Annotated in this window: 53 protein-coding genes and 1 tRNA gene (1 of these 54 running past the window's edge); 13 read left to right on the top strand and 41 right to left on the bottom strand. The window is 37.8% G+C overall.

Annotated features, from left to right (window positions below):
• From E7Z79_RS00270 to E7Z79_RS00180, 19 genes are all read right to left on the bottom strand, one after another.
• On the bottom strand, positions 1–517 hold the beginning of the coding sequence (locus E7Z79_RS00270) for a TIGR00375 family protein (protein ID WP_303738015.1). The gene continues 662 nt to the left of window position 1, outside the view; only the first 517 of its 1,179 coding nucleotides appear in the window; the start codon lies at positions 515–517; the stop codon falls past the left edge of the window.
• Positions 518–526: 9 nt separating this feature from the next.
• A complete protein-coding gene (locus E7Z79_RS00265) occupies positions 527–1,072 on the bottom strand; it encodes a DUF2112 family protein (protein WP_303738014.1) in 546 nt (181 codons plus the stop codon).
• 27 nt (positions 1,073–1,099) lie between these two features.
• Positions 1,100–1,873 (bottom strand): proteasome assembly chaperone family protein, encoded by a 774-nt coding sequence (locus tag E7Z79_RS00260; protein ID WP_303738013.1) that lies wholly within the window; start codon positions 1,871–1,873, stop codon positions 1,100–1,102.
• A 4-nt stretch (positions 1,874–1,877) separates the two neighbouring features.
• On the bottom strand, positions 1,878–2,048 hold the full coding sequence (locus tag E7Z79_RS00255) for an RNA-protein complex protein Nop10 (protein ID WP_303738012.1): 171 nt from the start codon (positions 2,046–2,048) through the stop codon (positions 1,878–1,880).
• Between the two features lie 6 nt (positions 2,049–2,054).
• The gene (locus E7Z79_RS00250; protein WP_303738011.1) at positions 2,055–2,852 is read right to left on the bottom strand and encodes a translation initiation factor IF-2 subunit alpha; all 798 of its coding nucleotides are present in this window, start codon (positions 2,850–2,852) and stop codon (positions 2,055–2,057) included.
• A gap of 64 nt (positions 2,853–2,916) precedes the next feature.
• On the bottom strand, positions 2,917–3,096 hold the full coding sequence (locus E7Z79_RS00245; protein WP_067044971.1) for a 30S ribosomal protein S27e: 180 nt from the start codon (positions 3,094–3,096) through the stop codon (positions 2,917–2,919).
• A gap of 10 nt (positions 3,097–3,106) precedes the next feature.
• Positions 3,107–3,385 carry a 50S ribosomal protein L44e gene (locus E7Z79_RS00240; RefSeq protein ID WP_292844858.1) on the bottom strand — a complete coding sequence of 93 codons (279 nt, stop codon included), beginning with the start codon at positions 3,383–3,385 and terminating at the stop codon, positions 3,107–3,109.
• Positions 3,386–3,603: 218 nt separating this feature from the next.
• Positions 3,604–4,428, bottom strand: coding sequence for a hypothetical protein (locus E7Z79_RS00235; protein WP_303738010.1), 825 nt, complete (start codon positions 4,426–4,428; stop codon positions 3,604–3,606).
• Positions 4,429–4,484: 56 nt separating this feature from the next.
• Entirely contained in the window at positions 4,485–5,219 is a 735-nt protein-coding gene (gene pcn, locus E7Z79_RS00230) for a proliferating cell nuclear antigen (pcna) (RefSeq protein WP_292602280.1), read from the bottom strand.
• Between the two features lie 114 nt (positions 5,220–5,333).
• The gene (gene trpA, locus E7Z79_RS00225) at positions 5,334–6,107 is read right to left on the bottom strand and encodes a tryptophan synthase subunit alpha (RefSeq protein WP_303738009.1); all 774 of its coding nucleotides are present in this window, start codon (positions 6,105–6,107) and stop codon (positions 5,334–5,336) included.
• A complete protein-coding gene (gene trpB / locus E7Z79_RS00220) occupies positions 6,100–7,284 on the bottom strand; it encodes a tryptophan synthase subunit beta (protein WP_303738008.1) in 1,185 nt (394 codons plus the stop codon). Before trpB ends, trpA begins: the two co-directional genes overlap by 8 nt.
• Entirely contained in the window at positions 7,281–7,880 is a 600-nt protein-coding gene (locus E7Z79_RS00215) for a phosphoribosylanthranilate isomerase (protein WP_303738007.1), read from the bottom strand. Before E7Z79_RS00215 ends, trpB begins: the two co-directional genes overlap by 4 nt.
• On the bottom strand, positions 7,873–8,649 hold the full coding sequence (trpC, locus tag E7Z79_RS00210; RefSeq protein WP_303738006.1) for an indole-3-glycerol phosphate synthase TrpC: 777 nt from the start codon (positions 8,647–8,649) through the stop codon (positions 7,873–7,875). The genes E7Z79_RS00215 and trpC overlap by 8 nt, the downstream gene beginning before the upstream one ends.
• Position 8,650: 1 nt before the next feature.
• Positions 8,651–9,661 (bottom strand): anthranilate phosphoribosyltransferase, encoded by a 1,011-nt coding sequence (trpD, locus tag E7Z79_RS00205; RefSeq protein ID WP_303738005.1) that lies wholly within the window; start codon positions 9,659–9,661, stop codon positions 8,651–8,653.
• Positions 9,658–10,242 carry an aminodeoxychorismate/anthranilate synthase component II gene (locus E7Z79_RS00200; RefSeq protein WP_303738004.1) on the bottom strand — a complete coding sequence of 195 codons (585 nt, stop codon included), beginning with the start codon at positions 10,240–10,242 and terminating at the stop codon, positions 9,658–9,660. The genes trpD and E7Z79_RS00200 overlap by 4 nt, the downstream gene beginning before the upstream one ends.
• Positions 10,239–11,735: an anthranilate synthase component I gene (gene trpE / locus E7Z79_RS00195; protein ID WP_303738003.1), complete on the bottom strand. Its 1,497-nt coding sequence runs from the start codon at positions 11,733–11,735 to the stop codon at positions 10,239–10,241. The genes E7Z79_RS00200 and trpE overlap by 4 nt, the downstream gene beginning before the upstream one ends.
• Positions 11,736–11,822: 87 nt before the next feature.
• On the bottom strand, positions 11,823–12,221 hold the full coding sequence (locus tag E7Z79_RS00190; RefSeq protein ID WP_303738002.1) for a hypothetical protein: 399 nt from the start codon (positions 12,219–12,221) through the stop codon (positions 11,823–11,825).
• Positions 12,222–12,231: 10 nt separating this feature from the next.
• Positions 12,232–12,783 (bottom strand): CPBP family intramembrane glutamic endopeptidase, encoded by a 552-nt coding sequence (locus E7Z79_RS00185; protein ID WP_303738001.1) that lies wholly within the window; start codon positions 12,781–12,783, stop codon positions 12,232–12,234.
• Between the two features lie 297 nt (positions 12,784–13,080).
• Positions 13,081–13,284 (bottom strand): helix-turn-helix transcriptional regulator, encoded by a 204-nt coding sequence (locus tag E7Z79_RS00180; protein WP_303738000.1) that lies wholly within the window; start codon positions 13,282–13,284, stop codon positions 13,081–13,083.
• 137 nt (positions 13,285–13,421) lie between these two features.
• On the opposite strand from E7Z79_RS00180, the gene purB reads away from it, so the two are divergent.
• Positions 13,422–14,771, top strand: a complete 1,350-nt coding sequence (gene purB, locus E7Z79_RS00175) for an adenylosuccinate lyase (RefSeq protein WP_303737999.1) — start codon at positions 13,422–13,424, stop codon at positions 14,769–14,771.
• A 33-nt stretch (positions 14,772–14,804) separates the two neighbouring features.
• Here purB and E7Z79_RS00170 read toward each other — a convergent pair whose 3' ends face one another.
• From E7Z79_RS00170 to cfbD, 11 genes are all read right to left on the bottom strand, one after another.
• Positions 14,805–17,294 (bottom strand): heavy metal translocating P-type ATPase, encoded by a 2,490-nt coding sequence (locus tag E7Z79_RS00170; RefSeq protein ID WP_303737998.1) that lies wholly within the window; start codon positions 17,292–17,294, stop codon positions 14,805–14,807.
• A gap of 82 nt (positions 17,295–17,376) precedes the next feature.
• Positions 17,377–18,168: a nitroreductase family protein gene (locus tag E7Z79_RS00165; RefSeq protein ID WP_303737997.1), complete on the bottom strand. Its 792-nt coding sequence runs from the start codon at positions 18,166–18,168 to the stop codon at positions 17,377–17,379.
• On the bottom strand, positions 18,165–19,370 hold the full coding sequence (locus E7Z79_RS00160) for an amidohydrolase family protein (RefSeq protein WP_303737996.1): 1,206 nt from the start codon (positions 19,368–19,370) through the stop codon (positions 18,165–18,167). The genes E7Z79_RS00165 and E7Z79_RS00160 overlap by 4 nt, the downstream gene beginning before the upstream one ends.
• A 9-nt stretch (positions 19,371–19,379) precedes the next feature.
• Positions 19,380–19,769: a DUF126 domain-containing protein gene (locus E7Z79_RS00155; RefSeq protein WP_296872129.1), complete on the bottom strand. Its 390-nt coding sequence runs from the start codon at positions 19,767–19,769 to the stop codon at positions 19,380–19,382.
• A gap of 7 nt (positions 19,770–19,776) precedes the next feature.
• Positions 19,777–20,652 (bottom strand): TM2 domain-containing protein, encoded by an 876-nt coding sequence (locus E7Z79_RS00150; RefSeq protein WP_303737995.1) that lies wholly within the window; start codon positions 20,650–20,652, stop codon positions 19,777–19,779.
• A 1-nt stretch (position 20,653) separates the two neighbouring features.
• Positions 20,654–21,910: a tRNA pseudouridine(13) synthase TruD gene (gene truD / locus E7Z79_RS00145; RefSeq protein ID WP_303737994.1), complete on the bottom strand. Its 1,257-nt coding sequence runs from the start codon at positions 21,908–21,910 to the stop codon at positions 20,654–20,656.
• Positions 21,911–21,931: 21 nt separating this feature from the next.
• A tRNA-Arg gene (locus E7Z79_RS00140) sits at positions 21,932–22,005 on the bottom strand.
• 48 nt (positions 22,006–22,053) lie between these two features.
• Positions 22,054–22,494 (bottom strand): hypothetical protein, encoded by a 441-nt coding sequence (locus E7Z79_RS00135; protein ID WP_303737993.1) that lies wholly within the window; start codon positions 22,492–22,494, stop codon positions 22,054–22,056.
• 100 nt (positions 22,495–22,594) lie between these two features.
• Positions 22,595–23,959 (bottom strand): AIR synthase-related protein, encoded by a 1,365-nt coding sequence (locus tag E7Z79_RS00130; protein ID WP_303737992.1) that lies wholly within the window; start codon positions 23,957–23,959, stop codon positions 22,595–22,597.
• A gap of 3 nt (positions 23,960–23,962) precedes the next feature.
• On the bottom strand, positions 23,963–24,559 hold the full coding sequence (gene hisH, locus E7Z79_RS00125; RefSeq protein ID WP_303737991.1) for an imidazole glycerol phosphate synthase subunit HisH: 597 nt from the start codon (positions 24,557–24,559) through the stop codon (positions 23,963–23,965).
• Positions 24,556–25,629 (bottom strand): Ni-sirohydrochlorin a,c-diamide reductive cyclase catalytic subunit, encoded by a 1,074-nt coding sequence (gene cfbD, locus E7Z79_RS00120; RefSeq protein ID WP_303738031.1) that lies wholly within the window; start codon positions 25,627–25,629, stop codon positions 24,556–24,558. The genes hisH and cfbD overlap by 4 nt, the downstream gene beginning before the upstream one ends.
• A 90-nt stretch (positions 25,630–25,719) precedes the next feature.
• On the opposite strand from cfbD, the gene E7Z79_RS00115 reads away from it, so the two are divergent.
• Entirely contained in the window at positions 25,720–26,118 is a 399-nt protein-coding gene (locus tag E7Z79_RS00115) for a C-GCAxxG-C-C family protein (RefSeq protein ID WP_303737990.1), read from the top strand.
• Positions 26,119–26,157: 39 nt separating this feature from the next.
• Here E7Z79_RS00115 and E7Z79_RS00110 read toward each other — a convergent pair whose 3' ends face one another.
• From E7Z79_RS00110 to E7Z79_RS00090, 5 genes are all read right to left on the bottom strand, one after another.
• Positions 26,158–31,725, bottom strand: a complete 5,568-nt coding sequence (locus E7Z79_RS00110) for an Ig-like domain-containing protein (RefSeq protein ID WP_303737989.1) — start codon at positions 31,723–31,725, stop codon at positions 26,158–26,160.
• 189 nt (positions 31,726–31,914) lie between these two features.
• Complete coding sequence (locus tag E7Z79_RS00105) at positions 31,915–32,937, bottom strand: SLC13 family permease (protein ID WP_303737988.1); 1,023 nt, start codon at positions 32,935–32,937, stop codon at positions 31,915–31,917.
• A 605-nt stretch (positions 32,938–33,542) separates the two neighbouring features.
• Complete coding sequence (locus E7Z79_RS00100) at positions 33,543–33,857, bottom strand: TIGR04076 family protein (protein WP_303737987.1); 315 nt, start codon at positions 33,855–33,857, stop codon at positions 33,543–33,545.
• Positions 33,854–34,414: a DUF6434 domain-containing protein gene (locus E7Z79_RS00095; RefSeq protein WP_303737986.1), complete on the bottom strand. Its 561-nt coding sequence runs from the start codon at positions 34,412–34,414 to the stop codon at positions 33,854–33,856. The genes E7Z79_RS00100 and E7Z79_RS00095 overlap by 4 nt, the downstream gene beginning before the upstream one ends.
• Before the next feature lie 34 nt (positions 34,415–34,448).
• Positions 34,449–35,639, bottom strand: coding sequence for a redox-regulated ATPase YchF (locus tag E7Z79_RS00090; RefSeq protein ID WP_303737985.1), 1,191 nt, complete (start codon positions 35,637–35,639; stop codon positions 34,449–34,451).
• 63 nt (positions 35,640–35,702) lie between these two features.
• Here E7Z79_RS00090 and E7Z79_RS00085 point away from each other — a divergent pair, with 63 nt between their 5' ends.
• Both E7Z79_RS00085 and E7Z79_RS00080 read left to right on the top strand, forming a co-directional pair.
• A complete protein-coding gene (locus tag E7Z79_RS00085; RefSeq protein WP_303737984.1) occupies positions 35,703–36,572 on the top strand; it encodes a metallophosphoesterase in 870 nt (289 codons plus the stop codon).
• On the top strand, positions 36,569–38,692 hold the full coding sequence (locus tag E7Z79_RS00080) for a phage holin family protein (protein ID WP_303737983.1): 2,124 nt from the start codon (positions 36,569–36,571) through the stop codon (positions 38,690–38,692). The genes E7Z79_RS00085 and E7Z79_RS00080 overlap by 4 nt, the downstream gene beginning before the upstream one ends.
• Here the strand turns inward: E7Z79_RS00080 and E7Z79_RS00075 are convergent.
• Positions 38,681–39,526, bottom strand: coding sequence for a hypothetical protein (locus E7Z79_RS00075; protein ID WP_303737982.1), 846 nt, complete (start codon positions 39,524–39,526; stop codon positions 38,681–38,683). The genes E7Z79_RS00080 and E7Z79_RS00075 overlap by 12 nt on opposite strands.
• Positions 39,519–40,268 (bottom strand): protein-ADP-ribose hydrolase, encoded by a 750-nt coding sequence (locus E7Z79_RS00070; RefSeq protein WP_303737981.1) that lies wholly within the window; start codon positions 40,266–40,268, stop codon positions 39,519–39,521. Before E7Z79_RS00070 ends, E7Z79_RS00075 begins: the two co-directional genes overlap by 8 nt.
• A gap of 155 nt (positions 40,269–40,423) precedes the next feature.
• Here E7Z79_RS00070 and E7Z79_RS00065 point away from each other — a divergent pair, with 155 nt between their 5' ends.
• From E7Z79_RS00065 to E7Z79_RS00050, 4 genes are all read left to right on the top strand, one after another.
• The gene (locus tag E7Z79_RS00065; RefSeq protein WP_303737980.1) at positions 40,424–40,807 is read left to right on the top strand and encodes a helix-turn-helix domain-containing protein; all 384 of its coding nucleotides are present in this window, start codon (positions 40,424–40,426) and stop codon (positions 40,805–40,807) included.
• Position 40,808: 1 nt separating this feature from the next.
• Positions 40,809–41,450 (top strand): cobalt-precorrin-7 (C(5))-methyltransferase, encoded by a 642-nt coding sequence (locus tag E7Z79_RS00060; protein WP_303737979.1) that lies wholly within the window; start codon positions 40,809–40,811, stop codon positions 41,448–41,450.
• Between the two features lie 124 nt (positions 41,451–41,574).
• Positions 41,575–44,538 carry a hypothetical protein gene (locus E7Z79_RS00055; protein WP_303737978.1) on the top strand — a complete coding sequence of 988 codons (2,964 nt, stop codon included), beginning with the start codon at positions 41,575–41,577 and terminating at the stop codon, positions 44,536–44,538.
• A gap of 107 nt (positions 44,539–44,645) precedes the next feature.
• Positions 44,646–44,987 (top strand): hypothetical protein, encoded by a 342-nt coding sequence (locus E7Z79_RS00050; protein WP_303737977.1) that lies wholly within the window; start codon positions 44,646–44,648, stop codon positions 44,985–44,987.
• A 29-nt stretch (positions 44,988–45,016) separates the two neighbouring features.
• Here E7Z79_RS00050 and E7Z79_RS00045 read toward each other — a convergent pair whose 3' ends face one another.
• The 3 genes from E7Z79_RS00045 to E7Z79_RS00035 form a co-directional block, all read right to left on the bottom strand.
• Positions 45,017–46,030, bottom strand: a complete 1,014-nt coding sequence (locus E7Z79_RS00045) for an ArsA family ATPase (protein WP_303737976.1) — start codon at positions 46,028–46,030, stop codon at positions 45,017–45,019.
• Positions 46,031–46,204: 174 nt separating this feature from the next.
• Entirely contained in the window at positions 46,205–47,125 is a 921-nt protein-coding gene (locus E7Z79_RS00040) for an ATP-binding protein (RefSeq protein WP_303737975.1), read from the bottom strand.
• Positions 47,126–47,644: 519 nt separating this feature from the next.
• Positions 47,645–47,935, bottom strand: coding sequence for a hypothetical protein (locus E7Z79_RS00035; protein ID WP_303737974.1), 291 nt, complete (start codon positions 47,933–47,935; stop codon positions 47,645–47,647).
• A 353-nt stretch (positions 47,936–48,288) separates the two neighbouring features.
• Here E7Z79_RS00035 and E7Z79_RS00030 point away from each other — a divergent pair, with 353 nt between their 5' ends.
• Positions 48,289–48,786, top strand: a complete 498-nt coding sequence (locus E7Z79_RS00030) for a DUF308 domain-containing protein (RefSeq protein ID WP_303737973.1) — start codon at positions 48,289–48,291, stop codon at positions 48,784–48,786.
• A 16-nt stretch (positions 48,787–48,802) separates the two neighbouring features.
• The gene (locus E7Z79_RS00025) at positions 48,803–50,398 is read left to right on the top strand and encodes an AarF/ABC1/UbiB kinase family protein (protein ID WP_303737972.1); all 1,596 of its coding nucleotides are present in this window, start codon (positions 48,803–48,805) and stop codon (positions 50,396–50,398) included.
• Between the two features lie 47 nt (positions 50,399–50,445).
• Here E7Z79_RS00025 and E7Z79_RS00020 read toward each other — a convergent pair whose 3' ends face one another.
• Positions 50,446–50,841, bottom strand: coding sequence for a nuclear transport factor 2 family protein (locus E7Z79_RS00020; protein ID WP_303737971.1), 396 nt, complete (start codon positions 50,839–50,841; stop codon positions 50,446–50,448).
• Between the two features lie 62 nt (positions 50,842–50,903).
• Between E7Z79_RS00020 and E7Z79_RS00015 the strand changes: the two genes are divergently transcribed.
• The 3 genes from E7Z79_RS00015 to E7Z79_RS00005 form a co-directional block, all read left to right on the top strand.
• Positions 50,904–51,692 (top strand): NAD+ synthase, encoded by a 789-nt coding sequence (locus tag E7Z79_RS00015; protein WP_369693412.1) that lies wholly within the window; start codon positions 50,904–50,906, stop codon positions 51,690–51,692.
• A 10-nt stretch (positions 51,693–51,702) separates the two neighbouring features.
• Positions 51,703–54,558, top strand: coding sequence for a leucine--tRNA ligase (gene leuS, locus E7Z79_RS00010; protein WP_303737970.1), 2,856 nt, complete (start codon positions 51,703–51,705; stop codon positions 54,556–54,558).
• A gap of 231 nt (positions 54,559–54,789) precedes the next feature.
• The coding region (locus E7Z79_RS00005) for a right-handed parallel beta-helix repeat-containing protein (protein WP_303737969.1) at positions 54,790–57,671 on the top strand (2,882 nt) is incomplete at its 3' end.

The following is a 57,671-nucleotide window of genomic DNA, read 5'->3' as shown; positions in this document are numbered from 1 at the left end:
TTGAAGTGTCTGCTGACAGGCCCAATTCAACAAAATCAGGAGCCTTTTGGTAACAGTCATATATGCTGTCATGAGACTTATACATTCCCGTCCATGGAGTGAATGCATGCGCCGGACCAATCAAGCAGTCATATTCATGAGCAAAATCCAATAACTCTGCTCCTCCAAGTTTTGTTTTAGGCCTTCCATCAACATCCTTGTTTTTTGATGGCAATTTCTCTGACATTTCACGGGCAATGTCCAAATCGGGAATGATAATCAGGTGATGAATTCTGTTTTTTCCTTCAACTTCCGTTGTCAAAATGAAATCCATATCATCGTTTGTGTAGATTCCGTCTCCTGAATAAGTGGTGCTTTCCTCAATGATATCCAGCCACTTCGGATGGAGTCCATCACCGGTTCCCAAAAGCTGCAAACCTTTTAATTTTGATTTGGGAGCCATATTCCTAATCAGCATATCCTTTGAGGATGCCATTGAAAAACAGCTGTGAATGTGAAAATCGGCATTTACTAACATGATTAATAGTTAGAAATTATTATTATTTAATATTTTTTTAACCTCAGAAACGGAATATTTTTCTTTTTTGGGCACTAAATCAACACCGATTTCATCATCTGCACTTAAATTCTGCAAAAAGGAGTTTGTCTTATCAATCAGGTCAATAATCTCTTCCTGAGTTGTTGGAAAGGCAAGCCTCAAGGTCGGAATATCCAAATCATTGACAATCTTGACAAATAGGCTGTGCGCATTGTTGCAGGCATTTCCGCCGAAAAGTATCAAATCATTCAATGGACTGTAAATTTTTTTATATTTTCTGGGACGCTTTCCAATGATGATTGCGGCATCTGCCTGGTCAATCACTTTAGAAAACAAAAATAATCTTGATTTAACGCCTGACGGAAGTTCACTTGAGGAATATTTCGTAATCAAGTTATCAAAGGTCAGGTTGCCTTCGCAAATGTCCATATTGTCATAGCGGGAGAAATTGCTAGGGGATAAGTAAGTGTGTCCATTCTTTTCAATCAATGGAATGACAATCATCGAAGTATCGGGAATGACAATGACATTCATAAAAAAAAGTAAATAAATATTGGATGTCTATCCAATATATCTTAAGTCGTCTGCGTTTCCAGCATTTGCCTTATTGATTAAATCCTGTTCCATCTGTTGAGCTTTAGCAATCATCTGTCTGGTTTCTTCAGCTCTTTCATCAAGTTTTTCAGTGTTGATTTCAAAATTAAGCAAATGGGATAACTTTAACAGTAAAGCTTCAGCCGCTTCAGCATCTATGAAATAACCTGGAGTTTCACCCATGAGGCAAGATCCTTCGATTCCTCTACGGACACCTAAGCCCAGGAACAGTCCAGAAGCCCCAACGATTCCACCATCGTTAGACCTTATTTCAACTTCAGCTTCCCTTAACAGTTCAACATTAGCTTCGCAAGTTGCAGCTCCAAACACTTTAGGATTTTCTACAGGCTGAGGAGATGTAACCATTCCTCCCAATGTGAAAATTCTGTCAATATCAAATTCACAAACAAAATCCAGAATCTCCTTGCAAACAAGGTATTGTCCTTCAGGAGACAGGGCTTGAGTATTTCCGACTAGAATGATCAAATCCAGATTGTCCTCACCGACATCCTTCAAGTAGTAAAGCTCGTTGAACATGTTCTCGATAATGCCCTCTTCCTTTACAAGAACTTGAGGAGGGAAGGTTGGAGAGTAAATTTCAGCAAACTTGGTAGCTCCTAATTCATCAATCATATGATCTGCAGCCAATTTACCTACATGTCCTAGACCAGGTAAAGCTTCTATAAAAATAGGATTGTTCAATTCCACTTCTTCTAAAACAGTAAGTTCTATAGTGTTCATAGTATTACTCCTTATTCATTGCCTCTTTTTTTAATATACGCCTATATTTACCATATTTATCCTCAACAGAAAATTTAGGAGGATAAATTACTTTAAGCGGTCCTCCACAATTAGGGCAAGCATCTTTTAAAGTATAAATTCCGCATTCCGGACATTTATTCATTTTCATATTCATATAAATCTAATTTTCTAACTCCCTTAAGAATGAACCGTTACCGCCTGATTCTTCAACGACTGCAATGCATCTTTCAGCAGCAGCTTTGAGAGTTTTTTCTGCTAAAATGTAATCTGTAGATTTTACAGTAATCCTGTATCTTGGTGCACCAACACATTGGACTCTGATTTCTTCCTCTTCGTCCCCATTATCTTCAGCAGCCTTGAGGGCTGAAATAATGATGTCTACACCATCAGGCACAAAAGTTTCGATATCTACATAACCATTGATGTGAACTTCAGGAGGAGTGATATTCTTTTTAGCCACTTCAGTAATGGCATCAGCCCAATCTTGAGGGATGCCTTCCTCGGTTAATGATTCTGCACCTTCATCAGAAGCGGTTTCAAAAGCGCCATAGACATCACCAAAGATGTCCATCAACTCATAACCCACTTCATCATAGGCCTCATCAAGAGTCTTATCCAATGATTTAGCAGACAATTCCAAGAATTTTTCAGCTTTTTGTTCAATTTTCCAATGTTGGATTTTTTTAGTTCTTTGATCTTCACGGATTCTTTTTAAGGAAGCATCGACATGTCCTTTTTTAGGGTTAACCCTCAAAACACGGCAAACGATTTTTTGATTTTCCCTTACGTGGTCTCTGATGTTTTTAACCCAACCAGAAGATACTTCAGAAATATGAATAAAAGCTTCTTTGCCCTGATATTCTTCTAATTTAGCAAAAGCCCCATAATTAAGAACTTTATAAACGGTACCTACAATAAGTTCTCCTTCATCAGGCCATTCTTGACTTTTTCTTACCATATTCTCACCAACATCAAATAAAAATTATAAAAAATAGTAAAAAAATAAGTTAAAAACTAGAAATCTAGTTTAAAACTTTTTCAATGTGTGCGGTGATTTTAGCTTTAGCACCGCGAGATTTGACAAGAGTTTTACCGCAAATGATACATTTAACGTCAGATGCAGCACGGTCGAATATTACTTGTTCATTGTCACAATCTAAACATTTAACTTTTAAAAAGTTTCCTCTACCTTTACTAACCATGTTAACCACCTTATTTAGCTACGAATTCAGGTTTACCTGTTCTGAAAGATTGTTTGATGTGAGATTTACCACATTCTTTACATTTAAGTCTTAAGTCTAATTTTTTAACTGGTTTATTTCCAGCAGGTAAAGGCCTTGGGTAACCTCTATAACCAGCAGTCACACGTCTGAATTGTCTTTGTCCCCAGGTTAACTCACTAGCTTTTCTCCTTTTTGCAGTGTGCACTTCATGTACAGTGTGTCTTCTGCAATGAGGACAGTATGTTCTTTTTTCTTTTGGTATTTTCATTATTTCACCGTAAATTAATAAATCATTGTAAATCTATCTATGAATTTATCTAAATTCAATTTATATCAAAAAACGTTAGAGATCAAAACTGCATTGTAACGCATCAAGTCTACATACAGCAGAAATCCAAATTATATAAAATATAATTTTTTATTATCACAAATAGATACGATTAGTATATCTATATTTTAAGTTATTTAAATGTAATGGAAAATTAGTTAAATTTTGACCTGACGGCCTTTTCGATTTTTGAAAAATATTTTTGCATTGACCATCGGCAGGGTCACTATATCCTGTGGTCTGAAAGGCCCATAGGTTTTCTCATCAACACCAACGATAGCTCCGACTTCATCAAAAACAAGCATTGTAACCAATTCTGTGTCCTTAGCTACCTTTTTTGATTCGAAATCATAAAATTCATCCTGAGCGTCAAAAGCATTGGGATTGTCTTCAATATCCTCAACAGGTTTCGGCTTGACTTGAGGTTTCACATCCGGTTTTTTAACAATCGGAGATGATTTAGGTTCCGGCTTTTCCTTAATGACCGGTTTTGGCTCTGTTTTTTCGACATCTACCTGGGGAGTTAAAGTGGTTTTTTGAGTCTCCTTAGGTTTGATGATCGGTTTTTTAGGCGTTTCATCATCGTCAGACAACTTTTCAAGAGAGATGTTTCCCCTATGGTTTTTCAGGGTATCGATTAGGGAATAGTAGAATTGCTCCTCTTCCGGAGTTAAGTTCAGCGGAGTTGTGTCCACCAAATCGAACTGAGGTTTGCCTGTGAATAAATGATATGACCTGTGGATATTTATAACGGCAGCTTCTGAAATTTTCTTTTCACGCCTTTCACAAATTTCTGTTGCAATGATCTGGGATTGCTTAAGCAAGGATACAGCTTTGGAAAACGGATCGCTCATCGCTTCCTGCTTTAGCACATCCATATACTCCTGAAGTTGACTGTAGAAATCCTCCTCTACACGAGCCAATGTACCATTATTCCGTTCTTTTTTCTGAATTTGACGTAACTCTTGATAAAATTTATCCACTTAAGACCATCTCTAAAATTGACTTTTAAAAATAAAAAAAAGATGAACTGATGAAATTAATCATCTTGTTCTAATCTAGGAGCAAGTAAGAAACTGAGTTTACCGTCACCGGTTACCATATTGAGAGTCAGACTCAATGGCATGTCGGTACCTAAACTGATTTCCGCTTCCTCTGAAAATTTATCTGCTTTGAGCATTTCTCTAATCTTATCTAAAGAGAATAAAGATTTTGCATGTTCTTGAATATTTTCTCCGTGAAGATATTTGATGCTAGCATCACCAAATTCACCGTCGGCTGATGCAATAAAGTAGTCTTCATCAACCTGCAATGCGATTTTATCTGAAAATATATCAATATCGTTGATTGAATCTTTTAAGATTGAGAAACGTACTTTGAATGTTGTTGGATGTGAAATTTGAGGTGGAGTTGGGTTATCATATTCAATATCAATCAATCTGATTTTGAATGTTCTTGTTGCGTCCCCTTCAAAAGTAATGATGAAATTACCTTCATCCACAGACATCAAGACTCTGTCTTGAGATTTTGCACGTTTGAGCACTCTCATGAATTCATCAGTGTCAATGTTAATCTTTTCAGGCACATCACAAATGTATTCATCGAACAAACTTGCTTTAAGTTCTAAATGTACGAAAGTTATGTGACTACGGTCTAAGGCATCTAATCTCATGCCCTCACTGTCAGTTTGAATCTGTACTTCATCAACGATTGATGAAATAGCGTCAAAACTGGTTTTTAATATACTAGAATCACTTAATTCTGCTTTAAACATAAATAATCCTCTTATAAATAATGTAATTATATTTGTTTTTTATATATTATAAGTTTATCTAATCAGGGAAAATTGGGACTGTCAAAATGTTATCTCTTTAACAGTCACTGAAAATTATTCATTTGATGCTTTTTTCATGCTTGAAACATATTCCTTTAGAGGTTCTGCTGCATTCTCGCCATATTCTTCAATGATTTTTACAATTGCACTGCCGACAATGACCCCATCAGCAATTTTACCGATTTCACTAGCTTGTTCAGGAGTATTGATTCCAAAACCGACAGCCAAAGGCAAATCAGTAACTTCACGAATGTCGGATAAAATTGCATTCAAATCAGTTTTGATTTCTGAACGCATTCCAGTAACTCCCAAAGATGAAACAACATAAATGAAACCGGTTGCATCAGATGCTATCTTCTGTATTCTCTGTTTTGATGTAGGAGCAATCAATGAAATGACATCAACACCATTTGAAAGGGCAATGTCTTTTATTTCACCCTTTTCCTCATATGGCAAGTCAGGAGAGATTATTCCATCAATGCCCAATTCTGCACATCTCTTAAAGAACTTTTCATAACCGTAAAAGAAAACAGGATTAATATAAGTCAAAAAGACCAAAGGAATATCAGTTTTTTCGCGAACGCGTCTGACGATATCGAAAACATCATCGGTAGTTGTATTATGCTTTAAAGCCCTAACATTTGCATCCTGAATTACAACACCTTCTGCCATAGGATCTGAAAATGGAATGCCTATTTCCACCAAATCACATCCGGCCTCTTCCATTGCAAGAATGTATTCGACTGTTTTATCTATTGTCGGGTCCCCTGCTGTTAAAAATCCGATGAAGGCTGTGCCGTTTTTAAATGCATCAGGTATTTTACTCATTTAAATCAACTCCTCTGTATTCTGCAATTGATCTGACATCCTTATCTCCTCTTCCTGAAAGACATATCATAATTGTCTCGTCCTTATCCATTTCAGGAGCTATCTTCATGGCGTATGCAACTGCATGCGCACTTTCAATAGCGGGAATTATCCCTTCCATTTTTGATAAGTATTCGAATGCCTCTACTGCCTCCTCATCAGTGACGGGAACATATTCCGCTCTGCCGGTATCCCTCAAATATGCATGTTCCGGACCTACGCCAGGATAATCAAGACCTGCTGAGACTGAATATACAGGTGCAATCTGACCGTAATCTCCCTGATTGAATATTGATTTCATTCCGTGGAATATTCCAATTTTACCGTTTGTAAGTGCAGCCGCATTATATGGTGTGTCTATTCCTTTTCCACCGGCTTCACAACCTATTAATTTAACATCTTCATCTTCAATGAAATTATAGAACGCTCCCATTGCATTGCTTCCACCACCGACACATGCAATCACGGCATCAGGAAGCCTTCCTTCCTTTTCCATGAATTGCTCTTTGGCTTCAGCACTGATGACTGCCTGGAAATCACGAACAATCATCGGGAACGGATGTGGTCCCATTGTGGAACCGATTACATAATTTGTATCATGAACTCTTGCAATCCAATCTCTGAATGCATCGTTTACTGCATCCTTAAGGGTTTGAGTTCCTGATTTGACTGAATGGACTTTTGCTCCCAGCAATTCCATCCTATAAACATTTAAAGCTTGCCTTTTTGTATCAACTTCTCCCATGAAGACTTCACATTCCATGTCAAGCAATGCAGCCGCTGTTGCTGTTGCCACACCGTGTTGACCTGCACCTGTTTCGGCAATCACTCTGGTTTTTCCCATCTTTTTAGCAAGCAATACCTGACCCAGGACATTGTTGATCTTGTGAGCGCCGGTGTGATTCAAATCTTCACGTTTCAAATAGATTTTAGCTCCGCCAAGGTCCTCGGTCATTCTTTTAGCATAATATAACAAAGAGGGTCTTCCGGCATATTCCTTTAACAATGTATTGAGCTCTTCAACAAAATCCGGATCATTAATGTAATGATTGTACTGCTCTTCCAAGTAAAGCAGTTCATTCATCAAGGTTTCAGATATGTATTGGCCGCCATATTCGCCATACCTTCCTCTACTCAATTTATAACCTCCATTATCTCTTTAATCTTATTTTCATCTTTAACATCATCAGTTTCAAGGCTTGAACTTAAATCAACCGCATAGGGATTGAATTCCTCAACAGCATGAGTTACATTTTCACTATTCAATCCTCCAGCCAGGAAAAATTCTTTTTTTATGTCTTTTCTAATCAGACCCCAATCAAATGTTTTTCCGCTGCCTTTGCCACTGTCAAGCAATAAGTAATCAGAATTAGAATCATTGTATTCCAACAAATCGACTTCCTGTGTCATTTCAATTGCATTAATGATTTTTAATTCACCATTAGTTTTCTTCTTTAAGTCTAATATATATTGTTCGCTTTCGCTTCCGTGAAGCTGGGCGACTTCAATTATCTCATCTTCGAACAGTTCCAATATTTCCTCCTGGGGAGAATCTACAAAAACACCAACTGAAATTATATCCGAATCGAGATTGTCCTTCAATTCTTTAGCCAAATCATGTGAAACCTTTCTTTTTGAATCTGCAAATACAAATCCGATATAATCGGGCTTATATCTGTTTACCATTTCAATATCTTCCAATCTTTTGATTCCACAGATTTTAATTTTAACCATTTTTCAGCTCCGAAATCATGGCCTTTTTATCATCACTTTTCATTAAAGTTTCGCCTATTAAAACAGCATCGACATCATTTTCTTTCAATCTGATGATATCTTCATGTGTTTTAATGCCGCTTTCTGAAATAAATATAACATCTCCACTGACACATCTACGTAGACTGATACTATTTTCAATGTCTACTGTAAAATCCTGCAGGTTTCTGTTGTTGACGCCGATAATTTCAGCACCGACAGTCATGGCCCTAAAGATTTCATCACCGTCATGAGTCTCAACAATTGCTGAAAGGCCCAGGTCATGTGCCAAATCCAGATATTTCTTCAGCTGAACAACATCCAGAATGGAAACTATCAATAAAACGGCGGAAGCTCCCAACATCTTGGCTTCCCAAATCATATACTCATCAACGACAAAATCCTTTCTCAAAACAGGTATGCTGACCTCTTTTGCAATTTCCTCGAGATATTCATCAGACCCCTGGAAAAAATATGGTTCTGTCAATACGGAAATTGCACTGGCTCCTGCAGCCTCGTATTCCTTTGCAATAGCCAGATAGTCAAAGTCCTCTGCAATCAGGCCCTTTGATGGAGAAGCCTTTTTGATTTCGGCGATTATGGAAATATCATCCCCGCTTAATGCCTTTTTAAAAGGAAATTCATCTGAAATTTCCAATAGGGAAACCTGTTTTTTAATATCTTCCAATGGCAATATGCTTTTAGCCATCTCAACTCTTTCTTTTGTTTTTTCAACGATTTCATCCAACATTTTAATCAGCATTTGTAAATTCAATAAAGTTTTCAAGTTGTCTTAATGCCTTTCCGGAATCGATGATTTCGGCTGCAAGTTCAACACCTTCCCTTAAGGATTCGACTTTACCGGCAACATACAATCCTGCAGCGGAATTCAATAGAACGGCATTTCTTTTTGGTCCTTTTTCACCATTTAAGATTGATAAGGTAATTTTTGCATTTTCTTTGGCGTCTCCACCTACCAGATCCTCTTTGGAACATACTTCCATTCCGAAGTATTCAGGTGAAATTTCATAAGACATTGTTTTACCATCTTTAAGTTCACATACAAAAGTTTTGTCACTGACCGAAATCTCATCCATTCCGTCCATTCCATAAACTGAAACTGCAGATTCGACACCAAGGTTTTTCAATACCTCCATCAGCGGTTCAACAAGCTCCTTTTCATAAACCCCCAAAACCTGCATGGAAGCACCGGCAGGATTTGTCAGAGGACCTAAAATATTAAATATTGTCCTGATTGAGAGTTCCTTTCTTACAGGAGCCACATATTTCATGGACAAATGATAATTCTGAGCAAACAGGAAGCATATGTTATTCTCCTTCAGGCATCTCAGGCTTCTGCTTGGACTAATATGAATGTTGACACCCAATTCCTCCAATACGTCAGCCGCACCGCATTTGCTTGATGCTGATCGGTTACCATGCTTTGCAACAGGAATTCCAGCAGCTGAAATGACGATTGAAGAGGTGGTTGAAATATTGAAGGTGTTTGAACCGTCACCCCCGGTACCGACAATCTCCAAAACCTTTTCGTCATTCAGGAGCCTCAAACAATGAGCCCTCATCGCCTCGGCTGATGCGGTGATTTCCTCGATAGTTTCACCTTTCATTGCCATGGCAGTCAGATAGGCGCTCATTTGAACTTCACTTGCTTCACCGCTCATGATTTCGTCCATTGTTTTATAAGCTTCATCATAAGTTAAATCTTCATGCTTGTATACTTTTAAAATTGCTTCTTTAATCATAATATGCCTCTTTCAACTTTCTCTATGAAATTTTCAATAATAGTTAATCCGTCAGGTGTCAAAATTGACTCAGGATGGAACTGCAGTCCGTAAACATTAAACTCCCTGTGCTTTACCGCCATGACTTCCCTGTCATCCCGTGCCTTTGAGATGATTTCCAGACAATCCGGAAGAGTATTCTCAACAAGACTAAGGGAATGGTACCTTCCGACAGTTATTTCTGAGGGAAGCCCCTTAAAGATAAAATCATAGTCAAGGGAAATTTTTGATGACTTTCCATGCATCAGCCTTTTTGCATGTGAGACCTCGCCTCCAAGTGCGGCGCAAATTGCCTGATGGCCCAGGCAAACCCCTAAAATAGGTATCTTATCATGGAATTCCTTTACCAAATCCATGCAGATTCCTGCGTCCTCAGGTTTTCCAGGTCCAGGGGACAATATGATCGCCTCAGGATTTAGGCCTCTTATCTCATCAATAGTTATCTTGTCATTTCTTGAAACTTTAATGTCTGAATTGACCTGACCAACCAATTGGTACAGGTTATATGAAAAACTGTCATAATTGTCTATCAAAAGAATCATTGCAATCCCCCATCAGCAGTCTTTAAGGCATCGATTACTGCAGCCGCCTTATTTAAACATTCCTCAAATTCCTTTTCCGGAACACTGTCCGCCACAATTCCTGCACCGGACCGTATGAAGACCTTATTGTTTCTCGCAAATGCGATTCTGATTGAAATGCATGTGTCGATGTTTCCGCTCAAATCAACATAACCGATAGCTCCACCGTAGATTCCGCGCTTATTGTCTTCAAGCTCGTTTATTATTTCACAGGCCCTTATCTTTGGGGCGCCTGATAACGTTCCTGCAGGCAGGATTGAGTCTATTGCCGCAAGAGAATCCAAATCGCTTCTCAAGTCTCCTGTGACTGTAGAGCCAATGTGCATCACATGTGAGAACCTCTCAATAGACAAGTACTTTTCAACTTTTACAGAGCCGATTTCAGAGATCCTTCCGATGTCGTTTCTTCCAAGGTCAACAAGCATATTGTGCTCTGCAAGCTCCTTTTCATCAGCAAGCAAATCATGTTCCAGCTCGTGGTCCTCTTCATCGGTTTTTCCACGAGGCCTTGTTCCGGCAAGGGGGAAAGTGTAAAGCTTATTGTTGTTTAATTTGACCAGGGTTTCGGGAGAGGCGCCTGCAATTTCAATGTCATCGCTTGAGAAGTAAAACATGTAAGGAGAGGGATTTGTAGTCCTCAGAACCCTGTATGTGTCAAGCAGGCTTCCTGAAATTTCTGCCTCTATCCTGTTTGAAAGCACAACCTGGAAAATGTCTCCTTCATAAATGTAATTTTTTGCCTTTTCCACCATTTCACAATACTTTTCGCGTGAAAAAGCAGGTTTGAAATCTGATTTTAATTTTAACGGAACAATTTCTGATTTTTTACCGTTTTTCAACAAATCGGCCATTTCGAGGAGTTCGTCACATGCCTTTTTGTAGTTGTTTTCCAAATCGTCTGTCTTGATGTTGATTATGAGAATTATCTTTTGCCTGAAGTTGTCGAATGCGATGACCTTATCAAAAAGCATCAAATCGATGTCCTTGAAGCAGTCCTGGTTTTCGGCATCCAAATTCAAGGTTGGTTCAGCATATTTGATGTAGTCATATGCAAAATATCCCACAAAACCGCCGGTAAATGGCGGCAGATTTTTCAATTTTGGAGATTTGTTCTTTTCAATCAAATCCTTGATGATTTCACGGGGATTCTCAGTTTCGATGACCTTCACATCATCATTCAATTCATTGAAGTCCTTATCACCCTTAATATTAACAATGCCATCCTGGCAAGTGAATTCCAAAAGAGGATCGAAGCCTAAAAATGTGTATCTTCCCCATTTTTTTGAATCATCTACACTTTCCAGCATGTATGTATGTTTGCTTATGCCTTTTAGAATTCTTAAAACTTCTATCGGTGTCGCTATATCTGAAAACAGTTCATAAGATATAGGTATTCTCCTATACTCTTCATCTTTACATATTTCTTTTGCTTCTTTTAAATCAGGGGAAAACATTTTATCACTAATAATTAATTAGTATAATGTACTATTTAAAACCTTGTTGTATTAAAATGTACATTGAAAGAAAATTTAAAAAAAATATTACATTTTGTCCTGTTCCTTACTAAATGCAATTACAATCTTTTTGATTTCCCTGCTTTCCAAATAAGGAAGATTTTCAGTGATTTCACGTTCCAAATCCTTATTTAACTGCAATCTCTTTTCAACGTATTCATCACCTTCAAACTCATTCCTGTACTGTTTGTTCAGATTGGAATACTTTGTAATCAGAGGCTGAAGAATTGTTCCGATATCCTCATCCAAACGGTCATTTATGATTTTCCTTTTCCTGATTTCATTGACAAAACCAACGATGGTGATGAAGAATCCCAACATGGTCACGGTCAGTGCAGGAACAAAAATCTGCTGATTGTCAATGAAGACTACAGTAACGACAATTCCGACAAGAATTAAAACAATTCCGATTTTTCTTATATCCATGATAAGATTTTTATAAATCATTACTATTTAATTTTTTCAGATTGTCAACGATGAAAACTAAAATGAGGGCAAATGAAACTATAGCCAAAATAGACATTATCATCATGACCGAATTGTTTGTGAACAAAATCTTATTCGGGTCAAGGAAAACAATTATCTCGGCAAACAGGTTATTCAGAAAGTGAGCAAATATCGCAACAAAAATATTATCTGTTTTCAGATACAATATTGCAATGCATATTCCAAAGATAAATGCTGAAAATATGGATCCGAAGCTGTGAAGGGCAGCAAAGAGCAATGAGGAAATCAATACAGCAAAAACAGCCGGAACAATAAATTGCAGCCTGTTTAAAAAGACCCCCCTAAAGATTAATTCCTCAGAGATTGGTGAAATCAGTATTGTTGCAATCAGACTGCCTGCAAATACGGAATTAAATAAATTAAATGATGGAACAATACCTAAAATAAAATTTGAAAAATATAACATTCCATATGAGAAGAATATGTTCAAAATCACAACTGCAAGAGTCGTTTTTAGTATATTGGGTGAAAAAACCTCCATGACATCAAGCCTAATTGAAAAAATTTGAGTTCTTAGTTTAAAAATAAAGTAAAAAATTATCAAAATATAAATCCAAATAGAATCAATTTGAACAATGTTTAAAGAATTAAATGAATACTGAATTAAAAATAAAATGATAATTAAAGGCAACAACTCCTTTAATCTAATCTTTTTAAGTTTTTCATTAAATAAAGACATCTTATCAAAAATAAAATTTATCAAATTAATTAAAGATACTCCAATCTGAAAAGGTGATTTGGCATATTTACTAGTCCTAATTAGTAGTATTTTCTGAATTTATTCAACGTCAGTAAGCACAAAAACATCTTCAATTGCGTTTTTACCCAAAATTTTAGTAATCTTATATGCCAATATTAAAGAAGGGTTATAGCGTGCATTTTCTAAAGCGTTTATTGTCTGACGTGTGACACCAGCTAAATCGGCCAACTCTTGTTGAGTTATACCTTTTTCCTGGCGGAATTTGCGTATTTTTGTTTCCATAGTATCACCTATTATAAATGAATTATAATAGTAATAATTAATCTTTATATGAAACAATATAAATGTTTGCTAAAATTTAATAGTTTGAACAACAAAAATATTATTGCTATTATAATTTTTAAGTGAGATGATAAAAAATGGCTATACACCCAATTGAATTTAGGTATGGTACTCCTGAAATGAAAAATATTTGGGAAGAAGAAAATAAATTACAAAGAATGCTTGATGTAGAAGCTGCATTGGCTTTGGCTGAAGGAAAACTAGGAATAATACCACAAGAAGTTGCAGACGAAATCGCTGCAAAAGCAAATACAAAATACGTAAAATTAGAAAGAATGAAAGAAATTGAAGCCGAAACCAATCACGACATTGCAGCATTATCAAAATCAATCACCGAAGTATGTGAAAACGGTGCGGGAGAATATGTCCACTTTGGCGCTACATCCAATGATATTGTAGACAGTTCCAATTCCCTGCTCATCCGTGACTCCATTGATGTGCTTGAAGAAAAATTAGAAAGACTAACCAAAATAATGCTTAAATTAGCAGAAGAAAATAAGATGAAAGTATGCATTGGACGTACACACGGCCAGCACGCACTTCCAACCACCTACGGAATGAAGTTCGGTATCTGGGCCGATGAGCTCCACAGACAATATGTAAGATTAGAAAATGCAAGAGCAAACGTGTGTGTCGGAATGATGGACGGCGCTGTCGGTACAACCGCCGCTTTAGGCGAACAAGGTTGGGAAATCCACAAAACCGTTGCGGAAATCTTAGGATTGCCTGCCGCCAGAATCACAAACCAAGTTGTTCAAAGGGACAACCATGTTGAATTCATAAGCGTTTTGGCAAACATAGCATCCACCTTGGATAAAATAGGACTCGAAATCAGAAGCCTCCAAAGAACCGAAATAATGGAAGTTGGAGAATATTTCGATCCTGAAAAACAAGTTGGAAGCAGCACAATGCCACACAAAATGAATCCGATTACTGCTGAAAGAATCTGTGGTGTTGCAAGAATCGTAAAATCATTTGTAAATGCCGCACTCGACAATAACCCTCTCTGGCATGAAAGGGATCTTACCAATTCATCATGTGAAAGGATAATGTTTCCGGAAAGCTGCATCTTAACCGATTACATCTTAAACCTTACCATCAAATTGATGAACAACCTGGTATTCTATGATGAAAACATCGAAAGAAACCTTAACTTGACTAACGGACTAATCATGGCCGAAAGATTAATGGCTGAACTCACCCGTGCAGGAATGGGAAAACAAACCGCTTACGGAATTGTAAGGAAAAATGCAATTAAAGCTAATAAGGAAAAACTGTTATTAGGTGAGTTAATCCTAGAGGATGAAGAAGTCCAAAAATACTTAACAGAAGACGATGTTGAAAAAATCATGGATCCTCACACATACACCGGATCTATACCAACAATCATTGATGAATTGCTTGAAGAATCCAAAAGTTGGTTTTAAAATTAAAAAAATAGAATTAATTGGTTTAACCAATTAATTTTTAACTCTTTTTATTTCAGGAACATATCTCTTAAGCATTAGAGATAATGTGATAACTGTTACTGAACTCATTGCCATTGCAAGACCTGCAAGAGCAGGTTCAAATGTGATTCCGAATGTCGGATACAATACACCGGCTGCGATTGGAATCAATATTGTGTTATATGCAAATGCCCAGAAAATGTTTTCCTTGATTCTGCGCATGACCTTTTTGGAAAACTGAACCGCAGCAACGACATTTTCCAAATCACCTTCCATAACGACAATATCTCCGCTTTCCATTGCAATATCTGTACCATTGCCCATGGCAACACCGATATCTGCCTGTGTAAGTGCCGGAGCATCATTGATTCCGTCCCCAACGAACAGGACCTTTTTGGTATTGTTTGCTTGAGTGGATTTGACTATGTCCAATTTGTTTTCAGGAAGAACGCCCGCTTCAACATTGTCGATTCCAACTTCACGGGCAACGTTCAATGCAGTGGATTCGTTGTCTCCAGTCAGCATATAGGTTTTAACGCCCATCTTATGCAACTCATCGATTGCCCTTTTTGAATTGGCCTTGATCTTATCGGACAGGCTTAAAATACCCTTTACGGATTTATCCTCAGCAATCAGAATAATGGTTTTGCTCAATGCTTCAAGTTCATGATATTTGTCGATGATTTCGGTGCCCACATCCACATCATAAGACTGCATCAAAGCCAAATTGCCTGCAATAATTTCATTATCGTTCAATATGGCTTTAAGTCCTTTACCAGTTATATTTTCAAATTCGCTTGTCTGGTTAAGTTCCAAACCATATTCCTTTGACTTGTTTACAATGGCTTTCGCTATAGGGTGGGTCGAATTCTGCTCGACGCTTGCCGCAAGCCTGATTAATTCCGCATCTGCAATTCCATAGGGAATAATGTCATCGACTTCCGGCTTTCCTTCAGTTATTGTACCTGTCTTGTCAAAAGCGGCCACATCAATTTGTCCGGCATTTTCCAGAGTATCCCCGTTCTTGATTAGAATTCCATACTCGGCAGCCCTTCCAACACCGACAGTGACGGCAGTTGGAGTTGCAAGACCTAATGCACATGGACAGGCAACGACCAATATTGAAATCAGACAGGTCAATGAGAAGAGCAATGTTCCCCCAAGTACAAAATACCATATCAGGAATACAACTATTGCAATCGTTAGGATGACCGGAATGAAATAGCTGACAATGGTATTGGCGAATTTCTGTACGGGAGGCCTTGAAGACTGTGCCTTTTCAACCAAACGGATAATGTTTGACAAAACGGTTTCCTTTCCGATTTTTTTGGCTTTAATCTGTAAGACTCCGTCCTGATTGATTGTTCCGGCAAATACCTCTTCACCATCATTTTTAACTTTAGGAATCGGTTCACCGTTAATCATTGATTCATCAACATAAGACTCCCCGCCGACAACATCACCATCCACAGGAATCTTTTCACCCGGTTTTACCAAGAGCAAATCATCAATTACAATATCTGCAATGGAGACTTCCTTTTGAGATATGATTTCCCCATTCTCATCAACTTCTATGGCAGTTGCAACGGTCGGCTGAAGACCTATCAATTCCCTTATTGAATCGGAGGTTCTCTTTTTGGCTCTTGCCTCAAGATATCTTCCAATCATTAAAAAGGAAGGAAGCATAACTGCGGAGTCATAAAACATGAAAGTGTGGTCCAATACGATTCCAAATGTTCCGAAAATACTTGAGATATATGCAACCAAAATACCCATGGAATACATTACATCCATATTCAGGTTCTTATGCATCAAACCGTTGATTCCAGCCTTTAAAATTGGCAAGGACACATATAAAAATGGTGCGATACTCACAATCAATGACAGCAGTCCCATTGATGAGATGTTCAAACCGGTTGAATGGTTGATTGAATGAACAATTCCCATAAGAGGATCCCATCCGCTAAACATTAAAATCATTAAAATGACTGAGAAAAATAGACCTACAATTATCCTATTGCGCTTTTCCTTTAAATCCTGCTGGTATATCTCTTCTTCATCAATTTCTGTCTGGCCCTCAACGCCCAAAAGCTCGAAACCCAAAGAGGTGATTACCTCATCAATCTCGTCAAGGGTCACCTTTGAAGAATCATATCGTATTCTTGCGGACTGTGAAGTCAAATCCGCCTTTACATCGAAAATCCCATCCAGCCTGATAAGGAAATTCTCGACGTTCATTGTACATGAAGCGCAATGCATGCCCTGAATCCTGATGGTCATTTCATCTGTGTGAAGCTCAAATCCGAGGTTTTTCACCAGCCTTTCCATTTCCTCATAGGAAATCTTCTTAGTATCTACAGTGATGTGGAGCTTATTAGCTGCAAGGTCCGCATCAACCTCCTCTACACCTTCAATTTTTCCAAAAGTCTTGTTAACGCTTAAAACACAGGAAGCACAGTGCATTCCTTCTATCGGCAAGTCCATATGTTTATGCTTTACCATGCTATCACAACCATTTTGATTATAAGACTATTTTTATTTTTGATATTTAATAAAGTTTAGGTTAAACTAAATTCATCGGAAGTTACATATAATTAACTTTAATTTCCTTGTGAGGGATTGTCCGCCTGAATCTCTTTTTAGGATATCCTATTATGAAAGCTGAATACATGTGCTTATCCTTGTCGATTTTTGGGAAAAATTCCATTAGCTTTTCATGGTCAATTTCATCCGCCTTCAGGATAAACAGTGAATAGAATCCTCCAAGCCCTAAAGAATATGCCAATAGTTCCAAACGGGTGTTCGCTATTACAGCACTTGTCTTGTCAGTTGCAAATGTCAGAATTAACTGATGGCCTGACCACAAGAGAGGATGATATTCCTTGGTTGAATTGTCCCTCAAATAATCTCCAAATTCCTTGATTCTAAAAAATTCTTCCTCTTCGACCTTAATAATGTCGTAGACATGCTTCATGAAATCATTCAATCTCTTGTCCAAAATAACAAATTCAACATCCTGCTGGTTTTGTGCTGATGGAGAATAGTATGCACCTTCAATCAGCTTATTGAAAGTATCCTTATCTATTTTTTTCTTTTTAAACCATCGCATAGATCTTCTTTGCTTTAAAAAATTTAGTAAATCATCATAACCGACCGGAATCTCATTAGGATTATATTCCACAATCCTGTTCTCACGGCCCTTGAATACCTTAAGGGTTATCGCCTTTGTAGGGCATATCGCCATGCAGTGCCCACATTCAAAGCAATTGCTTCCTGTTTCATAAGCCACTTCATCAATTTCAATATTGTCCCTGATGCAGACTGATTTGCACTGTCCGCATCCAATGCATTCCTCAACATCAATCATTAATTTCATTTTACCACAAATCCGTCCTGGATAACTTTTAAGATATTGTCATTGTTGCTTAAGACACTTACGTCATCCAGAGGATTTGAATTGACCAGAATCAAATCTGCAGCATAGTTTTCTTTGACTAAACCCAAATTGTCAAAACCTAAAAATTCGGCTGCACGAACAGTTCCTGCAGCAATTGCCTCATCGGAAGACATTCCAATGTCTGTTAGATGGATTAACTCCTCCAAATTGTGTCCATGAGGAATCACACCACTATCCGTACCCATCAGAATGTTAACGCCCTCTTCATATGCAACGGATATGTTTTCCTTGTGAACCTTGACAATTTCCTTCAACTTGGCTGTCTTTTCGGCTGCATAGCTGTCCCATGCAGGAAAGCCGTTCTTGGCTAAAAACTGGTGAACCAGTAATGTCGCAACAAGACTGACATTCTTTTCAACCATCTTTTGAGAGGTTTTCCTGTCAATGAATGTTCCATGTTCAATTGATGAAAAACCTGCATCAATACAATTATTCATTCCTTTTAAACTATGACAATGGGCCGATACTTTCATGTTTGTTGCTTTGGCTTCATTAACGATTGTTTTGAGTTCCTTTTTATTGAATTGAGCGAATTCCGGTGAAGTGTTTGTTGTCAATACTCCACCACTTGCCATTACTTTAATGAAATCTGCACCTGCTCTTCTAACTTCACGAGTCTTTTTCAGAACCTCTTCCACACCATCACATCTTCCCTTTGGAAATCCGGGATATATAATCTCCATATCCCAACCGGAAGGCAATAACAGGTCAAAATGACCTCCAGTCATTACCAAAGGAGTTATTGAGAGGTGAATCTTTGGAGCTGTGAACAGTTTCCTTTGCTGTGCCAATTTAAAACTCAAATCGGCAGATCCGCAATCCCTAATTGTTGTAACACCAGTATTGACTGTCTGCAATGCATGAGGCACCGCATTGTAGAAATGAAGACCCAATGGATTTGCCATGTTTTCCTCTTTGTGAAAACCCTTTGCAAAGATATGGGTGTGACAGTCAATAAACCCTGAAAGCAGATAATTGTCCTCACCATCAATGACATTATCAGCTTTGATTTTGCCAGATGTAATCTCTTTAATAACTCCATCTTCAATCAAAACGTTCTGATGGGTTAAAATTTCCTCAAACGGGTTTACAATATTTACATTTTCAATTAGAGTTTGCATATTATCACATCACAATATTTCTATTGTTCCGTTATCACCATCAACCTCAACCAATGTTCCATTAGTCAAATCCTTGACCTCTTCAGGTGAGTCAACCATTGGAATGTCGGACATGATGGCACCGGTAGCTATAATAGGCTCTGCATTCAAGCAGATGATTGCCTTTGGAGCAGTGTTGTTTTTCATCATTTGAAAAATCACATAAGACCCTACAGTGGAACCTTTTCCACCAGGAATGAACAGAACCTTATCCTTAATGATTTCTCCTTTTAATTCATGGTTAGGGTCGATTATTTCACCATTTTCAGGATTTACCCCACCTAAAAAACTGATAGGTTCTGATGAGACAATCAATTCCCCTTTACCTTTTCCTTTTGCAATATTTCTACATTTGATCATAAAATCACTATAATAATTTATCTTGAACTTCGTCACCACGATTTAACGCATTTGCTGATATGATTGTATCTACCAATGCCCAAATCCATATTACGAAACATAATAAAAATCCTATAAGAATTAGAATTAAAATTGCTGATACGACATAAGCGATTAAGAATATGGCACCCTTATGGTCAAGGCCCAAATAGATCTGACCAAGACCCGGCAGGAACAAGCTTAAAATAACGGCCAAAAGAGTGTTCTTTTCGCCTGAAGGGGAATCTGCTGTTTGTGCATTATCTCCCATGGTTTTTCCGCTTAAATCCTGTCCACATTCCGGACAGAATTTGTAATCGCCAACAAGCTTGTATCCACAATTAAAACAAAAGCTGACCTTATCTGATGATTGGACAGATACCGGAAGTGATTCGATTTCTTCTTTTTCATCAGGAATAACTTCTTCAACATCCTCTGATTCAGCAGAAACTTCATCCTCAGTCTCTTCATGAGTTGTTTCTTCAACCTCTTCAGAATCGGCATTATCTGCATCACCAGATTCGATGTCTTCATCATCTTCAGCCTCTTCAATAAGTTCTCCTTCACCTACATCACCAGACTCAACTGATGAATCAGCTTCCACGTCCTCAACAGGAATGACTTCCTCTGCATCATCAGATTCAATAGCTTCCTCAATGGCGTCAACTTCATTATCAGTTGAAATATCCTCTCCACATTCAGGACAGAAGCTATAATCGCCGTCAAGCTCATGGCCACATTTAGAACAGAATCCAAATTTACCATTTTGCTCTGCAGGTGACTCAACATCTTTAATATATGCCCCACAATTTTTACAGAATTTTGATTCAGGGACATCCTTTCCGCAATCTGGACAAATTACCATCTTATATCACATCCACTTTCATGATTTCTCTTAAAACAGCAGTGGCGTATGAACCTTTATTTATTGAGAATTCACATAATACCCCATCATCAGTGGCTTTGGCGGATGCATCCCAAACCTGGAATCTCATTGACCTCCTTAAGCCATGACTACCTAAACGTGGCATTTTTGGAACTTCAAAATCCTCTTTAGTAAGGTCATAACCTTTCAAAACGTTCTCTTCCATCTCTCCAACAATACCTCCAGCATATGGAACCTTGGTACCGTATAATGGACAGGTCGGATTTACCTCAAAGTTATCCATTAATTCCTGATACTCTTCGGGAGTCTTATCATAAACTATATGCTCTTCTGTGTCAATGATAATGTCTCCTTCAATGTATTTGTCAATTCCCATAGCTACACGATTGCTTACAGCCTCATTAAATAAGTATGATTGATAAGCATGAACAAACATTCTCTGAAGTGGCTTTGGAAGCGCGTACAGGGCATTCTTATATGACTTATCAGTCAATTCGCCTTTTTTGGAGTCCTTAATCAGCTCGCGAATCATCATCTTTTCATATCTCATTCCCTTGCCCATCAATTCCAGAGATTCCTCAAGGTTTCCGTCATCATATGCCTGTCTTGCCATCTGATTTTCCTCATGCTCCTCTTCGGACGGACCGCCGATATACCTGTCAACAGCCTTTTTGAGGTCATTTTCAATCAATGCCTCTCCAACCAAATGGGTGTTTGTTCTAGGCTTTCCAAACCTCTGCCATCCGAAGTAATTGGGAACCCCTTTAGCTTCAAGCTCTTTTAGGACCTCATTTGCAATGTCAGCGGATTCCTGAAAATCATCCAAATCCTTAATCAATATTTTGAACTTGTTTCCTTTAAGCTGACCCATCCTGAGCTTTTTGCGGCCCCTTACAACCTTTAAAAAATCAGTCTTATAAATATCCAAGTCCATTACCTGTTGCATCTGCTCTTCTGAATCCATATTGGCAATGCAGATCCATTGACGGGTAAGGGCCTTCTTGTCTTTCATTCCGGCGAATCCCATTCTTTTTCTTGAGATATGCAAGTCCCTTGAAATGTCAAGAACAACGTCCAAAGTGGTTCTTCCAAGCTTTTCAATCCAGATGTAAATGTTCGGACCTTCGCCTGATGGGATGATTTCCGGAATTTCTTCAACGTAAAAATCTTCATATCGGTTTCTAATAGTTCCCCCAATTCCTTTTTGGGAAGTAACATAAGTATTAGCATTTAACATAATAATCACGGAAATTATAAGTGCCCTGGCCGGGATTTGAACCCGGGGAATGGGATCCGCAGTCCCATGTGTTATCCAAACTACACCACCAGGGCTGGACAAAATAAGATAACAATTAATTATATGATTTTTATACTATTTAATTATTGCCATACTGACAATGTATATGAATACTCACCATATGTCCTTGAAGCCACATCAACATCATCGGCTTTCTCATAATCTCCTTTTGAAGCCAACACTTTTCCTTTCAAGACATTGCTTTCGCTGAACTGATAATTTTCAAGTTTATACGAATCCAGCCTGCTTTTGGAAATCTCTGAAACTTCCCTTACTGATTCCTTTGAATTTTCACCATCCCCCAAAATATTTGAAATTTTGCCGAGAAATGTCTGGTCACTGAAATCGATTTTGCCGCTCAACAGTTCCATCACATCCTGTGCAGTTCGAATACTTTTGCTTTCATATGAATAATCGGCTGTCGGCATGGATATTGCTGCGTTAACAACCAAAAATACTATTAGAAGCAAAAATATTGCAAGAATTGCGTCAATTATATAAAAAGATCCCTTGTTATCCAACATGACCTATTATTGGATATTGAAATTTATAAAAAGTTTTGAAGTGCGAAAGTGTGCCTTTGTGTAAAATCACTTCACTGAAAAAAAATAGAAAAAAAGGAGATTAGTTTCCCCTTACATAATCAATTACTTTATCCTTTTTAGCTATTGCAGCATCTGAAGCCTTTTGAACTTTTTCCTTCATCTCTTCAAAGTCTTCAGGGGTTGTATCACCAACCAGTTTTTTGATTTTGGTATATGCAGCTTCCCTGAACAGTGGGACCAGCTTTTCATTTGAACCGTCTTCCTTGATTAGAATCGGCTCTCCTGAATTGTTGACCTCACCGATTTCGGATATTGCAACATCATATTTGCCTACTGCCTTTTTGATGTCTCCGACAATTTCCGGAGGCACAATGAGCATCAATGAATCGGTTGAAACGCCCAATGGGTCAATGTTTAATGTCTCAAGCATGTTTAAAACATTCGGAGCAACCATATCCCTGATTTCCTTTTCATAGAACTCAAGACCAACACCTGTAGTGTTTGAGATTTCATGGGCATCACCTCTAAGGCCACCGTTTGTCACATCTGTCATCGCATGGACATCCTTCACGAGGTCTGATTCAAAAAGAGCATGTGAAGCCTGAACGAAGTTTACGTTCATTGTATCCCACACTACATCGAAAAATCCGTTGTACAGTGCAGTGGTTGTTATTGTTCCTCCACCTGAACCTTCAGTCAAAAGGATTACATCACCTTCGGTTGCACCCTTTCTTGCTGTTGGAGGATATGGTGAAACGCCCACGCTTCCAACTGCTGAAACGAACCTGTCACCTAAAACCATGTCCCCGCCCACACGCAATGTGGAACCGGCAACAATCGGAACATCAACAAGCTCTGAAACTGCTGCAACACCTGCGGTAAAGTCGAATATCTTTGCAACATCACCATCGTCCGCAAGGTGGACATCACTTAGGATAGCTACAGGATCGGCTCCCATTACACATACATCCCTTAAAGTGGCTCTTGTAACATGAAAACCTCCTAAGAATGGATATTCGCTTAATCTTGAGTGGATTCCATCGACTGCAGTTGTAATATACACTTCATCGTTTGCAACAGGTGCCTTCACAACTCCTCCGTCATCCTGTTCTGACGGATTTACAAGTGAGGCGGTGTTTGTGGATGATACGATTTCTGCGATTTTCCTGTGGACAAAAAAGTCTCCTGCTCCACGGGAGCCTACTCCCATCTCACCCATCAGCACGTCTGATGCATTGATGTCAACGATTTCCTTTAAAAATTCATCATCACTTTCATTTAGCTTTAAAGTGGTTGAAACTTCATCAATTACGGCCTTTGCCATTTCAACTGAATTTTCTTCTGAAATTTTTTTATATTCCCTTATACGTACCGCTAAAATATCAGCCAATTCATCATATGAGTAATCATCAATTCTAGCCCTTACAAATCCTTCAATATCCATAGTCTATATCTCCAAGTTAGTGAAATTTTTTAAGATTTTCAATCCTGCTTTGCTGCTCTTTTCCGGATGAAACTGTGTTGAAAACAAATTATTCTCGCTTAAGCTTGCAACAACACTGCTTCCATAATCACAAGTTCCAGCAATGATTTCATCATCATCTGGAATTGTATGATAAGAATGAACAAAATAGAAATATTCCCCATCGATACCTTCAAGTATCGGTGAGTCATTTGTGACTTTTAACTTATTCCAACCCATGTGAGGTATTTTTACGCCTTCCGGCAATTTTTCAACATGTCCTTTAAACAAGTTCAAACCTTCAACGCCCGGAGACTCTTCACTTGAACCCATCAATACCTGTTGACCAAGACATATTCCTAAAAATGGCTTGTTTGCATCAACATGCTCATAAATAACATCTTTAAAGGGTTCCAAATTCTCCATTGCACTTCCAAATGCTCCAACACCAGGCAACACCAGATAGTCGCTGTCTGCAATAATTTCCTTATCGTCAGTGATCTGATATTCTGCACCGATTTTCTTAAATCCATTGGAAATGCTTTTCAGGTTTCCGCTTTTATAATCAATAATAGTTATCATTGGTCCAACCACCCGATAGCTGACCTAATCATACCACCAAAGTCTGAAAACACTATTTCATCTGTGCCTAAGGTTTTTGAATGTGCATCAAGCTCTGCAACAACATGAGTGTATCCCAACTCCCTTAAAGGTTGAACTAACCTAGGACCGTCGGTTACTGCAACTGATTCCATATCAAACTCTTCAATTGGAAAAGCATGAGGAACACCGAATACGACAATCATGTCCAAGTCCTTATCCTTTAAGTATTCTGCCGCTTTATTAGCCGTTATCGGATACTCATCAAGACCTCCGGTTATGAAATCTGGCTCGATGTCCAGCTGACTTTTGATGTTTACCGCATGCTGCCTGATTCTTGGAAGGCCAATGTTTTCATCAAGATTTGCAACAAAGATTGGCCTGTTGTCGGGATTGATTTTTTCATAATCAAAATTGACAATGTCTGCAAAAAGATATGATGTTTCCTTTTTGACATTTAAAACGAATGCAACCTTTTTGCCATCCTTAAGGGCATTGACAACAGTCTTTGCAACGCTTTCCTTTGAATCGCCGAAGTTAGGTTTAATATATTTTCCTTGTGCCATACCTCGTGTCTTTTCAACTTCAGTTGCCTTTTCAAGCATTTCAATCTGTCTTTCTGACTCTTCAGGAGGAATCACACCAGCCTCAACGGCCGCATCCAATGCCATTATGGCACCAACGGTATTGTCGCCTTCACCTGATCCTCCATGGGATTCAACAGGAATGACAGTGCACGGCAAGTCTGCAGTTGCAATAGCTTCCTTTAAATCCTCACCAATAATCATGCTCGCACAGGTTCCGGCAATTCCCATCAGTTCCGGCTTGAATGACTCATAAGCTTCAGTTAGCGTATCAACCAACTTTTCACCGGCACCTAATATAAAATCATTTTCAGACATTCCAGTAGTTACGACACGGACTCCATCACCTTCCAAAAGCCTTGCTGTTCTAAAACAGCAGCCGGTAGGTCCATGCATGATAATAACATCAACGTTCATATCTCTCAGCGTATAAAGGGTTGCTGCAATCGGACTTGGTCTCGGATGTATAATTTTTATCAACTCACAATTTTTTTAACAAATAATTATATAAAATTCTTAATTAATATAATTAATTAACAAATTCATGGAGATTGCATTATGAAACTTGACAAGGAAATGTTGGAAGAAAAAATCAGGGAGTACAGAACATTTTTAAGCTGTTCTGAATCAACATTGATGGGACTTTGTGAAACTGCAGAGCATCCTATTTCACAGGAAAACATGCGCAAACTGGCTTCCGGCTTTGCAGGCGGAATGGGCGGAACATTTGATGAAGGAACCTGCGGTGCGGTAACCGGCGCACTTATGGCAAACGGCCTTCTCAATGATGACATACCAACAATCAAGGACAACGCCAAAGTGATTTTCAACACATTCAAAGAAGAATACGGCACTGTAATGTGTGGCAAAATAACAAATAACGGCGAGGACAAATCCCCTTGTGTCGACTGCTGTGTTTTCATTGCAAACAAGGTAGCGGACTTGTTGGATGATTGATTTTAAAAAAAAGAAAAAATTAAGGAGAGTTTAATCTCCTTATTTTACAGTTACTTTTACTTTTCCAGATATTCCTTTATAGTATTTGTCACCTTTGAACTTGAGTTTTCCGGTGAATTTGCCTTTACCTAATTTTTTAACCTTGAAAGTTGCAACACCTTTCTTGTTGGTTTTTGCCTTGTAGGTTTTACCGTTGATTTTTAAGGTAATCTGTTTGCCTTTAACGCCTTTCTTGTTGTGTTTCAAGGTTATTTTAATTTGTTTGGTCTTAGCCTTGGCTTTAACTTTAACCTTAGTGGTTGTGAACTTAGGTTTGGCCTTGTTGACAACTACCTTTACAGTTGAACTGGAAGCCATGAAGGTACCGTCTCCAGTATATTTGACAGTTGCTGTGTATTTGCCAGGTTTTAAGTTGGAAACATCCAGAGAAATTTGGCCTTTACTATTGGTGGTTAAAGTTTTAGTAATGGATCCCACTTTAACTTGCAATTTCACATCATCGAGTATTCTGCCTTTTGCATCCTTTAAGGTGATTACTAACTTTTTACTGACATCATATGTGGCAGTAACGGTATTGCCGTAAAGTTTAGTGGCTGTTTTTTGGATGTTAATTGTGAAGAATCCTGAGAAGAACTCGTGGCTCATGTATTGCTCATAATTTTCATCATAAGCATAGGAAACATAAATCTTATGGGTTCCTGCAGGCAACTTGGCCAGATTAAACTTATGGGTTTTTCCATCGAGATATCCTTCCAAGTCTTCACCACGGATTTCAATCATGTTTTCATCGTCCCATTCAAATCCGTCCCCACCTGCAACAGGGTCCACGTAAATGACCAGTGCAACAGGCCAGATGTCATGGACATCAGGATAAGGTGCGGAGAATGAAAGGTAAATGTCATCTGTGGTTGTAGCGGTAGTCGGGACACTTACTGTAACGGTTCCGTTTTTAGTTAAAACATTAAATGATCCGCTTGCAAAGTCAGTTTCAGTTCCTCCAGCAACCAATTTGATATTTGCATCATATGAACCAGGTTTTAAATATCCGAATTCATCAAAGAAACTGTCATCCAACTCAAATCCAAATTCATTAGTGGTTATTTTGGTTCTTCCCGCTTCCTTGCCGTTGAGATATAAGACGAATTCGGAATCAAGTGGAACCGGAACTGTAAGGTGTGACTGATAAAGGAAATTCCATTCTCCATATGCATACATCAAATCAATGAATTTGACATCATTTCCATCGACTTGGAATTCGATATCATGTTCAACAACCCTATAACCCTTAGTGCTGTTAACCTCCAGCCTCACTTTGTAGCTGCCGGTTTTGGTGATTTGGAGATAATTGACAGGGATGTTGTAACCTCCCATACGGTTCCAATCACTGTATCCGATTTCTTCCAAGGTTCCATTGAATACTTTTGTATCGTTGACATAGATTGCAACTGTACCGGAATCCTCCTCTTCAAGCAGGATTCTGAATATTGCACTGGTAATTTCATCGAGATGTGTGCGTTTGTCAATTTCAAAGTCAACCAAACTGATTGTGGAGCTGTATTGGACATCTTCACCATCTTTAGTGGTGAATTTCATGCTAATGTTATAGTCACCGTTTTCTGTGATTTTTAAATCATCCAAGGTGATATAATACACTTCTTCTTCCTCTTCATTTTCATGTTTGAATCTTTCCATATCGTTCAGGTTAAGAGTTAGAGTTTCCACGATGCCGCTTTGGTTAGTGGCTGTTACAGTGAATTCATTATTGAAATAGTTGCGTAATTCATCTAAATCATCGAAATAGATAACAGATCCCCATTCCGCATCTTTAGTGATTTCGCCCTCATGCATATCCGGATTTCTATATACCCGTGGATTTCCTTCAAATTCCTCAGCGTTTTCACCATTCCTGTAGAATCTGACAAATATGCCATAATCAACATCGGACATGTCATCCATTAAAACATCATATCCCAATGCAGTGCAGTTGAATGTATAGATGCCTTTTTCGTTTCTGGTCAGTTCGCTGATTTTGAACTTAATTGAAACTTCATCTCCCCATCTGTCGATGACTATTTCAAATTCGTCATCAACATCGTCAGGGAAGTCAACGATTTGAATCAGGACATCATCTATCATATAATTGGCCTTTCTAACGATGTTGACCAAGGTGAATCTGTCGAATTCATCATCGTCTTCCTCATTTACAACATGTTCATAGAAGATTGACTTGGTAATGTTTTTTGAATTATCAATTTTGTCTGCGAAAATGACTTTTAAAATGTCTCCACTATTTAAATTAAGGTCTTTTAACTCTTCATATAAAATTTCAAAACGGTAATACCTATTCATATCATCAAAGTCCATGTCTCTGATGGATAAATCTTTTGAAAATATGGTTACTTCATCACAACTGATATTAAAGGTTCCGTCGACGATAAATGTAGTTTCAGGAATATATCCAGTTATAACATTTTCCTCAAGATTGTCATCCCTAAATTCATCATGAGCAATTACTAGAGTGAGGTCGGACGGTTTGAAGAAATCCCCTTCTTCATAGTCCCTATACCAAATGCCCTCTTCATAGTAGCACAGCATATTATTATTATTTGAAACTATAACCTTTACAATATTGTCGCATTCATCTTTTATGAATTCCAATTCATCAAATGTCCAATTATACCATTCACCCAACATTTTAAGGTTCTGAGTTAAAATTTCCTGATACTCCTCTTCCCAATTATGCTTAAGATATATTGAAACATTACAATTTTCACCATCTTGCGGACAGTATAAGCTAATTAAATGATTGACGTTATCAGAAGTGACTCTAAATTCATCATTACTAAAATGGAAAACCTGTAAATCTTGATTTAAAATCACTTCACCATTATATTCAACAGTTAAATTGTAGATACCGGATTCGGTAATGCCAAATGAAGACAATAGCCAACCATGTCTAGGTTCGCCATTTTCATTAAATTTAGGTTTAAATACATATGAAACATCATGACATTTAACATTGAAAGTACCGTCAATCAATTCAGAGTGGACATAAATAGTAACTACTTCTCCAGTATAATCATCATAAAGAAGTCCCCTATTCCAATCTAAAGACCAAACACTAACATCAAAAGCCCTTTGTATACGAGTTCCGCCATCATCGAATTCAACTGAAATAAAAGACTGTTTTGCGGTACCGTTATCAGTTGTAAAAACAAAATCAAAGAGGCCTTCAGCCAAGTGATCTTTCACGTCTCTATATAAAAGTGAATATGTATAAGACCTGGCATTGTTATCGAAATCCATGTCTCTGGCGAATATGTCTTTCACGAATATAACATTTTCACCTGATTTAATCTCGATTCTTCCATTGTACACCATCTTTTTTTCAGGAATGCGTACTTCTATAACCCAGTCATCCTCATTTCCATCGTTAAAGAAATTTTCATTAACATTCATTTCAATTTCAGAAGGTATACTTCCTTCCCATGGATCACTGCACCAAACATCATTGCGATAGAAAAATACCTCCGTATTTTCATCCCCTTCAGTGACTTTAACAGCAATCTCATAATTGTTCTCTTTTTCAAGTCCTAAATCGCCTTCATAATCCAATCTATAAATTTTGCCAGTTAAATTTATTAAAGACTTTTTAAGGTAAGTGTCATCATTCCACCAATTTTCTTGCCATTCATCATTATGATTTCTGGCATATATTGAAACGTTACAATTTCTTCCATTTAACCCATAAAATATGAGCTCCTGGGCATAATTATCAGGAACTACCCTATACTCATTACCCTCATCAAATGCCTTAACATTTAATTTTCCTCTGAAAATCTCTTTAGTTTGAGAATTCTCACTAGCAGCATAGCTAACAATTACATCATATTCATCAGGGTTTTCAATGTCAAATGAAGACAATATCCAATCATGCCAAGCTTCGCTATCATAGAATTTAGGTTCATACCTATATGTTACTCCATTGCACTCAACATAAAAAATACCATCTATTTCAGGAGAGCGAACATTAATCATAACAACACTTTCAGTGGAATCAGTATAAAGAGGTCCTCTCTGCCAGTCATCGTTCCAAATATTAATCTGGATAACTCTTTCTATGCTTGTTCCACCATCACGGTGCTCAACTAAAATGTAAGATTGTTCTGCGGTACCATTGTCAGATATGAAACGAAAGTCATAGAGACCATCAAGAAAATAATCTTTCCAATCTTTATAATAAAGTGAATATTGATAAGACCGGGTATAGCTATCGAAATCCATTTCTCTAGCAGCTATGGTCACGGCTGTACTAGATTCACCTAATTTAACCTCAAGGATTCCATAGTACACCATCTTTTTTTCAGGAATGCGCACTACTACAATCCAGTCATCTTCATTTTCATCGTTAAAGAAATTTTCGTTAACCCCCATTTCAATTTCAGAAGGTATACTTCCTCCCCATGGGTCATAGCACTGAAGATTATTACGATAGACTAATATCTCATCACCACTTTCATAATCGGTGACCTTAACAGCAATCTCATAATTGTTACCTTTTTCAAGTCCTAAATCACCTTCATAATCCATCCTATAATTTGTACCAGCTATACTTGTAAAATTCTTTATAAGGTAATTGTCATCATTCAACAAATTACCCTGCGCTCCATCATTATGATTTCTGGCATATATTGAAACGGTACAATTTCTTCCATTTAACCCATAAAATATGAGCTTCTGGCCTAAATTATCTGCAACTACCCTATACTCACTACCCTCATCAAATGCCTTAACATTTAACTTTCCTCTGAAAATCACTTCAGGTTCAGAATTCACACTAGGGGCATATGTGGCAGTCACAGGATATTCACCAGGATTTGTAATGTCAAATGAAGACAATACCCAATCATGCCAAGCTCCGCCATCATAGAATCTAGGTTCATACCTATATTTTACTCCATTACACTCAACATAAAAAAATCCATTTAATTCCGGAGCGCCAACATTCAAAGTAATGACTTCCTCAGTGGTATCTGTATAAAGGGGCCCTCTCTCCCATTCTTCATTCCAACAACGGAAAATAGCTGTACTTAACTGAAACTTATTGTCCTCCTTTAGTTCAAGTATGCAGAATGATGAGATAGAGTTATCTTCATTCACGAACTTGACATTAATCATACAACCTGAATTAAAGTCCTTTAAACTGCTCAATTGAGTAAAATTAACACCATAACTCTTATAACCGTTTTCATCCCACTTATTGTTGTCATCAAAATCCTTCAGTTCACTTTTGAAAATATCTGATTCACCAATTGAAACGCTGACATTTCCATTAGTGCCCTCAGGAACATTCTTGATTATAATAGTATGCGTAAACTCATTTTCACTATCATCAAGAGGATACTCATTCCAAGTATCAATCATAATCTCAATATCATCCTCACCAGAGGAGATTACTTCAGAGGAGGATTCGTCATCAAGGGACAAATCTTCCCCGTTACTATCTTCTGCAGCCAATTCGTCTGCACCTTCAGATGCGCTGACTGCACCAATTGTTAAAATAGCTAGCAACAGAAACGTTACTAGGAATATCTTTTTAGCATTCATAGTTTTACAACCCAATAAAATAATTTCTAAAAATTATCTTTGAACAAACAAATAAATTCATTAAAATTAATGAACAATATTCATCAAAATTGTTTTTATCAAAGGATATTACTATGTATATAAGTAATTATATATAAATTAGAATAATAAAAACGCTTTTTTAATCAAAATTTTTCAAAAAAAATAGAATTAATGGAATCCGGCAAAAGCATAGACTCCCAGCAAAATTACCAGCAGAACAACATTCAAAACAGTGAATACAATAAGGTAGTTTACCTTCAATTGTCTGAACTCACGGACAAGAATCTTATAGGAAATCAGATTTGCCATGGACGCAATCAGGGTTCCAAATCCTCCTATGTTGATTCCTATTATGATAGCCTCATAATTACTGCTGAAACCGCTTAGAAGCATTGCTGCAGGAACATTGGAAATCACCTGTGATGCCGCAACACCGATCAAAACCTCATTGCCTACAATCCACCTGGTGAAAAGCGCATTGAAAAATGGAATGTTTTCGAGATTGCCGATTAGGACAAATAATGCAATGAATGTCAAAAGCAGGTAATAATCAATACCTATGAAAACCCTTTTAAGGAAGTTATCATAGCTGACATCAATTTTTCTGAATTCAGGAAGTGCAATTCCATCTTTAGGCACAAATAATGACACCGCCACCAGAAATGCGACAGATACAACAATATACGGCAGAAGCAACATGAAAAAAGATCCGAATGGAATCCTGGATACCGTATACATCACGATATTGTGGGGCGCTCCGATAGGAAGCACCATACATCCCACATTGGCGGCAATGGTCTGCATGGAAACTGTAATGATGACTAAATCAGACCTGTCGACTTTTCTTAAAGCCAGAATAGCAAACGGAACGAATATAATTAAAGAGACATCATTTGTTATGAATATTGAACTGAAAAAGCATGTGAAAACCAGAAATAATACAAGTCCCCTTGTGTTTTTAACCTTAACCAATAATTTTCTAACGAGAATCTCAAAAATGGACAGATTCTTTAGAATCTCAACAATCAGCATTATAAAAAACAACAGTACAATTGTATCCCAATTAATATAATTTAAATAATCAAGATTGGGGTTAACAAAAAAGCAAGAGATTATAGCTAAAATTAAAGATATGAAAAATATTATCTCTTTTTTAAAAAAATCAGAAAAATTGTCTTTTAATTTATCCATAGTATTCATAATAAATTTTCAAATGAATAAGGATAAATTTGAATAACAAATTTTGACGCATCCTCATTCAAATACTAAACAATGGCTTGTAAAATGCCATTAAAACATCATCAGATGTTACATTAAATTATGAATATTCAAATATTTAAAGGTTTCTAATATTACCGTTACCTTATTAAAACAAAATTTTAACCTAAAAATAGTATTACATATATAATACAATATTTATTTATAAAAATAATAAGTTTTAAATAATTATTAAATAAAAGAATTAATTCTAAAACACTAATATAATTATACTAAGCAATGGTGTCTCTATGAGTGAAAATAACATTAAATTAAAAGCACTCCATATTAAAGTGGAGAAAATGTAAAATGCCTGTTGAAAATATAGTGCTTGCCATATCTTACATATTTGTAGCAAGTTACTACTTATTGTTAGCCATTAACTTAATGTACTAACAATCTATGATGTCAATAAGAAGCCTAGTTGGATAATCCGAAATTTTCTAATTTGATAGACTGACAATCTAAATGATAATTAGCTTTAATATGTGTTTTATAGCTTCTTATTTGCACATAGTGAAAAATGGCATTAAAATGATTTAATCGGCATCCTCATCCATAGTTTCCAGAAGAAAGCTTACAGGCCGGAACCCATCATTGCATGATATCATTGCAGACTTTTTGTTTTTCATCCAACCGTCATAGAAATCGCTGGCTCCATTTGCCAATGCCATTACGAATGGTGAAAGGCTTTCCCATGCGCTGTCACAGAAATTATCGGGCTTAACCCATCCGTTTGCAATGAATACCTGACCTTCATCCACATCGCATTCATGTTCCAGCAGATTTTCATATTTCTCAATCAAATCGTCGTGCCTGACCTTTCTCATGACCGTGATTTTAACCTTTTTCATTTTAACACCTCTAAATCGCTTTTTTCATACCTATTATGGCCTTTAAGAGACTTCTTATGCTTCCAGCATCTGATTGCATCATCTAAAGATTTACCTTCATTATCCTCAAAGAAATCTCTGATATACTGATTGTATTGGAATTGCTTGCCGATTTCCGTTTTTTGGTTAGATCCTTGTATCTCATGGTATGCGTCAACTGCATCCCTGTAGGTCTTGTCGGGATTCGCTTTAAGCCATTTTTGGAATCGGACCTTGAATTTGAACCCCTTGCCTATTTCATTTTCAAAAAATGCTCTTTTATCTTCGCTGCATTTGAAATTTTCGCCCAATCTTGAATCAAGATTGATTTCAGATGATGAAGCGTTAGACTTTTGCCTCACAACGGGTTCGTTTAACTCCTCGCCAGTTGATAAATAATGGATTATCCTGTTTTCCAATTCCTGTTTGGATCCGCTTACTTTCAACCCTTCAGACCTACAGAAGTCCTTCAGTTCCTCCTTTAAAAAATAGTATTCGCCAAATTCTTCAGGTTTTAGATTTCGAGTTAATTTAGGCATGAAAATCTTAAAAAATAAAAAAAGAAGAGGAATATTATCCTCTTGTTACAATACTGATAATGTCACCGTCTTTCAACTCATAATCACTGGCCACGCGCATTTTGGATTTCGCATCAACCGCATGCATGAACTTGTCCCCGATATCTGTGTGGACAATGTAGGCCAGCTGCTTAGGTGTTGAGCCTTTAGGGACAAGGAATCCGTCAGGAAGGACATTACCCTTCTGGTCAGTGTATTTGTTTTCATCCTGAACCGGATATACGACAATCCTGTCAAGAAGTTCAAATATCGCATAATTCAGCGCATCCTGAACTCCTGTGCTTCCATAGACATCCAAGATATTGGCTTGAATATACTCCAAACCTTTGCGTTGGGCTTCTGACAGCTCTTCAGGCTTCAGGATTTCAAAATGATCATCCCCGGACATGTAGCTAATCAGTCCGCTTTCTGCAGCTTTAACCAATGCCAGTTCTGAGCCTGCTGAAGTTGGAATCACGTTCGGATACTTTTCCTTGATTCTTTTGATGTTTTCAGCAGATGTAGGCAAGTCCGCCTTGTTTGCAATAATCATCATAGGCTTTGCAATATGCAGGATATTGCGTGTAAGCTCAATCAAATCCTCCTCTTCCCACTTGTTGTAATCAGGCTCGACTGTCCTTTTGGCCTCAATGATGTCTTCAATGGCTATTCCTGTACCTGACAACTGGTCATAGAGAACCTTTGAGATGTCAAGATGCTCCGCACCAACCTTTCTTATAAGCCTCACCCAATTCTTGGACAGTATTCCATACATCCACATGACGATTTCATTTTCCAGAAATTCCAAATCGTCCAACGGGTCATGGCTTCCTGCGTCAACAGGATTTCCTTCAAGGTCAGTTGAGCCTGAAGCGTCAATAACATTGATAAATACCTTAGCCTGCATCAATTCATCTAAAAACTTGTTACCTAATCCTTTTCCTTCATGCGCTCCAGGAACAAGTCCCGCAACATCTATCATTTCAATCGGAAGCAATCTTTTCCCATCAATGCATATTGAGTTGTGAGGATTGCATGTGACGCCCAATTCCTTACACGGGCAATCCTTAATTACATGAGCAACAGCCTTGTTTGCATCAATTGTTGTGAATGGATAGTTTGCCATTTCCACTCCTGATGCTGTTGCTGAATTGAAAAAGGATGATTTTCCTACATTCGGTTTTCCACAAACTGCAATTTGAAGCATAATAATCACTTAATTATCTATGTTTTTAAAATTATAAATAGTTTCAGAATTAATTAATAATTAATGAAGGATGAAGACATTGAAAAACCACAAGCCATGAAAATCAGACAGGGCATTCAGGATGCGATGACCCAAACACTGCCGGACAAGGAGTTTAATCCCAAAAACATAGATCTGGTTGAAGTTGATATAGCATTAGATAAATTGGGAAGGAATTTTCAAAACTACAGGATTTTAAACATATCCGATATCCATCTGGGCCAATGGATCAATCCTGAGTATCTTGATGACCTAATCGATTACGTTAATACATTGAATTACGATTTGATAGTCCTGACCGGGGATTACTTTTCATACAATATCGAAAGCTACGATGACGCATTGGAAAAATCCCTCAAAAAGCTGAAAGCCGAAGACGGCAAATTCGGCATATTGGGAAATCATGACCATTGGATGGATGCAGACAAGGTCAGAAGAATCTTTAAAACTGCAGACATTTATGATTTGAGTAATGACAATGTCGTTTTAAGAAAAGGTGACGACAAGATCAATTTGGCCGGTGTTGACTCATGTACGGTCTGTGCAGACAATTTGGATAAGGTATTGGCAAAACTTGAAGACGATTGTCCGACAATCCTGCTTGCGCATGAGCCGGACTTTGCCCTTGAATCCTCACAGACCGGCAAAATCGATTTGCAGATTTCAGGACATTCCCACGGAGGGCAGTTCATCATTCCAAAATTTGAAACAACCCCCTTCAGAGGCCCCAACTCCACAAGGTATCCTGTTGGGCTTTATAAGGTCAATGACATGATTCAGTATACAAGCAAGGGCCTGGGTACAAATTCATTTAGAATACGCATAAACTGCAAACCTGAAATCACTATAATAACCCTTAAAAGTAATCATAGGCGAAAAATTCCGATAGAATGATAAAGAACAGATTAATTTCATCATTGAGAACCATAATAACAACCTTGTTGTATGTTATTGCAAACATTGCGGCAGTATATGCGGTAGACTACATAAGTACAGACTTTACAATCGGCCCATGGTACAATGCAGTCCTTATCGTCATAGTCGTTGCGATTGCAAATTCGCTGCTGTGGCCCATATTCAGGCGTTTTCTGATGAAGATAATCATCTTTACCTTTGGAATCGGATCACTCTTCATAAACTCTATAATTTTTTATATCGCTTCTCTTTTCATTCCAGGGCTTTCCGCAGGAATATATGGCGTACTGCAGGTTCCTATCGTGATGGCGATATTCACAACCTTCGTTACAAACATGACAAACACCAACTATTATGACAGCTACATCAAAAGCATTCTCAAGTATGCAGTCAAGCAAAAGACACAATATAAAAAGGGATATCCAGGGCTGATCATGCTTGAAATAGATGGCCTTTCCATCAACACCCTAAAAAAGGCCATTGACAGGGGAATGATGCCAAACATTGAAAGATGGATTGATGAAAATACCCACACACTGAAGGAATGGGAGACCGACCTGTCTTCACAGACCGGAGCGAGCCAGGCGGGAATACTTCATGGAAACAATACCGACATCGTAGCCTACAGATGGGTTGAAAAGGAAAACGACAACCAAATCATCGTTTCAGGAAAATTGAGTGACGCCCCTCAAATCGAAAATAAGATAAGCAACGGCGAAGGCCTATTGGTGAATGGAATAAGCATCGCAAACATGTTTTCGGGAGACAGCGCAATTCCGACATTGACATCTTCAAAGCTGAACGGCCTTGCAAACATCTACAGCAAGACATTGAATGCAGTGTTTCTGGATGCGTATAACTTCCAAAGGCTGTTCATATTGTTTTTATGGGACATTATCCTTGAGCTGACCTCCCAATTGGTTCATGATGTGAAAAACATAAAGCCACGGCTCAGAAGAACAATCGTCTATGCGGCAGTGCGGGCCGGAGCTAATGTGGTATTAAGGGAAGTCACAACAGACGTTCTGACAAGCGAAATACTGACCGGAAACATAGACAGCGCATATGCAACCTTCATGGGCTATGATGAGATAGCCCACCACTCAGGCGTTGAGGACAGGGACGTGTGGAGTGCCCTGAAAAAAATAGACCAGCAATTTGCAAAGCTTACCTCAGCAATCGAGATGAGCGACCGGGATTATAAGCTTGTGGTCCTATCCGACCATGGCCAGTCCAAGGGCGCAACATTCAAGCAAAGATACGGAATGACATTGGGAAATTATGTGCGCAGGCTCCTTCCAGATGATTTGAAAGTGTTTAAAACCGAATATAATATAGACCACTTCAGGGACGCAGTAATTCCTGAAAACAAACAGATTAGAAACTTTAAGGAAAGGATGGGAAACATTCGGGACGATCTGTTTGGAGATAGGGAATCCCTGCAAAACTTCAAAGAAGAGCTGGAAAAAAGAAAGCCTGCCCTGATATTTGAAAATGAGCAATATCTGAATCTGAGAGACAGGTATACCAATAGTCTTGACTACATCAAAGGCCATGAAACCTCACAGCAAAGCACAAAAAAGGAAAAGGACTCCGAGCTGATTGTGTTGGGTTCAGGGAATATGGGACTGATTTATCTGACCCAATGGAAGCAGCGCCTAAGCTATGAGGAAATCGTAATGCTCTTTCCGGATTTGATTCCAGGCCTTGTAAAGCATTCAGGAATAGGATTCCTTCTGGTCGATTCGATAGCCAATGGAGGAATGATAATCGGTGAAAATGGAATCTATTATCTGGACAGCAATGAAATCGTCGGTGAAAATCCTCTTGAAGGCTTCGGCAAAAACGCAGCAATACATCTCAAAAGGCAAAATTCATTCAACAACATGCCGGACATTCTGGTCAACAGCTTCTATGACAGCGAAAGCGATGAGGTATGCGCATTTGAAGAGCTGATAGGATCCCACGGAGGATTGGGAGGAAATCAGACAAAGCCGTTCATCCTATACCCATCCGAATGGGGCGATCCCGGCGAACTTATTGGCTCAGAATCAATTTACCATTTCCTAAAGGATGAAATCACCAATCTAAATTCTTGAAAGCCAGTAATCCAGAATTTCCTCAACATCTTCATCAAAACTTATTGTCTTGTCCTTATTTTCCGGAATTGCTTGAGGATAATCGAGATTCAATCTTATAAGTGTTGCTTCTGAATTGCTGTATGTCATCTGCTCAAAGGGATATCGGATGATTCCAGGAGTATTGAATCCAACGCCAATTTCCAGAAATACGAATTTTCCGTCGATATTATCCAGGAAATCATAATAATTCTTATTCATTTCATGCCATTTAGCATCTTCAACAAAATAACTGTCCTTCCTCAGATTCAAATCCATATTTTCCCCGCAAACCGGACATTTGGGAACAAGATCAGACGGAATTCTAAAGTTCTCTGTTTTTTCCACCCATTCAAAAACCTGTTCTTTGTTGGGATATAATCTGTCATGGCATGCCTTTTCACATTGAAGCAGTCCGTAATCGCCCTGAGTTGCAAATATCCTTTCATCATCAAATCCATTAATCCAAAACTGATGTTCAACATTGGTTGTGAGGACAAAATACTCCTTATCCTCAACCAATTTCAATAATTTCTGATAAACGCTTGTTTTTCCCACATCATAACGGTTTGCAAAAACATGCCTTGCCCAATAGGCCCATTTTTCTTCCTGAGACTCGAAGGGATAAAATCCGGAGGAATACATGTCTGTAAATCCGTATTCCTCGATGAAATCCTTGAAATATTTTTCAAACCTCTCTCCGGTGTAGTCGATTCCAGCAGCAGTAGACAGCCCCGCACCGGCACCTATTATTATGTAATCAGCCTCATCAATGGCCTTTTTGGCCTTATCCAATCTTAATGTAAATTTATCCATTGAAATACTCCTTATATATTAAATAATCCTCATCAGTAAATACATTGAAAATTACATGTTTCAATGTTGTTTCATTTGATTTTAAATATTCATTGACGGTTCCTATTGCAATTTCAGCCGCCAGATCCTGTGGAAAGTTAAACACACCTGTTGAAATGCAGCAGAACGCAAGTGATTCAAGTTCATTTTCGCCTGCAATCTCCAGACATGACAAATAACAGTTTTTCAGGTCTTCGCAGTCTCTGTCTGTCGGCTGTGAACCGTATGGAATCTGCGGCCCTACAGTGTGAATAACATGCTTTGAAGGCAGGTTGTAGGCGCCTGTGATTTTTGCTTTTCCAACCGCCTCGTCATGGCCCTGCATTTGCATGATCTCGTTGCACTCATCTCTAAGCTGAACACCGGCAGAGGAGTGAATGACATTATCAATGCAGTTGTGCTGCGGAATAAAGCATCCAAGCAATTTTGAATTGGCTGCATTGACGATTCCATCAACCTTCAGTGTTGTTATGTCGCCCTGCCACAGCATCATCCTGCCTTTAACCTCAGCGATGTCTTCCGGAGAAGTCAAAACCTTTTGTGAAGTTTCTGCGGTCAAGAATTCGTCCTGAACCCTTAGGAACTCATCGGAAATTTCCAAAGGCATCCGTACATTCATCAATGCCCTGAGCAAATTTCTTTTGTCCTGAAAATCACTAGGAATGTCAATAGCTTCTCCCCTTTCATCAATCAAATAGTTCAATAGGAAATCCAGTTGTTCGGTTGCATTAATTTTAACCCCTCCTCATTTTTGTTAATTATTAGTATAATCAACGGCATTTAAATGATTTTTGTAACCTCCAAGAAACCAAGTTACAAAAAAGTAACTTTAAATAGAAATTAAATCAACTTTTAATTATGAACACAGACAAAGTTGTTTGCCCGGTGGATAGGACTTTAAATCTGATTAACAAAAAATGGAGCATTCAGATAATAAGGGACATGTTTTTTGGCAAAAAGCATTTCAAAGAATTCAAAGAGGACAAACCCAAGTTATCCAATAAGGTATTATCCAATTGCCTTAAGGAACTGGAGGAAAACGGATTAATTGAAAAAAAGGTTCTGAACACGACTCCAGTCACTACCGAGTACTATTTGACTGAATATGGCAAATCCATGAACAGGATAATCTATGAATTGGCCATGTTTACGCTGCATGATGAAAACAACAACAGCTATTCTCTTGAAACTCGAGAATCCCTGAAAAATGATTTCAAAGAAAGATTAGGAATTGATGATTAAAATGACCGGTAAAATTTATATCATTGGAATTGGACCTGGTTCCAGCGAATATTTGACAAAAAAAGCAATCGATACCGTTGAAATGAGCGATTACACTGTCGGAAGCACTCGTGCGATTGACCTGTTTGATGACGCTCCAGGAAAAATCGCATTTAACGTCAAGGATCTGCTGGACAAATTGGAGGAAGGGGTCAAACTGGCAGCTGATGGAAACACCGTGTCAATATTGTCAACCGGTGATCCAGGTTTTTCAGGCGTTTTGAATACCGTCCTAAGGCTTTCGGATGAAAACAATTTTCCCGAAGAGAACATCGAGGTTATTCCGGGAATCAGTTCACTTCAGCTTGCTGCTGCAGAATGCCACATCCAATGGGACAATGCCAATGTGATGACCTTCCACGGCCGTGAAAACATAGAAGACATCCTTCCGGTCATAAACAACGGCAAGACAACCATTGCACTTCCATCAAGAAAAGTCAAGGACATGGCACAGTTCCTGCTTGACAATGGGGTTGAAGAGGACAGGAAAGTGACCGTCTGTGAACGCCTAAGCTATCCGGATGAGAAAATTGTTTCAGCCACTTTAAGCGAAATCGCCAGCAGCGAATTTACTTATATGTGCATAATTGTCATATATCCATAGGATTGCTCTTAAAAATTCATTATAAAAGCAATTTACTATTTAATTTTAATATCAAAGTTTATATGTTCTAGATATCATACTTTAACCGTCAATTAGACAGAAAAATTGACAGAAGGTAGATATCATGAACATTAAAATAAACACCATATGTTTCATCATCCTACTTTTTTTGCTTATTGGAACCGCTTCGGCAGAGGAAATGGACAATGAAACATTGCAACAGACAATCAAACAACCAGAAGACGAAATTTGCCAGATTTCTCCCGAAAGCCAGGATGAAGTCATGGCAGGTTGCGAAAATATGGAAAAGCTTGAGGCTAGTCTCAGCAATGAGAAGATAGAAGCAGGCAATTCCAAAAAGGCATATGCAAGTCCAATAACCGACAGCAAACTGAAAGTGAACATAAAGGCTCCGGATGTGAAGATGCACTACAAGGACGGAAGCAAACTTACTGTTACGGTCAAGGACGAATTGAAAAAAGCAGTGAAAAAATCCAAAGTGAAAATTACCATAGATGGAAAAACCTACACCAAAACAACCGATTCGAAAGGAAAAGCATCGATAAACCTTAACCTGAAAAGCGGTAAATATACTGTAACAACCACATTTGACGAAACGAAAAACTATCATAAGAACAGCGTCAAAAGTACCGTAACAATCAAAAGCACAATAAAAGCGGGTGACTTTTCAAAATACTATAAAAATAAGGCATCATATAGCGCAACATTTTATGACAAGAAAGGAAAACTCCTTAAAAATACCAATATCAAATTCAAATTGAGCAGCAAAAGCCATAGCGTTAAAACCAACAAAAAGGGCAAAGGAAAACTGGCTATAGATTTGAAACCCGGAACCTACAGCATTTCATCTATCAACTCCAAAACCTCCGAAACAATCACAAAAAAGATAACAATCAGGACAATCCTTGAAACAGGGGATCTGACAATGGACGAAAAGGACGGAAGCAAATTCACAGTCAAAGTGCTGAACAGCAACGGAAAGGTTTCACCCAATAAGAAAGTGACATTGAAAGTGAACGGCAAAACATACACTCCAAAAAGCGATTCGAAAGGTATTGCAGCACAGACAATAGACCTGCCGGCCGGAAAGTACAGTATTACAACCGAATATGAAGGGCTTGTACATACCAATCATATAACAGTCAATGCAGTAATGAAAACAGCATCCTTCAGCCACATTACCATGATTCCGGATTATGTCAATGTAACCGTCCCATATGCTTTCCATAATTCCGCCTACACCCTGAAAACAGGAAATGACGGAATAATAAAATTGCCTAAAAAGGATGTTTTTGCAATTCACATAAGCGAAACCAAACATTACCTGTTCTCCACAGCTCCGCAGCCGGGGATTGATGCAAATGTGATCTGCTATAAAACATATCTTGTGCCGTTTGACGGAAGCAGTCTCAAAAGCGATTACAACAAGGCCAATTTAAAGGGTGACGGAGTGCTGATTTCAAAGGCAAATGACTATACACAAATCGAATTCAGAAGTACGACACAGTGCGATGCGGACCTCTTCGGATTGACTATGGACAAGCATCGGGATGACATCGAAATCATCACATACTTGCAGAACGACTTGATAAAGGCAAGGATATTGTTTTTCACCGGCAGCTATGATGAGGTAGGCCTCAGAAGCAATTTGGGAAAATTATATGAAAAGAATGCCTATGAAATCAATTATAACAACTACGACCAGCTAACCATGAACAATGCCGAAAGCATCATGTTTACAAATACGGGAAAAAGCGTCATATATGACGATTCAAGAAACTCGATCATGCCAAGCATATCCAGAGAGGACATCAAAACAAAATTGATTGTCAATGGAATTGAAGAGCTTGAAAAAAGTGAAAGCATAAGCTATGGTCGCAGTGATTTATATAACGTTGTCAGAGGCTTTGAAGTGCTTCAGTCATATGCCATAATCAACAATAAGGTAACCTATGCCACCCTGGATAAATGGTTAAAGGTGAATTCCGGATACCTTTCAAGAATCGGAATAATGAACATCTATGGAATGTTTCTGGCGGGCCTTGAAACAGCATGGCTTGCAGACGAGATAGCCGACAATTATGCAAAGGAGTTCAATGTAAAATGGGACCGTAAAAGGACAACAACAATACTTGGAGGAATCAACTTTGATGACACCTATCTTCACATATTAAACGCAGATATGGGAATGAATGTTGCCGGAAATAACCAAAATTCAGCAATGTTTAGACTGATGAACTCGTTTTACCTGCCGAATATTGAAAGTTATGTATTGAATCCAGTTGCCGAGAGATATTCAAACAATCTGACAAATTCTTTAGACAGCCTTTACGAATCCGTTGAAAATAATAAATTCAGCATTGCTCAGATTGGAGAAATGTTTTATATTCTATGTGAAGACGGAAGCAATGCCACAATTGTCATCAATTCAACAAGCGGAATATCCAACGCGATAATAATTGACGATGATTTTGCATACAAAGGCTCACTAGTCCCTACATCCTGTGACTGCTGCAGTGTAGGAACAACCCCAGTCGACATAATCAGCGGCATCGGAAACACCTATGCAAAAATCAAAAGATCCAGCGGAAATATCATTGACAATATTATGAATAAGATTCACCCGCTGACTGTGGCAGGGTATATGGTCAGCAATCTGGTTACGGGAATTGCCGGAAAGATTGTGACCGGAAGCCTGACATTAGGTCTTGCAAGCACCATTGGAACAATGATGGGAATACATGGAGCTGGAAATTATATAAAAAATAAATTCGTTGATAAAAAAGATTGGCATTGGGCGTATGAACATGTTGCATTCACCAGAGACGGATATATGCAGGGCAAAAAGTTCTTCAACATCCCAAAAGATGACGGCACATATGATTATGTTGAAGTCACAATAAATCCGGATGGAAGCCTAAACAGGAACGATGCATTATATGTCGGCGACGGATATACTAAAAAACTGTCAAAAAGCGAAACATACCAGTATTTTACTGAAGAAAAATGGACCGCATGCAATATTCCAAGAAAATACCAGATTTATGAAGTTCCTTACCCATTGTGAGGAAAGAAAAGTTAAAATAATCTTATTTTAACTTTTTTTAGAATGAAAAAAAATATGATAAATATCAAAAATATATTACATTGTTAAAAGTTTAAAGGAGAAATAAAATGGAGAAAAGTGAGTTAATATTTGGAATAATTATAATAATAGCATACACCATATGTTCAGTAGCTTTAAAAATCCCGATTGTTGCTCATTTAATGTTTGGAGCACTGCTCTTAGGAGTAATAATAATTGCAATACTTTTAAAATTCAAACAGAAATATGAAAATGAGAAAATCAGCAAGATATTCAGGGCCATATCAATAATTTTCATTATCTGTTATGTAGTGTCCTTCATTTACGAGACATTCTACCATAAAGCATTATTTATTGACTCTGCAATATTCATATTCCTAATATTGATTGTCGAGCTGATTAGTTGGATTTTAAGAAAAAATAATGATTAAAAGTTAAAATTTTTAACTTTTAATTTTTTTTACAATTGAATAGCTTCCTGAACGACTTCGTCGTTGTCCTCATCGTCATAGAGGATGTGTGCCAATTTCAATAGCTTTTCCTGACCTTTGACCTCATCCTTGAACAATGGCACTTGAGCAATGTGCTGGTCAGGGAACTTCTGGTCGATTAAGGCCAATCTCTTTTGCTGGAGCTTGTGTCTTGAGTGGCAGAAATCACAGTCACAGATGTCAGGCATCACCTGATTTACAATGACGCTGTCGACAGTTATGTCATATTTGCCTAAAGCTTCCAGGGCCCTTTCGGATTCATAGATTGACATCTCCTCAGGAATGACGACCATCTTGAAGGTTGTCCTGTCAGGATCAGACAATACCTCTTTTGCCTGGTCGATTTGCTCTTTTGTCCTTTTCAAGTCCTCTGATGTTTGAGGATCATCGACTTCATCCATGAAAGGCATGATTTTTCTGAGTGCATTTGTTGCTGAACCTAGTTTTGCCTTAAGCATCATCATCTTGCCCACCCATGAGTCCATTACTTCAGGGAAGGACAATAATCTTAAGGTGTGTCCTGTAGGTGCTGTATCGAACACCACAACATCAAATTCATCTGAATTCATTACTCCCATGAACATTTCAAATGCTGCGGCCTCATCTGCTCCAGGTGAAGATGATACCATGTCCAATTGGTCGGACAAAAAGTCCATGCCAAACAGGCTATCGCTATCATCAGGATTTGCTGCCTTTTGGGCTTCCAGTTGTGCCTGCTTTTGTTCCATTGCAACATCAGGGTCGATTTCAACTGCGAATAAGTTGGTTTTGATTTCACGTGGGTAGCTGCCGATTGGAACTTCCAATGAATCGGATAGAGAGTGTGCAGGGTCAGTTGATACAATCAATGTTTTTTTGCCCTGTTCAGCCAGCCATAATGCAGTGGCGGAGGATACTGAAGTCTTTCCGACTCCTCCTTTTCCCCCTATGAAAATGAATGTTGTCTTGTCCTTGTTGAATTTGAAATAATCTTTAAATGCCAAATAAAAACCTCCTTAAATAAACATGCTTTTACTTACTAAATGTTATTTTAATTCCTTATAGTATATAAATTTAGTTATTATAGAACATTACAATCTAACACTGTGATTTATAACATGGGCAAACATAAACACTTGTGCGAGAATTGGACGATACCACCCTACTTTTAGAAAAAATTAATCTAATCTAAATGGATAAGTCCCAGTTTTATCAAATTCCAATTCTAACCATCTTTTAAGAATTGGCTCAGATAAATAGTAAAAATTATTCTCTAAAATAACCAATTCCTGGTGTTGAAGATTTACCAAAGGCTTGCTAATAGAACCGGTAGTAACATTTAGCGTTTTTGCAATTTCGTTTCTTTTTAAAGGCCCATCAATTAAAGAAATTATTATGTATTGTTCACGTAGCGTTAATTTATCCCAGATTACAATTAAATGAGAATTAATAACCTTAATTTTTTCTTCAAATTCCGATTTTACAATATTTTCATTCAGTTCAATATCTTTTGGAAGCAGTGTTGCAAAAATATTAACATATGCAGGAATCCCCGAAGTGCATTTAAAAAACCTGTCAAATCCTTCATCGGAAAATTTTAAATTCGGAGCCTCTTGTGTTAGATATGCTTTAACAGTTTCCTTGCTAAATGGAGATATGTTGATTGTAAGCATCCTGCCTCCAAATGCCCCTCTTTGACTTGCAATTTCTGAAATCAATTCGTCCTGCATACTCATTGATCCAGAAAAAACATAAGATACATAATTCTGATTTTGTACATAACTCCTTAATTTCCATAAAAATGATTCCTTATAATCATCCAATTCCTTAATGATTTGAAACTCATCTATAAAAATCAAAACCCCCTTTATCTTATCAGAATTGCTTTCATGAATCTTTTCAGGCATTATTAAAACAAAATCCATTAATTTTTCAACATTGGTTTTGCTGCCGAAAATAGGTATCGGGAACTTGTCAATTTGTATGAACTCCTTGATTTTGAAATCATTTACCTTAAAGTATTTCTCTATTTTTTTATCCAATGTATTTAAATTCTTATTTTTAGCCTCAATCAATAATTCCTTAAAGAAAAATTCCATCAGTCCCCTTACAGACATGTTTCTTTTTTGATAACATTCGGCCTTGGAAAAATTGATGTATACCACAAGATAGTCATCATCCAATTCTTTTTTAATTTTTTTAAGAAATACTGTTTTCCAACGCCCCTAAGGCCAGTTAACAAAATTTGTGGTGCATTTCCATTAGATGTAGTGTTTAAAAGACTTTTAAGATTATCTGTTTCTGCAACCCAATTGTAGAATTCATCTTCACGAAGATTTTCTCCATATAAAGTTATTCATTATAAGAATAAGTATTCCATATTAGAATAATTATAAAAGTTATTCAATTATAGAATAAGTATTCCATATTAGAATAAAACTTAAGGTTATTCAAACTAAAAATAATATTTAAGTTTACAATTTGCATAGTCCCTCCGACAATTACACAGAGTTACAGATTACAACTAATTTAAAGAATAATTTTTCAACTTCAATACGTATTTTGAATCCATTAAATATTCAATAAGGAATACTTTACATATTATTATATTAAATTAACTATAAAATATAGATTGCAATCTGCATTCCAAAGCCAATCATATGGTTTGTAAATAGCGGATAATCCGCTGACACATTTCCATATGCGGAAGCAAGAATGCTGCCCATTATAGGCGAAATCAGCATTGCCCCGATAATTACTGCAGTTGAACTCATATTTAGACCGACAGAAGCGATTATCATCGCACATACAAGCACACACATGTTGGTTCCGGTGATTTTTCCACCATCCAAAAGACATTCCTTAATCTCCTCATGAGAAGCGGAATCCTCCGATAATGAAAAAGCCATCCTAATCTTTTCCTTTATTGTTTGATTTTGATCATTATTCACACTCATACTCTCATTTCCTTTATATCCCTGACCCTAGGCATTTAACTAATCTCAAGAATGTCCCTCAAACCCAAAGTTCAGGTAACTTATATTACCATTTCAATGTTTCAATATTTAAATCTCTTTAAAAATCATTTATAAGTGTCAATTAAAGAACTTAATCATGAACAAAATACAAAGCAATCAAACAGTAACATGCTTATATTATTTTTTTACTTTTAATGGATACTTTCCATAATTTAAGAATTTAACTTAAAATTTAATAGTGGTGACACAAAAAATATATACATATATAAAAAGGTGATTTAATTATGGACTATAGGAAATTACTCGGAATTATATTTATAATATTGGGTTTGCTTTTCATAGTTTACCCAATGTACAGCGCAGCAGCTGTATCATGGATCGCAGGAATCTGCCTGATAGCATTCGGATTTGCTTCAATTATTGACGGATTTTCAGTGTGGAGCATGATGGCCCACGTTTCAGCAATCAAGATATTGCTTGGTATCTGTGCAATACTATTCGGAATATTGTTTATTTATGAAATAGATGCATTATCATTCCTAGTTGGATACATATTCTATTTGATTGCATTTGTAATGATATTTGCAGGTATTGCAGGCATATTTTTCGGATTCAATTCAATATCAAGAATTACCTCAGTATTGATTTTAATCTTAGGTATAGTGGCATTCTTCTTAGCAACATTTTCAATCGCACAGCCGTTATATACAGCAATCCTTGTAGGAATATGTCTTATTATGGAAGGAATAACATTCTTTGCATCAAGTATCGTTGAAAGTTAAATATTAATGTGATATAATGGATAAGGAAACTAAAGAACGTTTGGGCGAAATTAGAGCAGCCGTAAAAAAATATGGCTTCGATAAAATTTTAGGCCAAACAGCAAAAAACAAAATACGCGGAAAAGACGATGCTGCAGCCAATGAACTTTTGCTGGATGATGAAATTCCCGTAAAGCTAAGATTGATGCTTCAGGAATTGGGAACCACATTCATCAAATTTGGCCAGCTGTTAAGTACAAGACCTGATATCGTTGGGGAAAGGATTGCGGAGGAGCTTGCAAATCTGCAGGACGACAATCCGGCAATAACATACGAGCAGGTCAAGGCAATAGTCGAAAGGGAACTTAATGGAAACATTGATGAGCTTTTCGAAGAATTTAAACATGACCATTTAGCTACCGCATCCATCGGACAGGTTCATGAAGCAAGATTGATTACCGGTGAAAGAGTTGCAGTCAAAATCCAAAAAGAAGGCATCACCGACAAGATTGACCTTGACATAAGGATATTGAAATATATTGCCAACCGTACTGACAAATTGAATGCAAATCTCAGGAAACTTAACCTTCCGGGAATAATGGACGAGTTTGACCGTTCAATTCATAAGGAAATCGATTACAACAATGAATTCATGAACATGCAACGCATTGAAATGAATTTCGTTGAAAATCCAGCCATACACATTCCGGCCACCTACGCCAAATATTGTTCCTCAAAAGTATTGACAATGGAATTCATTGAGGGTACCAAATTAAATGACGTGTATGAAAGCACCAGCGATGAGTTCGACAAAAAACTCTTGGCAAAAAATGTCCTTGACTCATATCTCCAACAGCTGTTCATAGACGGATTTTTCCATGGAGACCCGCATCCGGGAAACGTGATGATTCTTGAAGACAACGTAGTGTGCTATCTTGATTTGGGTATGATGGGATTCTTCGATGAAAAATTCAAGCATGACCTTTCCGAAGTGATATTGCTGTTCATGGACCAGGACGTTGACGGATTGATAAATCAGCTGATGTACATGGACATATTGGATTATGACATTGATACCTCTTCATTAAGAAGGGACCTCAATGACCTCTTCGGAAGATACTTCGGAGTTCAGCTGAACCGTTTCGATGGAGTTTTAGAGGCACTTCTAAACCTTATGCAGGAATATGGCGTGATTCTTCCAAATGAAGTCGTCACAATGGCAAGAGGCCTGTCAATGATTGAAGCAATTGCCCACAATCTTGACCCTGAAATCGATGTTTTCGCATCAATCAAACCTGTTGCAAAACAAATTGCAAAACAAAGGCTCAGCCCTAAGCAGATGTTAAAAGGCAAAAAAAGCAACCTCATCCTATATGAGCATATGCTTCAGTCCCTGCCGAAACTTCTCACAAGGACAATCCACAAAATCGACAATGAAGAGTTGCAATTCAGGTTTGAAGTCGACATTACCGATAAGGTTACAATAGTCGCATTGATATCCGCACTTATAATCGGATCTTCAGTCGTTTCATTCGGACCGATGGTATTTGATATGCCTTTAATTTCTTTGATCGGGTATATAATAGCCATTATCCTAAGTATTATCGGCCTTAAAAGATTTGTCTTAAAATAAGATAGAAATTATGAGGAATTTTTTCCTCAATTATTATTTTTTTAAAATTAGCTGTCCCATCCGATAACATGCCAGATTCCATCTGTTTTTCTAAAATTGGCCACTGTATCGGAAATCCATCTCAGTTCCCTGCCGTAGACCTTGGCAGTCAACCTGACTTTGGATATTAAGGAAGCTGACTCATCATCATCAAACAGAATTGTAGGATCCATTATATCGGATTTTGAAAAATCCATGGAACCGTCACCAATCTCAGAGATGAATTCATTTTTATCCTGAGACCTGTTTGGAGCCTGAGTGATTCTGAAATCATCTGAAAGGATTTCATCCAGCTTTTTTGTGTCGGCTTCAATCAATGCATTTTGAAACTCGACAAAGCTATCAACGATTTCCTGGTCTGCACCGGAAAATGACTTCTCACAAAATAGTTCTACATCAGACATGATATTAATATATAAATTAATAAGTACATATTATTTACTGTATGAATGATTAGGCTGGTGAAATCATTAGCGAAATTCCGGAAATAAACTGCAAAAAAACAAAGGACACAATTGTTGAATTCATCAAATCAAAAGTATCCGAGTCCAAAACCGACGGGATTGTAGTCGGCTTGAGCGGAGGAATCGATTCGACATTGATAGCCTATCTTGCATGCGAGGCAGTTGGAAAGGACAATGTATTTGGAATTGTCATGCCGTCCGCTACAACACCGGCTGAAGACACTGTTCATGGAATCGAAACAGCACAAAGATTAGGTATCGAATACAGAGAAATAGCTATCGACAGCATTTTGAATGAATATCTATACCTGACACGGCTTGAAGAGGATAATCTTGCAATAGGAAATCTCAAGGCAAGAATCAGAATGTCAATCATTTATTATTATGCAAACGCTAAAAACTACCTTGTCAGTGGAACAGGTAACAGAAGCGAAATTCTGATTGGTTATTTCACAAAGCATGGAGATGGCGCATGCGACATGGAACCGATTGGAGACCTATACAAGAGTGAAGTTTACAAGTTAAGCGAATACCTGAACATCCAAGAGGAAATCATCAGAAAGCCTCCAAGGGCAGGCCTCTGGGAAAACCAGAGCGATGAGGAAGAAATTGGAATGAGTTACGATTTGCTTGATGAAATCCTATATCTCTTTACTGAAAAGGATATGAAAAATACCCAAATAGCTGAAAGACTTGACATTTCAGTTGATGACGTTAATATGATTATCAATAAAATAATTAGGAGCGAACACAAAAGCAAAGTTCCTGAAATTCCTAAAAAAATATTATAATGGTGATTTAGTGAGCGAAAATATTGAAAAGAAATGGCAGAAGAAATGGGCTGATGCGAAAATATTCGAATCAAACCCTGACGAGCGAGAAAAACTATACCTTACCGTTGCCTTTCCATACCCTAGTGGAGCAATGCACATAGGCCACGGCCGTACTTATACCGTGCCTGATGTTTATGCAAGGTTCAAAAGAATGGAAGGCTACAACGTATTGTTCCCAATGGCATGGCACGTTACCGGTGCACCGGTTATCGGAATAGCTGACAGGATTCAAAGAAAAGACCCTTGGACACTTGACCTGTACCACAGAGTCCACGGAGTTCCAAAAGAAACATTGCCAAAACTTGAAGACCCTGAATACATCGTGAAATACTTCTCAACAGAATACCATGAAGTGATGGACGAAATGGGATATTCTATCGACTGGAGAAGGGAATTCAGAACAATCGACCCGACCTACAGGAAATTCATCGAATGGCAGATAACCACATTATATGAAAAGGGATTGGTTCAGAAAGGAGAGCACCCTGTCAAATACTGTCCGAACTGTGACAACCCTGTTGGAGACCACGATCTGCTCGAAGGTGAAGGAGTAGGCGTCAATGAACTGACACTATTGAAATTCCCAATTGAAGATAAGATTTTAGTTACCGCAACCCTTAGGCCTGAAACCATCGTCGGGGCAACAAACATCTGGCTGAACCCTGATGTCGAATATGTCTTGGTTAATGCCGAAGGCGAAAAATGGGTAATTACAAAAGAAGCTCACTATAATTTATCCAACCAAATCAAGGATTTGGACATCATATCTGAAATTGACCCTAATGAATTAATAGGAAAAATGGCTAAAAATCCATTCACCGGAGACGAACTGCCAATTTTCCCTGCAAGCTTTGTTAGCGCATCCTACGGAAGCGGTGTCGTATTTTCCGAACCTGCAGATGCACCTGCAGACTACATTGCACTTCAGGACCTAAAGAAAAACGATGAAATGATAGCCAAATACAATTTAGGCGGCATCATTGAAAACGTGGAACCTATTCCGGTATGTACCCTTAAGGGCTATGGGGAAATCCCTGCAGCAGACATAATCGAAAGATTAGGAATTACTGACCAAAACGATGAAAAGCTGCATGAAGCCACCAATGAGCTGTACAAGCAGCAGCACAGTAAAGGTACAATCATCGAATCCATTCCTGACTTTGGTGGAATGAAAGTTCGCTTTGCACGTGAAGAGCTTAAAGAGAAATTAATAGCCGAAAACATGGCAACAATCATGTATGACTTTGCCGAAAGGCCAGTAGTGTGCAGATGCGGAAACAACTGTGTCGTCAAAATCATGGATGACCAATGGTTCATGAAATACGGAAATGAGGAATGGACCGAAAAGACCCTGGAAGTGCTTGAAGGCGAAACCATCATTCCAAAGGAAATCAAAAATAATTTTGACTATTACATAAACTGGCTGGACGATTGGGCATGTTCCAGAAAAGTGGGACTTGGAACCAGACTTCCATGGGACAACCAATGGCTGATCGAGCCATTGACCGATTCTACAATCTACATGTCCTATTATGCAATTGCAAAATACCTACAAGACATGAATCCGGATGATTTGACCCCTGCATTCTTTGACAAAGTTTTATTGAACAAGGATTCAGGCGAAATTACCGTTCCTGCAGAAAAAGTACAGGAAATTCAGGATGAATTCAACTACTGGTACCCATTAGACTGGAGACTGTCCGCAAAGGACCTGGTAGGTAACCACCTGAGCTTTTTGATGTTTGCACACAGCGCAATATATCCAAAAGAAAAATGGCCAAGGGGAACCGTAGTCTTCGGTATGGGACTTCTGGAAGGAAACAAGATGTCTTCCTCAAAAGGTAACGTCATCCTCTTAAAAGACGCAATCAGGGACTACACCGCAGATGTCGTAAGGCTCTTCCTGATGGCTTCCGCCGAACCATGGCAGGACTTCGACTGGAGGGAAAAGGAAGTTCTTGGAACAAAAAGAAGACTTGAATGGTTCAGGGACTTTGCAGCCAGAGTCGAAGAGATAAAAGGTTCACCATTAAACTTAAGCAACATCGAAGAGGTGGAACTGACCCGTACCATTGACTTATGGATGATCAGCCAGCTAAACGAACACATCAAAAATGCAACAGAAGCTTTGGAAGTCTTCCAGACAAGACAGGCATTACAGGATTCACTGTTCCTTCTTAAAAAGGATGTTGACCACTACCTGTACCGTGTAAAACACATAATCGATGCACAGGACCCTGCAGTAATTTACGTGCTGTCAACTGTCCTTGAAGCATGGATCAGGCTTTTAGCACCATTCACTCCACACACCTGTGAGGAATTATGGTCCAAATATGGTGGAGAAGGATTTGTAAGCCAGTCCAGCTGGCCTGAAGCTGACGAAAGCCTTATGGATATAAAAATCGAAAAGGCAGAGTCACTGGTTGAAAACATCATCAAGGATATCGCCCACATCAAGCAGATGGTTGGAGATGAAGTTGAAAAGATTCACATCTACCTTGCCCCTGACTGGAAATGGGACCTTTACAAAATAGCTGATGAAGTAGGAAAACCTGACATCGGCCAGATTATGGGAAGAGCCATCGGCACCAATATCTATGACGACAAAAAGGAAATAGCAATGGTGGCCAAAAAAATCGGTAAGGAAATAACCAAAACCCGCTACATCGGCAAGATCAACGAAGAGGAAATCTTAACCGATGCACTTGACTACATCAAAGAGGAAAGCGGCAATGAAGTAATTATCCACACCGATGACTCATACGACCCACAAAACAAGGCTAAAAACGCAATGCCTTACAAACCTGCAATCTTTATGGAATAATTCAAATTATTCCATCTATTTTCTATTTTTTGTTAACTTAACGAATATTAACAATCGCAGATACTGAAAAATATTATGCATATGGTTTTCCATCTGCAATTCCTTTCTTTTTTTAAAAATTTGCAAAAAAATTTATACCCCCCCTCTAACTCATTTAAAAAAATAAACTAAATTTAATATATATTAATTAAAGAAATATATTACAATTAGAATTTAAATGAGGCATAAACAATGAGTAAAAATAAGGCAATTGTTATCTTTTTAATTTTATTTTCTGTTTTATGTTCACTTTCGGCGGTTGCTGCAAGTGACTTAAACTCGACAGACACTATTGCAAATGATATTACTGAAGAGAGCATTACTGAAACTGCAGATTTTGATGCAGAACAGGAAAGCATATTGAATACAACTGATGAAGAACCGGAAAGCGTATTGTATGCAACGGATGAAGAACAGGAAAACATATTGGATGATGGCGAATCAGGTGAATGGGGCACATTCAGTGAGTTAAGGAATATACTCACTACAAACTTTAATAATGTCGTTTTATATAAGAATTATAGAAGTGAGGGTCCTAAGGACGCAATAGTCATTGACAGCAATATCAACATTAATGGAAATGGGCATACGATTGACTGTGCAGGAAAATCAAATGCATTCGTATTCAGAAATTGTGCAGTTTATTTAAAAAATTTGCGAATTACAGGATTTACCGGAACTTCAGGTTCTAGCTCTTATGCAGTATCTTTTGAATATAGTACTGCGTGCTGCAAAATTGAAAATTGTATTTTTGAAGGCAATTCACATAGTGTATTGTCATTGGCAGGAATCAAAGAAAATACAATTTCCAATTGTATTTTTAGAAACAATTCTGCAAAGGGAGCAGAAATATTTTACGGATCAGGCAACAATGTCATGACTGGATGTATTTTTGAAAATAATGGAAGATTCACATCCAACGAAGGATATGACACCGACAAAATAATTAGTTTAAAAAATGAGTTTCTTGTTGAGAACTGTATCTTTGAGAACAATGTTGCTAAAATGGGAATTGTCTATTTTGAAGACACCATGTATAGTCCTTGTGTTAAAAAATGTTTCTTTGGTGCTGCTCAAACCGATGAGGATTATGGTTTAATTTATTGTGACGGTCCTAACAAAATAGAGGAATCAATTTTTTGCACTCCTGATATAAAAGGAAATGTTAAAAACGGTGATAAATCCGCAGGCTTATCGTATAATCTCTGGCTGGACGGTACAAAATCTAATGAAATCCCTGAGAGATTCGTTGGATCTGGATACGGCTATCAAACCAGATATGAACCATTTATTGTTACCGGATACCAAACAGTGAGAATATATGGCCAAATTTTTTCCAGGTATATTTATGTCCCGACAATACCTAAAGAAGTGAGGCTGGGCGATACTGTTGAATTAAAACTCATGTTTCTCAAATCCGACGATACTCTTTTACAAATGCCTCAAGGAAAACCTGTAACATTTCAAGTCCAATTCAGTGACAGTAACCTAAATCCAACAAACATCACATTCACCAATAAAATTTCAACACCGTTTAATTATACTGCATTGGATGGTAAGGAAGGTACTGTATCAATTTTTTATAACGGTGCACTTATCAGCTCCCTTAAAATAACCCATGCTGGAGAGTATGATTCATTAACCCTACTGAAACATGAGATATCAAAAGCCTCAAATGAGATAAATCTAACTCATGATTATAAGTTCTACTCCTCCCTCGACGATAGAAATGCGATTACCGTTGATAAAGACCTTACAATAAACGGAAATGGCTATACAATTGACGGATGTAAGGGTGTCAACGGCATCTTTAACTTTGCAGGCGGAAGAAACATCACAGTCAAAAATTTAAATATTATAAACGTGAAGGAAACTGCAATAAGAGGCATGTCTTCCGGCAATGACCAGATTACTTTTATAAACTGTACTTTTGAAAACACAGGAGAGGCAATAAACTCAAATAAGATAACATTTATTTCCGGTTGTGAATTTGAAAACATTAAAGCTACCGCTGTTAAGTTATATTCTACCCAAAGCACAGCAAACATTATTGATAACTCAACATTTGAAAATTGTAACAGTAAAAATGATGGTGGTGCGGGCTATATCAATTCAAAAACCGTGATTACAAATTCAAAATTTATAAATAACTATGCAAGCAATGGTGGAGGATTATACATTGACGCAGAAACTTGTGCTGTCGACAATTGTGAATTTATTGGAAATGAAGCTGATTATGTGGCTGGAGGAGCATATTTCTCAAGTGCAAACTGTAATCTTACCAACACTGCATTTATAAATAACTCCGCTGCATCAAATGCTGCATTTTACCTTAAAACAACACCTGTGACAGTGGAAAATAACACAGAAAGCAATAGCACAATAACCAGTAATTCATTTACCCACCTTAATGAGATAATAGCCCAAACCGGAAACGTGCTCATTTTAGAAAATGATTATAAATTCAAATCTAAAGAGGATATGGATGTTGCAAGCGGTATCATTATTAATAAAAACCTGATAATAAACGGTAACGGCCATGCAATTGATGGTGCCGAATATGCCTCAATTTTGATAATCGATGAAGAAACTGCAGACGTAACATTCAATAACATCAATTTTGTCGATGCTCTGGACTATGCTGTCACTATTAAAAGTGCAAAAAGCGTCACTTTCAACAATTGTACTTTCTATTCCTCAAATCATGGTTATTATAATGATGAGGGAGTAATATTTATTGACAACGATGGAGGGTCTGTTACAGATAGCGTGCTTATCAACAGATGTTCTTTCATTGACAATGATATCGACAAAATGATTTATGCAACATCCGGTCAATATACATTAACCGTTAAAGACAGCATTTTTGCAAATCCAAAATCCACCTATGATGTATACATTAAAAACCATAACAATAACAATCTGGATTACAACTGGTGGGGAAACACTGCAGACAACTTTAACAGCACTCCTAAAGTGAATGCCCAATTAAATAATTGGTACTTCCTGAACACTACATTAAAATCCAACAGTGCGACAATATCACTTAACAACTTATATGATGACCGGGAAAA

Source organism: Methanobrevibacter thaueri (genome assembly GCF_015062905.1).
GTDB classification, from domain to species: Archaea; Methanobacteriota; Methanobacteria; order Methanobacteriales; family Methanobacteriaceae; genus Methanocatella; species Methanocatella thaueri_A.
The sequence above is the reverse complement of the archived record's forward strand: the minus strand, read 5'-3'. Positions and strand labels throughout refer to the sequence as shown.

Excerpts from the sequence above, each read along its gene's own strand:
- E7Z79_RS00265 (WP_303738014.1), bottom strand. The coding sequence starts at position 1,072 with ATGAATGTCATTGTCATTCCCGATACTTCGATGATTGTCATTCCATTG.
- E7Z79_RS00260 (WP_303738013.1), bottom strand. The coding sequence starts at position 1,873 with ATGAACACTATAGAACTTACTGTTTTAGAAGAAGTGGAATTGAACAAT.
- E7Z79_RS00255 (WP_303738012.1), bottom strand. The coding sequence starts at position 2,048 with ATGAATATGAAAATGAATAAATGTCCGGAATGCGGAATTTATACTTTA.
- E7Z79_RS00250 (WP_303738011.1), bottom strand. The coding sequence starts at position 2,852 with ATGGTAAGAAAAAGTCAAGAATGGCCTGATGAAGGAGAACTTATTGTA.
- E7Z79_RS00245 (WP_067044971.1), bottom strand. The coding sequence starts at position 3,096 with ATGGTTAGTAAAGGTAGAGGAAACTTTTTAAAAGTTAAATGTTTAGAT.
- E7Z79_RS00240 (WP_292844858.1), bottom strand. The coding sequence starts at position 3,385 with ATGAAAATACCAAAAGAAAAAAGAACATACTGTCCTCATTGCAGAAGA.
- pcn (WP_292602280.1), bottom strand. The coding sequence starts at position 5,219 with ATGTTTAAAGCAGAATTAAGTGATTCTAGTATATTAAAAACCAGTTTT.
- trpA (WP_303738009.1), bottom strand. The coding sequence starts at position 6,107 with ATGAGTAAAATACCTGATGCATTTAAAAACGGCACAGCCTTCATCGGA.
- E7Z79_RS00215 (WP_303738007.1), bottom strand. The coding sequence starts at position 7,880 with ATGGTTAAAATTAAAATCTGTGGAATCAAAAGATTGGAAGATATTGAA.
- trpC (WP_303738006.1), bottom strand. The coding sequence starts at position 8,649 with ATGTTGGATGAAATCGTTGAAAAAACAAAAGAAAGAGTTGAGATGGCT.
- trpD (WP_303738005.1), bottom strand. The coding sequence starts at position 9,661 with ATGATTAAAGAAGCAATTTTAAAAGTATACAAGCATGAAGATTTAACT.
- E7Z79_RS00200 (WP_303738004.1), bottom strand. The coding sequence starts at position 10,242 with ATGATTCTTTTGATAGACAATTATGACAGTTTTTCATATAACCTGTAC.
- trpE (WP_303738003.1), bottom strand. The coding sequence starts at position 11,735 with ATGTTTTCCCCTGATTTAAAAGAAGCAAAAGAAATATGTAAAGATGAA.
- E7Z79_RS00190 (WP_303738002.1), bottom strand. The coding sequence starts at position 12,221 with ATGGATATAAGAAAAATCGGAATTGTTTTAATTCTTGTCGGAATTGTC.
- E7Z79_RS00185 (WP_303738001.1), bottom strand. The coding sequence starts at position 12,783 with ATGGAGGTTTTTTCACCCAATATACTAAAAACGACTCTTGCAGTTGTG.
- E7Z79_RS00180 (WP_303738000.1), bottom strand. The coding sequence starts at position 13,284 with ATGGAAACAAAAATACGCAAATTCCGCCAGGAAAAAGGTATAACTCAA.
- purB (WP_303737999.1), top strand. The coding sequence starts at position 13,422 with ATGGCTATACACCCAATTGAATTTAGGTATGGTACTCCTGAAATGAAA.
- E7Z79_RS00170 (WP_303737998.1), bottom strand. The coding sequence starts at position 17,294 with ATGGTAAAGCATAAACATATGGACTTGCCGATAGAAGGAATGCACTGT.
- E7Z79_RS00165 (WP_303737997.1), bottom strand. The coding sequence starts at position 18,168 with ATGAAATTAATGATTGATGTTGAGGAATGCATTGGATGCGGACAGTGC.
- E7Z79_RS00160 (WP_303737996.1), bottom strand. The coding sequence starts at position 19,370 with ATGCAAACTCTAATTGAAAATGTAAATATTGTAAACCCGTTTGAGGAA.
- E7Z79_RS00155 (WP_296872129.1), bottom strand. The coding sequence starts at position 19,769 with ATGATCAAATGTAGAAATATTGCAAAAGGAAAAGGTAAAGGGGAATTG.
- E7Z79_RS00150 (WP_303737995.1), bottom strand. The coding sequence starts at position 20,652 with ATGGTAATTTGTCCAGATTGCGGAAAGGATGTCCCTGAATCAAAATTC.
- truD (WP_303737994.1), bottom strand. The coding sequence starts at position 21,910 with ATGTTAAATGCTAATACTTATGTTACTTCCCAAAAAGGAATTGGGGGA.
- E7Z79_RS00135 (WP_303737993.1), bottom strand. The coding sequence starts at position 22,494 with ATGTTGGATAACAAGGGATCTTTTTATATAATTGACGCAATTCTTGCA.
- E7Z79_RS00130 (WP_303737992.1), bottom strand. The coding sequence starts at position 23,959 with ATGGATATTGAAGGATTTGTAAGGGCTAGAATTGATGATTACTCATAT.
- hisH (WP_303737991.1), bottom strand. The coding sequence starts at position 24,559 with ATGATAACTATTATTGATTATAAAAGCGGAAACCTGAAAAGCATTTCC.
- E7Z79_RS00115 (WP_303737990.1), top strand. The coding sequence starts at position 25,720 with ATGAAACTTGACAAGGAAATGTTGGAAGAAAAAATCAGGGAGTACAGA.
- E7Z79_RS00110 (WP_303737989.1), bottom strand. The coding sequence starts at position 31,725 with ATGAATGCTAAAAAGATATTCCTAGTAACGTTTCTGTTGCTAGCTATT.
- E7Z79_RS00105 (WP_303737988.1), bottom strand. The coding sequence starts at position 32,937 with ATGGATAAATTAAAAGACAATTTTTCTGATTTTTTTAAAAAAGAGATA.
- E7Z79_RS00100 (WP_303737987.1), bottom strand. The coding sequence starts at position 33,857 with ATGAAAAAGGTTAAAATCACGGTCATGAGAAAGGTCAGGCACGACGAT.
- E7Z79_RS00095 (WP_303737986.1), bottom strand. The coding sequence starts at position 34,414 with ATGCCTAAATTAACTCGAAATCTAAAACCTGAAGAATTTGGCGAATAC.
- E7Z79_RS00090 (WP_303737985.1), bottom strand. The coding sequence starts at position 35,639 with ATGCTTCAAATTGCAGTTTGTGGAAAACCGAATGTAGGAAAATCATCC.
- E7Z79_RS00085 (WP_303737984.1), top strand. The coding sequence starts at position 35,703 with ATGAAGGATGAAGACATTGAAAAACCACAAGCCATGAAAATCAGACAG.
- E7Z79_RS00080 (WP_303737983.1), top strand. The coding sequence starts at position 36,569 with ATGATAAAGAACAGATTAATTTCATCATTGAGAACCATAATAACAACC.
- E7Z79_RS00075 (WP_303737982.1), bottom strand. The coding sequence starts at position 39,526 with ATGGATAAATTTACATTAAGATTGGATAAGGCCAAAAAGGCCATTGAT.
- E7Z79_RS00065 (WP_303737980.1), top strand. The coding sequence starts at position 40,424 with ATGAACACAGACAAAGTTGTTTGCCCGGTGGATAGGACTTTAAATCTG.
- E7Z79_RS00060 (WP_303737979.1), top strand. The coding sequence starts at position 40,809 with ATGACCGGTAAAATTTATATCATTGGAATTGGACCTGGTTCCAGCGAA.
- E7Z79_RS00055 (WP_303737978.1), top strand. The coding sequence starts at position 41,575 with ATGAACATTAAAATAAACACCATATGTTTCATCATCCTACTTTTTTTG.
- E7Z79_RS00050 (WP_303737977.1), top strand. The coding sequence starts at position 44,646 with ATGGAGAAAAGTGAGTTAATATTTGGAATAATTATAATAATAGCATAC.
- E7Z79_RS00040 (WP_303737975.1), bottom strand. The coding sequence starts at position 47,125 with ATGGAATTTTTCTTTAAGGAATTATTGATTGAGGCTAAAAATAAGAAT.
- E7Z79_RS00035 (WP_303737974.1), bottom strand. The coding sequence starts at position 47,935 with ATGGCTTTTTCATTATCGGAGGATTCCGCTTCTCATGAGGAGATTAAG.
- E7Z79_RS00030 (WP_303737973.1), top strand. The coding sequence starts at position 48,289 with ATGGACTATAGGAAATTACTCGGAATTATATTTATAATATTGGGTTTG.
- E7Z79_RS00025 (WP_303737972.1), top strand. The coding sequence starts at position 48,803 with ATGGATAAGGAAACTAAAGAACGTTTGGGCGAAATTAGAGCAGCCGTA.
- E7Z79_RS00020 (WP_303737971.1), bottom strand. The coding sequence starts at position 50,841 with ATGTCTGATGTAGAACTATTTTGTGAGAAGTCATTTTCCGGTGCAGAC.